The 51,966-nt window shown below is 41.3% G+C and carries 62 protein-coding genes and 5 tRNA genes (1 of these 67 running past the window's edge); 59 read left to right on the top strand and 8 right to left on the bottom strand.

The features are described 5' to 3' along the window. The 23 genes from FAX86_RS22520 to FAX86_RS13835 all read left to right on the top strand — a co-directional run. The coding region (locus FAX86_RS22520) for a hypothetical protein (protein ID WP_205859201.1) at window positions 1-181 on the top strand (181 nt) is incomplete at its 5' end. 61 nt (window positions 182-242) lie between these two features. After that, window positions 243-1,259 carry a UDP-N-acetylmuramate dehydrogenase gene (gene murB, locus FAX86_RS13940; RefSeq protein ID WP_164503582.1) on the top strand — a complete coding sequence of 339 codons (1,017 nt, stop codon included), beginning with the start codon at window positions 243-245 and terminating at the stop codon, window positions 1,257-1,259. Further along, complete coding sequence (locus FAX86_RS13935; protein ID WP_144394017.1) at window positions 1,256-2,218, top strand: biotin--[acetyl-CoA-carboxylase] ligase; 963 nt, start codon at window positions 1,256-1,258, stop codon at window positions 2,216-2,218. Before murB ends, FAX86_RS13935 begins: the two co-directional genes overlap by 4 nt. Then, window positions 2,215-2,994, top strand: a complete 780-nt coding sequence (locus tag FAX86_RS13930; RefSeq protein ID WP_144394016.1) for a type III pantothenate kinase — start codon at window positions 2,215-2,217, stop codon at window positions 2,992-2,994. The genes FAX86_RS13935 and FAX86_RS13930 overlap by 4 nt, the downstream gene beginning before the upstream one ends. A gap of 73 nt (window positions 2,995-3,067) precedes the next feature. Then, window positions 3,068-3,143: transfer RNA gene (locus tag FAX86_RS13925), tRNA-Thr, on the top strand. A 142-nt stretch (window positions 3,144-3,285) separates the two neighbouring features. Next, window positions 3,286-3,369 (top strand) — tRNA-Tyr (locus FAX86_RS13920). Between the two features lie 28 nt (window positions 3,370-3,397). Next, window positions 3,398-3,471 (top strand) — tRNA-Gly (locus tag FAX86_RS13915). Window positions 3,472-3,485: 14 nt separating this feature from the next. Continuing rightward, window positions 3,486-3,561 (top strand) — tRNA-Thr (locus FAX86_RS13910). A 99-nt stretch (window positions 3,562-3,660) separates the two neighbouring features. Further along, on the top strand, window positions 3,661-4,845 hold the full coding sequence (gene tuf, locus FAX86_RS13905) for an elongation factor Tu (RefSeq protein ID WP_144394004.1): 1,185 nt from the start codon (window positions 3,661-3,663) through the stop codon (window positions 4,843-4,845). A 51-nt stretch (window positions 4,846-4,896) separates the two neighbouring features. Further along, window positions 4,897-4,972, top strand: a tRNA-Trp gene (locus FAX86_RS13900). A 78-nt stretch (window positions 4,973-5,050) separates the two neighbouring features. Next, complete coding sequence (secE, locus tag FAX86_RS13895; RefSeq protein WP_144394015.1) at window positions 5,051-5,428, top strand: preprotein translocase subunit SecE; 378 nt, start codon at window positions 5,051-5,053, stop codon at window positions 5,426-5,428. Window positions 5,429-5,438: 10 nt separating this feature from the next. Next, entirely contained in the window at window positions 5,439-5,972 is a 534-nt protein-coding gene (gene nusG / locus FAX86_RS13890) for a transcription termination/antitermination protein NusG (RefSeq protein WP_144394014.1), read from the top strand. Window positions 5,973-6,056: 84 nt separating this feature from the next. Beyond that, a complete protein-coding gene (gene rplK, locus FAX86_RS13885; protein ID WP_144394013.1) occupies window positions 6,057-6,485 on the top strand; it encodes a 50S ribosomal protein L11 in 429 nt (142 codons plus the stop codon). Between the two features lie 3 nt (window positions 6,486-6,488). Next, entirely contained in the window at window positions 6,489-7,193 is a 705-nt protein-coding gene (rplA, locus tag FAX86_RS13880; RefSeq protein ID WP_144394012.1) for a 50S ribosomal protein L1, read from the top strand. A gap of 257 nt (window positions 7,194-7,450) precedes the next feature. After that, window positions 7,451-7,978: a 50S ribosomal protein L10 gene (gene rplJ, locus FAX86_RS13875; RefSeq protein ID WP_144394011.1), complete on the top strand. Its 528-nt coding sequence runs from the start codon at window positions 7,451-7,453 to the stop codon at window positions 7,976-7,978. Window positions 7,979-8,053: 75 nt separating this feature from the next. After that, on the top strand, window positions 8,054-8,434 hold the full coding sequence (rplL, locus tag FAX86_RS13870) for a 50S ribosomal protein L7/L12 (RefSeq protein ID WP_144394010.1): 381 nt from the start codon (window positions 8,054-8,056) through the stop codon (window positions 8,432-8,434). 211 nt (window positions 8,435-8,645) lie between these two features. Beyond that, window positions 8,646-12,782 (top strand): DNA-directed RNA polymerase subunit beta, encoded by a 4,137-nt coding sequence (rpoB, locus tag FAX86_RS13865; protein ID WP_144394009.1) that lies wholly within the window; start codon window positions 8,646-8,648, stop codon window positions 12,780-12,782. Between the two features lie 83 nt (window positions 12,783-12,865). Continuing rightward, window positions 12,866-17,065 carry a DNA-directed RNA polymerase subunit beta' gene (gene rpoC / locus FAX86_RS13860; protein ID WP_144394008.1) on the top strand — a complete coding sequence of 1,400 codons (4,200 nt, stop codon included), beginning with the start codon at window positions 12,866-12,868 and terminating at the stop codon, window positions 17,063-17,065. A 186-nt stretch (window positions 17,066-17,251) separates the two neighbouring features. Further along, window positions 17,252-17,623, top strand: a complete 372-nt coding sequence (rpsL, locus tag FAX86_RS13855; protein WP_144394007.1) for a 30S ribosomal protein S12 — start codon at window positions 17,252-17,254, stop codon at window positions 17,621-17,623. Between the two features lie 133 nt (window positions 17,624-17,756). Next, complete coding sequence (gene rpsG / locus FAX86_RS13850; RefSeq protein ID WP_144394006.1) at window positions 17,757-18,227, top strand: 30S ribosomal protein S7; 471 nt, start codon at window positions 17,757-17,759, stop codon at window positions 18,225-18,227. A gap of 74 nt (window positions 18,228-18,301) precedes the next feature. After that, window positions 18,302-20,395, top strand: coding sequence for an elongation factor G (gene fusA, locus FAX86_RS13845; RefSeq protein WP_144394005.1), 2,094 nt, complete (start codon window positions 18,302-18,304; stop codon window positions 20,393-20,395). A 35-nt stretch (window positions 20,396-20,430) separates the two neighbouring features. Beyond that, complete coding sequence (tuf, locus tag FAX86_RS13840; protein ID WP_144394004.1) at window positions 20,431-21,615, top strand: elongation factor Tu; 1,185 nt, start codon at window positions 20,431-20,433, stop codon at window positions 21,613-21,615. Between the two features lie 147 nt (window positions 21,616-21,762). Then, window positions 21,763-22,170 (top strand): DUF6491 family protein, encoded by a 408-nt coding sequence (locus FAX86_RS13835; protein WP_144394003.1) that lies wholly within the window; start codon window positions 21,763-21,765, stop codon window positions 22,168-22,170. 65 nt (window positions 22,171-22,235) lie between these two features. On the opposite strand, the gene trhO is transcribed toward FAX86_RS13835, so the two are convergent. From trhO to fusA (FAX86_RS13820), 3 genes are all read right to left on the bottom strand, one after another. Beyond that, window positions 22,236-23,228, bottom strand: a complete 993-nt coding sequence (gene trhO, locus FAX86_RS13830) for an oxygen-dependent tRNA uridine(34) hydroxylase TrhO (RefSeq protein ID WP_144394002.1) — start codon at window positions 23,226-23,228, stop codon at window positions 22,236-22,238. A gap of 143 nt (window positions 23,229-23,371) precedes the next feature. Further along, the gene (locus FAX86_RS13825; RefSeq protein WP_144394001.1) at window positions 23,372-24,310 is read right to left on the bottom strand and encodes an AEC family transporter; all 939 of its coding nucleotides are present in this window, start codon (window positions 24,308-24,310) and stop codon (window positions 23,372-23,374) included. Window positions 24,311-24,393: 83 nt separating this feature from the next. Next, window positions 24,394-26,478 (bottom strand): elongation factor G, encoded by a 2,085-nt coding sequence (gene fusA / locus FAX86_RS13820; protein ID WP_144394000.1) that lies wholly within the window; start codon window positions 26,476-26,478, stop codon window positions 24,394-24,396. 537 nt (window positions 26,479-27,015) lie between these two features. On the opposite strand from fusA (FAX86_RS13820), the gene rpsJ reads away from it, so the two are divergent. The 29 genes from rpsJ (at window position 27,016) to FAX86_RS13675 (ending at window position 41,671) form a co-directional block, all read left to right on the top strand. Beyond that, entirely contained in the window at window positions 27,016-27,327 is a 312-nt protein-coding gene (rpsJ, locus tag FAX86_RS13815; RefSeq protein ID WP_144393999.1) for a 30S ribosomal protein S10, read from the top strand. Between the two features lie 96 nt (window positions 27,328-27,423). After that, window positions 27,424-28,059, top strand: a complete 636-nt coding sequence (rplC, locus tag FAX86_RS13810; RefSeq protein WP_144393998.1) for a 50S ribosomal protein L3 — start codon at window positions 27,424-27,426, stop codon at window positions 28,057-28,059. Window positions 28,060-28,070: 11 nt separating this feature from the next. Further along, window positions 28,071-28,688, top strand: a complete 618-nt coding sequence (gene rplD / locus FAX86_RS13805; protein ID WP_144393997.1) for a 50S ribosomal protein L4 — start codon at window positions 28,071-28,073, stop codon at window positions 28,686-28,688. After that, the gene (gene rplW / locus FAX86_RS13800) at window positions 28,685-28,978 is read left to right on the top strand and encodes a 50S ribosomal protein L23 (RefSeq protein WP_144393996.1); all 294 of its coding nucleotides are present in this window, start codon (window positions 28,685-28,687) and stop codon (window positions 28,976-28,978) included. The genes rplD and rplW overlap by 4 nt, the downstream gene beginning before the upstream one ends. Before the next feature lie 18 nt (window positions 28,979-28,996). Continuing rightward, complete coding sequence (gene rplB / locus FAX86_RS13795) at window positions 28,997-29,824, top strand: 50S ribosomal protein L2 (RefSeq protein WP_144393995.1); 828 nt, start codon at window positions 28,997-28,999, stop codon at window positions 29,822-29,824. A 14-nt stretch (window positions 29,825-29,838) separates the two neighbouring features. Next, window positions 29,839-30,114 (top strand): 30S ribosomal protein S19, encoded by a 276-nt coding sequence (rpsS, locus tag FAX86_RS13790; protein ID WP_144393994.1) that lies wholly within the window; start codon window positions 29,839-29,841, stop codon window positions 30,112-30,114. 12 nt (window positions 30,115-30,126) lie between these two features. After that, window positions 30,127-30,459, top strand: coding sequence for a 50S ribosomal protein L22 (gene rplV, locus FAX86_RS13785; RefSeq protein ID WP_144393993.1), 333 nt, complete (start codon window positions 30,127-30,129; stop codon window positions 30,457-30,459). 10 nt (window positions 30,460-30,469) lie between these two features. Next, on the top strand, window positions 30,470-31,171 hold the full coding sequence (gene rpsC, locus FAX86_RS13780; RefSeq protein ID WP_144393992.1) for a 30S ribosomal protein S3: 702 nt from the start codon (window positions 30,470-30,472) through the stop codon (window positions 31,169-31,171). A gap of 11 nt (window positions 31,172-31,182) precedes the next feature. Beyond that, window positions 31,183-31,596: a 50S ribosomal protein L16 gene (rplP, locus tag FAX86_RS13775; protein WP_144393991.1), complete on the top strand. Its 414-nt coding sequence runs from the start codon at window positions 31,183-31,185 to the stop codon at window positions 31,594-31,596. Next, window positions 31,596-31,787 (top strand): 50S ribosomal protein L29, encoded by a 192-nt coding sequence (gene rpmC / locus FAX86_RS13770; RefSeq protein WP_144394050.1) that lies wholly within the window; start codon window positions 31,596-31,598, stop codon window positions 31,785-31,787. The genes rplP and rpmC overlap by 1 nt, the downstream gene beginning before the upstream one ends. Continuing rightward, window positions 31,787-32,047 (top strand): 30S ribosomal protein S17, encoded by a 261-nt coding sequence (rpsQ, locus tag FAX86_RS13765; protein WP_144393990.1) that lies wholly within the window; start codon window positions 31,787-31,789, stop codon window positions 32,045-32,047. Before rpmC ends, rpsQ begins: the two co-directional genes overlap by 1 nt. Window positions 32,048-32,146: 99 nt before the next feature. Then, the gene (rplN, locus tag FAX86_RS13760; RefSeq protein ID WP_144393989.1) at window positions 32,147-32,515 is read left to right on the top strand and encodes a 50S ribosomal protein L14; all 369 of its coding nucleotides are present in this window, start codon (window positions 32,147-32,149) and stop codon (window positions 32,513-32,515) included. A 13-nt stretch (window positions 32,516-32,528) separates the two neighbouring features. Next, window positions 32,529-32,849, top strand: a complete 321-nt coding sequence (gene rplX / locus FAX86_RS13755; RefSeq protein ID WP_144393988.1) for a 50S ribosomal protein L24 — start codon at window positions 32,529-32,531, stop codon at window positions 32,847-32,849. 20 nt (window positions 32,850-32,869) lie between these two features. Beyond that, window positions 32,870-33,409, top strand: a complete 540-nt coding sequence (gene rplE / locus FAX86_RS13750) for a 50S ribosomal protein L5 (protein WP_144393987.1) — start codon at window positions 32,870-32,872, stop codon at window positions 33,407-33,409. Window positions 33,410-33,420: 11 nt separating this feature from the next. Further along, window positions 33,421-33,726 (top strand): 30S ribosomal protein S14, encoded by a 306-nt coding sequence (gene rpsN, locus FAX86_RS13745; protein WP_144393986.1) that lies wholly within the window; start codon window positions 33,421-33,423, stop codon window positions 33,724-33,726. A 17-nt stretch (window positions 33,727-33,743) separates the two neighbouring features. Then, window positions 33,744-34,142, top strand: coding sequence for a 30S ribosomal protein S8 (rpsH, locus tag FAX86_RS13740; RefSeq protein ID WP_144393985.1), 399 nt, complete (start codon window positions 33,744-33,746; stop codon window positions 34,140-34,142). 11 nt (window positions 34,143-34,153) lie between these two features. Next, entirely contained in the window at window positions 34,154-34,687 is a 534-nt protein-coding gene (rplF, locus tag FAX86_RS13735) for a 50S ribosomal protein L6 (protein ID WP_144393984.1), read from the top strand. Window positions 34,688-34,693: 6 nt separating this feature from the next. After that, a complete protein-coding gene (gene rplR / locus FAX86_RS13730) occupies window positions 34,694-35,050 on the top strand; it encodes a 50S ribosomal protein L18 (protein WP_425467784.1) in 357 nt (118 codons plus the stop codon). A gap of 7 nt (window positions 35,051-35,057) precedes the next feature. After that, window positions 35,058-35,567 (top strand): 30S ribosomal protein S5, encoded by a 510-nt coding sequence (gene rpsE, locus FAX86_RS13725; protein WP_205859200.1) that lies wholly within the window; start codon window positions 35,058-35,060, stop codon window positions 35,565-35,567. Window positions 35,568-35,571: 4 nt separating this feature from the next. Next, window positions 35,572-35,754, top strand: a complete 183-nt coding sequence (rpmD, locus tag FAX86_RS13720; protein WP_144393981.1) for a 50S ribosomal protein L30 — start codon at window positions 35,572-35,574, stop codon at window positions 35,752-35,754. 1 nt (window position 35,755) lies between these two features. Beyond that, on the top strand, window positions 35,756-36,193 hold the full coding sequence (gene rplO, locus FAX86_RS13715) for a 50S ribosomal protein L15 (protein WP_144393980.1): 438 nt from the start codon (window positions 35,756-35,758) through the stop codon (window positions 36,191-36,193). Then, window positions 36,193-37,527 carry a preprotein translocase subunit SecY gene (gene secY / locus FAX86_RS13710; protein WP_144393979.1) on the top strand — a complete coding sequence of 445 codons (1,335 nt, stop codon included), beginning with the start codon at window positions 36,193-36,195 and terminating at the stop codon, window positions 37,525-37,527. Before rplO ends, secY begins: the two co-directional genes overlap by 1 nt. 39 nt (window positions 37,528-37,566) lie before the next feature. After that, window positions 37,567-37,680, top strand: coding sequence for a 50S ribosomal protein L36 (gene rpmJ / locus FAX86_RS13705; RefSeq protein ID WP_144393978.1), 114 nt, complete (start codon window positions 37,567-37,569; stop codon window positions 37,678-37,680). Window positions 37,681-37,783: 103 nt separating this feature from the next. Next, a complete protein-coding gene (gene rpsM, locus FAX86_RS13700; protein WP_144393977.1) occupies window positions 37,784-38,140 on the top strand; it encodes a 30S ribosomal protein S13 in 357 nt (118 codons plus the stop codon). A gap of 16 nt (window positions 38,141-38,156) precedes the next feature. Then, window positions 38,157-38,546, top strand: a complete 390-nt coding sequence (gene rpsK / locus FAX86_RS13695) for a 30S ribosomal protein S11 (RefSeq protein WP_144393976.1) — start codon at window positions 38,157-38,159, stop codon at window positions 38,544-38,546. A gap of 16 nt (window positions 38,547-38,562) precedes the next feature. Next, entirely contained in the window at window positions 38,563-39,183 is a 621-nt protein-coding gene (gene rpsD / locus FAX86_RS13690; protein WP_144393975.1) for a 30S ribosomal protein S4, read from the top strand. Between the two features lie 31 nt (window positions 39,184-39,214). Then, window positions 39,215-40,198, top strand: a complete 984-nt coding sequence (locus FAX86_RS13685) for a DNA-directed RNA polymerase subunit alpha (RefSeq protein ID WP_144393974.1) — start codon at window positions 39,215-39,217, stop codon at window positions 40,196-40,198. A gap of 115 nt (window positions 40,199-40,313) precedes the next feature. Continuing rightward, on the top strand, window positions 40,314-40,721 hold the full coding sequence (gene rplQ / locus FAX86_RS13680) for a 50S ribosomal protein L17 (protein WP_144393973.1): 408 nt from the start codon (window positions 40,314-40,316) through the stop codon (window positions 40,719-40,721). Between the two features lie 155 nt (window positions 40,722-40,876). After that, complete coding sequence (locus FAX86_RS13675; RefSeq protein ID WP_144393972.1) at window positions 40,877-41,671, top strand: DUF1338 domain-containing protein; 795 nt, start codon at window positions 40,877-40,879, stop codon at window positions 41,669-41,671. Window position 41,672: 1 nt separating this feature from the next. On the opposite strand, the gene FAX86_RS13670 is transcribed toward FAX86_RS13675, so the two are convergent. Then, window positions 41,673-42,728 (bottom strand): LysM peptidoglycan-binding domain-containing protein, encoded by a 1,056-nt coding sequence (locus FAX86_RS13670; protein WP_144393971.1) that lies wholly within the window; start codon window positions 42,726-42,728, stop codon window positions 41,673-41,675. Between the two features lie 5 nt (window positions 42,729-42,733). Next, entirely contained in the window at window positions 42,734-43,204 is a 471-nt protein-coding gene (gene smpB / locus FAX86_RS13665) for an SsrA-binding protein SmpB (protein WP_144393970.1), read from the bottom strand. Between the two features lie 166 nt (window positions 43,205-43,370). Here smpB and FAX86_RS13660 point away from each other — a divergent pair, with 166 nt between their 5' ends. Next, on the top strand, window positions 43,371-43,817 hold the full coding sequence (locus FAX86_RS13660) for a type II toxin-antitoxin system RatA family toxin (protein WP_144393969.1): 447 nt from the start codon (window positions 43,371-43,373) through the stop codon (window positions 43,815-43,817). Further along, window positions 43,807-44,091 carry an RnfH family protein gene (locus FAX86_RS13655; protein ID WP_144393968.1) on the top strand — a complete coding sequence of 95 codons (285 nt, stop codon included), beginning with the start codon at window positions 43,807-43,809 and terminating at the stop codon, window positions 44,089-44,091. The genes FAX86_RS13660 and FAX86_RS13655 overlap by 11 nt, the downstream gene beginning before the upstream one ends. A 5-nt stretch (window positions 44,092-44,096) precedes the next feature. Here the strand turns inward: FAX86_RS13655 and FAX86_RS13650 are convergent, their stop codons facing one another. Next, window positions 44,097-44,741: a hypothetical protein gene (locus FAX86_RS13650; protein ID WP_144393967.1), complete on the bottom strand. Its 645-nt coding sequence runs from the start codon at window positions 44,739-44,741 to the stop codon at window positions 44,097-44,099. Window positions 44,742-44,848: 107 nt separating this feature from the next. Here FAX86_RS13650 and waaA point away from each other — a divergent pair, with 107 nt between their 5' ends. Next, window positions 44,849-46,141, top strand: coding sequence for a lipid IV(A) 3-deoxy-D-manno-octulosonic acid transferase (waaA, locus tag FAX86_RS13645; RefSeq protein ID WP_164503581.1), 1,293 nt, complete (start codon window positions 44,849-44,851; stop codon window positions 46,139-46,141). A gap of 90 nt (window positions 46,142-46,231) precedes the next feature. Here waaA and FAX86_RS13640 read toward each other — a convergent pair whose 3' ends face one another. After that, the gene (locus FAX86_RS13640) at window positions 46,232-47,560 is read right to left on the bottom strand and encodes a TolC family outer membrane protein (RefSeq protein WP_164503580.1); all 1,329 of its coding nucleotides are present in this window, start codon (window positions 47,558-47,560) and stop codon (window positions 46,232-46,234) included. 156 nt (window positions 47,561-47,716) lie between these two features. Beyond that, window positions 47,717-48,370 carry a protein-L-isoaspartate O-methyltransferase family protein gene (locus tag FAX86_RS13635; RefSeq protein WP_144393964.1) on the bottom strand — a complete coding sequence of 218 codons (654 nt, stop codon included), beginning with the start codon at window positions 48,368-48,370 and terminating at the stop codon, window positions 47,717-47,719. Between the two features lie 151 nt (window positions 48,371-48,521). Between FAX86_RS13635 and FAX86_RS13630 the strand changes: the two genes are divergently transcribed. The 4 genes from FAX86_RS13630 to parE all read left to right on the top strand — a co-directional run. Next, window positions 48,522-49,133, top strand: a complete 612-nt coding sequence (locus FAX86_RS13630) for an NUDIX domain-containing protein (protein WP_144393963.1) — start codon at window positions 48,522-48,524, stop codon at window positions 49,131-49,133. A gap of 91 nt (window positions 49,134-49,224) precedes the next feature. Further along, window positions 49,225-49,716, top strand: coding sequence for a DUF1249 domain-containing protein (locus tag FAX86_RS13625; protein WP_205859198.1), 492 nt, complete (start codon window positions 49,225-49,227; stop codon window positions 49,714-49,716). A 9-nt stretch (window positions 49,717-49,725) separates the two neighbouring features. Further along, window positions 49,726-50,562, top strand: coding sequence for a 3',5'-cyclic-AMP phosphodiesterase (cpdA, locus tag FAX86_RS13620; protein ID WP_144393961.1), 837 nt, complete (start codon window positions 49,726-49,728; stop codon window positions 50,560-50,562). 156 nt (window positions 50,563-50,718) lie between these two features. Next, on the top strand, window positions 50,719-51,966 hold the 5' portion of the coding sequence (gene parE / locus FAX86_RS13615) for a DNA topoisomerase IV subunit B (RefSeq protein WP_144393960.1). 642 nt of this gene lie beyond the right edge of the window; the window shows 1,248 of its 1,890 coding nt (coding positions 1-1,248); it begins with the start codon at window positions 50,719-50,721; its stop codon lies beyond the right edge, outside the window.

Genomic DNA, 51,966 nt, shown 5'->3' with positions numbered 1-51,966 from the left:
GTTCAGCGCCGATGGTAGTGTGGGGTTTCCCCATGTGAGAGTAGGTCATCGCCAGGCATTTAATTATAAGCCCCTGCACATACCGTGCTGGGGCTTTTTTATATCCCTCAGTTTAATAACAATAAACCACTTAAAATATAAGACTTTGACTATAGATTTAGAAGTAAAAGACAAAACCTAGATTAGTGGATAAACTTGCTTGCGAGTTGATAGACTAGTTGTTTTTAAAGAGGAGTTATAGCTTGTCTTCAAATGAAAGAGTCGATTTGACTAGTTTCAACACCTTTCAGGTTCCTGCCTCTGCAAATAATTTAATTGTTCTTGATTCGCACACTGATCTAAGTGTTCTAGGGCGATATAAAGATGAAGAAAAGCTTATTTTAGGTGGTGGTTCTAATCTACTATTTGTCGAGCCTCTAAGTTACGATGTTATTATGTCGAATAGAAAAGGGATTCGATATCATAATGAAACGAAAAACTCAGTTATTGTTACCGTTGAAAGTGGTGAAAACTGGCATTCGTTTGTAATGAAAACTATTTCAGATGGATATTCTGGTTTGGAGAATTTGGCATTAATTCCAGGAAAAGTTGGTGCAGCGCCCGTCCAAAATATTGGTGCCTATGGCGTTGAGTTGAAGGATCGACTAGTTTCATTGACCGTATATGACTTTGAGTCGGGTGTCGTAAAGGAGTTTTCAAATATAGAATGTGGATTTGATTACAGAGATAGCATTTTTAAAAGAGAGAGGGATAGGTATCTAATAATGTCTATTTCTTGTAGATTAGACAAGAGTTTTAATCCAGTTTTAGATTACTCTCCTTTAAAGAAAAGCTTTAATAATAGTAGTGCTATCTCTCCTTTGGATGTTGCGAATCAAGTTATTAATATTAGACAAAGTAAGCTTCCCGATCCTGGCGAGCTTGGTAACGGAGGAAGCTTTTTTAAAAATCCGATTGTTTCTAATGAAGTTTTTGAAGAGATAAGAAAAGAATATTCAAATATAATAGGATTTCCTGCGAAGTCGGGAACAAAAATTGCCGCGGGATGGTTAATAGATAATTTAGGATTGAAAGGATTTAAAAAAGGTAATGCGGGTATATATGAAAAGCAAGCATTGGTATTGGTTAATTTAGGCAACGCTACAGGTAAGGAAATTTTTGAGCTATCTGAATTTGTCATTGAAAAAGTGAAATATGCTTACGGACTCACCTTAGAAAGGGAAGTGAGAGTTCTGACAAATTCGAGCATTAACTCGTGAAGCTAGAGCCTCTTCTCCAATTGCTTAGTGATGGGCAATTTCACTCGGGACAGGATTTATCTAACACTCTCGGGGTGTCTAGAACTTCGGTTTGGAAAAAAATAAAGAAAATCGAGCAAAGTGGAATTGAGGTTTTTTGTGTTCGAGGTAGAGGTTATCAAATTCCTGGTGGAATAGATCTTTTAAGCAAAGATAAAATATTTGCTTTACTTTCAGAGCTCGTTGACCGAGAAGACTTACATGTACTTAGTAGCATTGCGTCAACTAATCAGTTTTTGATTTCGAGACCAAGTTGTAAAAGTAATGTTCAAATATGCACTTCGGAGTTTCAATATTCTGGTAGAGGTAGACTCGGTAGAGAATGGTATTCGCCATTCGCTAGTAATATTTACCTTTCATGCAAAATCAAACTCAGTTTATCTATGAGTGAGCTTTCTGGGCTCAGCCTTGCTGTAGGGTGCACTTTGGCAGATAGGTTTCAAAATCTAGGAGCTGCTGATATCAAAGTAAAGTGGCCTAACGACTTGAAATTATATGGTCAAAAGGTTGGAGGCGTTTTAATTGAATTAGCCCATGATGAGCAGAAGGGACTCGAAGCAGTTATTGGAGTTGGAATTAATTGGAATATGCCTGAGAATAATTCCATAGATCAGTCTTGGAGTAATCTGAAAGGCTTTTGTGCTGAAGGGCTTACTAGAAATGAAATTGTTGCGTACATCGCTAAAACAATAATTAATACCGTTAATCAGTTTTCTGCCCTGGGATTTGTCGGGTTCAAAAAATTATGGGATAAATTTGACGAACTGAATGGAAAACCTGTCTGTTTGTTCTCAACGAATAGTAAAATTGTAGGTAAGTGTTCGGGAGTAAACGAGACAGGGGCTATACTAATCGAAGATGATGGTATAATTAAATCATACAACGGAGGTGAGGTTTCTATTAGGGAGATTATTGAGTGATACTCATCGATATTGGTAACAGCTTTCTTAAATGGATGGTTTTACCAGAAGACAAAGCTGTTGAATCTTCTATTTTTAAACGATTTGATCATAAACAAAAATCTTTAAGCCAATTTTGGTCTCTTGTTCGACAAGAGCTTAACTCTTACCATCTCGAGCAAGTAAGTCTTCTTATTTCTAGTGTCAAAGATAGCACAACTAGAAATCTTCTTGAAAGTTTACCTTCTTGGATTGCTGGTTCTCCTTTTGTTGCTATAACAGATGGTTCTATTTCTAGTCTTAAAATAGCATATCAAGAAGCGGAAAATTTAGGAGTGGATAGGTGGTTAGCTATGAATGCATGTTTGTCGCTTGCAAAACATGGCTGCGTGGTCGTAGATGCAGGTACTGCCATAACATTAGACTTATTACCGAATAATTCGGAGCATATAGGTGGGTTTATTGTTCCCGGTCTCAGCAAGCAAAGAGAAGCTTTGCTTGGATCAACAGAAAAAGTGTGGACCAACAAGGCTAGGGCTCCTAAGATGGTTCTTGGCACGAATACAGATGAATGTGTTGAAAATGGAATTTTTGCTCAGATCTCTAATTTCATCGTTACACAAGCGATGCGTTTTGATGTTGATAATCTAGTTTTTACCGGTGGGGATGGTTTTTTGTTATATTCTAATATACGCCCAATACTAGAAAGCAAAAATCTAACCGTACAATTTAGGCCGAATCTTGTCTTTGAAGGATTATTAGCCATCTATAAGAAATATCACAAAAAAATGCAATAAAGCATTGCCATTTCTAAATCATGTAGCTAAAATTGCGCCTCACTTTTTGAGGGAGACTCCTCAAGTGATAAAAGCCGGCTTAGCTCAGTTGGTAGAGCAACTGACTTGTAATCAGTAGGTCGCCAGTTCGATTCCGGCAGCCGGCACCAAATTTAAAAAAGTGTCTCATTGGTATGAGTCACTTTAAAGATAGAGTAGGGGAAAGGTCAGTCAGTTTTGTAAAGGTAATTGCTGACTTAACTCATGGCTCTTTGCAGCAACTTCAAGGGTTGTAGCTGATAGCTAAAGTTCGGAGGGGTTCCCGAGCGGCCAAAGGGATCAGACTGTAAATCTGACGCGAAAGCTTCGCTGGTTCGAATCCAGCCCCCTCCACCAGTTTCTACTAAGCCGTTATTTGGCACTTGCGGGTATAGTTCAACGGTAGAACCTCAGCCTTCCAAGCTGATGATGCGGGTTCGATTCCCGCTACCCGCTCCAGTAATTAGTATGATGCTGATATAGCTCAGTTGGTAGAGCGCACCCTTGGTAAGGGTGAGGTCGGCAGTTCAAATCTGCCTATCAGCACCAGGCTTGCAAGCTGTCAGGGTTTTTGCTTTATAGCTCCCTCGGCGAGTATTAGAAATAGTTTATTAATCAATGTCTTCTAGACGCTTTGGGAGGCTTCTAATGTCTAAAGAAAAATTTGAACGTACGAAACCCCACGTCAATGTGGGAACCATTGGCCACGTTGACCATGGTAAAACAACTTTGACAGCGGCGATGTGTACCGTATTGGCAAAGAAGTTTGGTGGAGCAGCAAAAGATTTCGCAGAAATTGATAATGCACCAGAAGAGAAAGAGCGTGGTATCACAATCGCAACGTCTCACGTTGAGTACGAAACAGACATTCGTCACTACGCACACGTAGACTGCCCAGGTCACGCTGACTATGTTAAGAACATGATCACCGGTGCTGCTCAGATGGATGGAGCTATTTTGGTTGTATCTGCAGCTGATGGCCCAATGCCACAAACACGTGAGCACATCTTGTTATCTCGTCAGGTAGGTGTACCTCGTATTCTTGTTTTCTTAAACAAATGCGATATGGTAGACGACGAAGAGTTGCTAGAGTTAGTTGAAATGGAAGTTCGTGAGTTATTAGACGCTTATGAATTCCCAGGCGACGATACACCTGTTATTCAAGGTTCAGCGTTGAAAGCGTTGGAAGGTGATGAAGCTTACGAAGAGAAAATCGTTGAGTTAGCAAAAGCATTGGACGAGTACATTCCAGAGCCAGAGCGTGCGATTGACCAAGCTTTCCTTCTACCAATCGAAGATGTCTTTTCAATCTCAGGTCGTGGTACGGTTGTAACTGGTCGTGTTGAAAGCGGTATCGTTAAAGTTGGTGAAGAAATCGAAATCGTTGGTATGAAAGATACGACTAAGACCACGGTTACCGGTGTTGAAATGTTCCGTAAGTTATTGGACGAAGGTCGTGCGGGTGACAACGTTGGTGTTCTTCTACGTGGAACTAAGCGTGAAGAAGTAGAGCGTGGTCAAGTATTAGCACACGTTGGTACAATTACTCCACACACTAAGTTTGAATCAGAAGTTTACGTCTTATCGAAAGACGAAGGTGGCCGTCATACTCCTTTCTTTAAAGGATATCGTCCACAGTTCTACTTCCGTACAACAGACGTAACTGGAGCGGTAGAGCTTCCAGAGGGTGTAGAGATGGTAATGCCAGGTGACAACATCAAAATGGTAGTTGAGCTAATTGCTCCTATTGCGATGGATGAAGGTTTACGTTTCGCTATCCGTGAAGGTGGCCGTACTGTTGGTGCCGGTGTTGTTGCTAAAATCCTTGATTAATTAGTTTTATTAAAACGAGTTCTCTCTTGAGTATGTTTACTCAAGAGAAACAGGCCAGTAGCTCAATTGGCAGAGCAGCGGTCTCCAAAACCGCAGGTTGGGGGTTCGATTCCCTCCTGGCCTGCCAAATTCGCAAGGCTTAGCTGAGTTCTTAAGTGGAATAAAGCTACGGCCTTGTTGCGTATATATTAAGGGTAAATCAGACGTGAGTACTGAAGTTAAAACATCATCTGGGTTAGATAGCGTTAAGTGGATAATAGTTGCATTATTGGTTGGTGGTGCTGTTTATGCTAATCACTATTTTGCACAAATCGACACGATGTCTGACTTAGTGAAAATAATAGTAATAATTGCTGCCATCTTGATCGCATTGTTCGTAGCTGCAACTACAGAAAAAGGTAAGACAGCCGTCAACTTTGCAAAAGAGTCTAGGATGGAAGTGAGAAAGGTTGTCTGGCCAACTCGTCAAGAGGCGATTCAGACGACATTAATTATTGTTGTGTTTGTAACTATTGTTTCACTGTTCTTGTGGGGCGTTGATGCATTGCTCGGCTGGGGCGTCAAATCTGTTATGAGCCTTTAGGGAGTTCTTGATGGCAAAGCGATGGTACGTTGTGCAAGCTTATTCTGGATATGAGTCCAAAGTAAAAAAAATGCTTGAAGAGCGCATTAAGTTACACGAGTTAGACGATCAGTTCGGTGAGATTTTAGTCCCAACTGAAGAAGTCGTAGAAATGCGAGCGGGCCAGAAACGCAAGAGTGAACGAAAGTTTTTTCCAGGCTATGTGTTAGTTGAAATGGAGATGAACGACGATTCTTGGCATTTGGTAAGAGAAACTCCAAGAGTAATGGGTTTTATTGGTGGAACATCTGACAGACCTGCTCCGATATCTGAACGAGAAGCAAACGCTATACTGCAACGAGTGGAAGATAGCAGTGATAAACCAAAGCCAAAGACTCTTTTCGAGCCTGGAGAGGTTGTAAGGGTTATCGATGGGCCATTTGCAGATTTTAACGCGACAGTAGAGTCTGTTAATTACGAAAAGAATAGGCTTCAAGTTTCTGTTCTTATATTTGGTCGTTCGACACCAGTAGAATTAGAGTTTGGACAAGTCGAAAAAGGTTAGTTTTTTTAAGCTTGAGTAAAAAAGCTCAGGTCTTGTGTAAATGTGGGGAGCTGAAAAGCGATTGTACCCAAATTGAGGTGAAATATGGCTAAGAAAGTACAAGCTTATATTAAGTTGCAAGTAGCAGCTGGTATGGCAAATCCTAGTCCTCCGGTTGGTCCTGCTTTAGGTCAACATGGTGTGAACATTATGGAGTTCTGTAAAGCGTTTAATGCGGAGACAGACAAAGTCGAAAAAGGTTTACCTATTCCTGTTGTAATTACAGTATACAACGATCGTAGTTTTACGTTTGTAACAAAGACTCCTCCAGCGTCAGTGCTTATTAAAAAGGCATTAAACTTAAAATCTGGAAGTTCGAACCCAAATACTCAGAAGGTAGGTAAGATCAGTCGTGCGCAGTTAGAAGAAATTGCTAAGATGAAAGAACCTGACCTTACCGCGGCCGATATGGATGCTGCTGTTAATACGATTGCTGGAACTGCACGCTCGATGGGCGTGGATGTGGAGGGTTAGTCAATGGCTAAGTTATCAAAACGCGCTAAGCTGATCAAAGAAAAAGTAGATCGTAATAAGGCGTATAGTGTTGAAGAAGCTCTTCAGCTTTTAAAAGATGTTTCTTCTGTTAAGTTTGCTGAAACTGTAGAGATCGCAGTAAATCTAGGAATAGATCCTCGCAAGTCAGATCAAGTTGTTCGCGGTGCGACAGTGTTACCAAACGGCACCGGTAAAGACGTTAGAGTTGCTGTATTTACTCAAGGCGCCAATGCTGATGCTGCGAAAGAAGCGGGTGCTGACATTGTAGGAATGGATGACCTAGCTGAAGAAGTTAAAAAAGGAAATATGGATTTTGACGTTGTTATTGCAAGTCCTGATGCAATGCGTGTTGTTGGACAGTTGGGTCAGATTTTGGGGCCACGAGGATTAATGCCTAATCCAAAAGTTGGTACGGTAACTCCTGATGTCGCGACAGCTGTAAAAAATGCGAAGGCTGGGCAGGTTCAATATCGTGCTGATAAAAATGGTATTGTACATGCGAGTATCGGAAAAATTTCATTTGATGTTAAAGCTTTAACTGAAAATATGGGCTCTCTTATTGCAGCTCTTAAAAAAGCAAAACCTGCTTCAGCTAAAGGCACCTATATGAAGAAAGTTTCACTTTCTTCGACAATGGGACCTGGATTGACAATTGATAAAGCTTCTATTGAAGCAGTTAGAGATTAAGCTTTAGACTCGCGAGAGCGAGACAGAGCTTGGGTTCCTTGTAAATATTATTATTTGTAAGGAACCGTCATAGACCGTAGGTGAGCCAAAGTTTATTTGGTATTGGTCTCTTAAATATAGCCTACGCAGACGGTGTATCCCGACTCAGACTTCTGGGACGGTTCACCGTGTTAAGTTTGGTTGATAATTTATTATCGACTGAAATATGTTAACCCTGTTAAGAGTTTTTTAACAGGAAACACTGGAGGTGAACGAAAGTGGCACTTGGACTTGAAGGCAAAAAAGCGATAGTCGCTGAAGTTAACGAAGTAGCTTCAAAAGCACTATCAGCTGTTACTGCCGAGTACCGCGGAATGACAGTCGAGCAAATGACTTCATTACGTGTGAAAGCTCGAGAGTCAAATGTATATCTGAAAGTAATCAGAAATACATTGGCTAAAAGAGCTATCGAAGGTACCGAGTTCGCCTGCATGTCTGACGCTTTGGTTGGGCCTGTAATTTGTGCGTTTTCTATAGATGAGCCAGGTGCGGCAGCGCGCCTTATCAATGACTTTTCTAAAGAAGCGGAAGCATTAAAGGCAACGTCTGTTGCAATTGGTGGTGAATTACATGGTGCAGAACAGCTTGAAGCTGTTTCTAAGTTACCAACTAAAGAAGAAGCAATTGCTTCATTGATGATGGTCATGAACGGACCGGTTACCAAACTGGCTCGTACATTGAACGAATTCCCATCGCGAATTACTCGAGTAATCGCGGCGGTGAAAGATCAGAAGCAAGCGGCGTAATATTCGGTTTAAAAGTAAACTTCGGTTTTACGAATTTATTTAATTTAATTTTACTTATACCCAGGAGAAAGAGTCATGGCTCTATCTAAAGACGATATTTTAAATGCAATTGCAGACATGAGCGTAATGGAAGTTGTTGAGCTTGTTGAAGCAATGGAAGAAAAATTCGGTGTATCAGCACAAGCTGCTGTTGCAGTCGCTGGTCCTGCTGCCGGCGGTGACGCTGGTGCAGCTGCTGAAGAGAAGACTGAGTTCGACGTAGTAATGAAAAGCTTTGGAAGCAACAAAGTTGCTGTTATCAAAGCGGTTCGTGGTGCAACTGGTCTTGGTCTTAAAGAAGCGAAAGAAATGGTTGAAGGCGCACCTGCAACTATTAAAGAAGCTGCTTCTAAAGAAGAAGCCGAAGAACTTAAAAAGCAGCTTGAAGAAGCTGGTGCAGAAGTCGAACTTAAATAATTTAAGTTTGACTTTGGCGAGATAAATCGCCAACACAATTCCGGCTGAGCGCTTAAGAAGCGCTCGGCCGTTTTGTCGTTTAAAAATAACGGTCGAACCGGTTTGATACGGGCTTTAATTTCAAGGCTCTATACCGATTTCATGCAGTCAGCATCTCCGTATCAAGTGTTGATTGATTGTATTACCCCTGTAAGCTAACTGAGGAACCCAGATGGCGTATTCATACACAGAGAAAAAGCGAATCCGTAAGGATTTCGGGACTCGTAAAAAAATTCTTGATGTCCCTTATTTGCTTGCCACTCAGCTAGACTCTTATCGCTCGTTTATCAATGAATTGGGCGACTCAAAAGATTCTGGTTTAGATCAGGCGTTTAAATCTGTTTTTCCTATTGCTTCTTATTCGGGCTCAGCAGCCTTGGAGTATGTGAGCTATCGATTAGGAGAACCCGTTTTTGATGTCAAAGAGTGTCAAATTCGTGGTGTTACCTACGCTGCTCCTCTGAGAGTAAAGATTCGATTAGTGATTTATGACAAGGAATCTAAGACCGGAGCAGTTAAAGATATCAGAGAGCAAGAAGTTTACATGGGCGAAATGCCTTTGATGACGGAAAATGGAACATTCGTTATCAACGGTACAGAGAGAGTTATCGTTTCTCAGTTGCATCGTTCTCCTGGTGTGTTTTTCGATTCTGATAAAGGAAAGACACATTCTTCGGGAAAGTTGCTTTATAACGCACGTGTGATTCCTTATCGTGGTTCATGGCTAGATTTTGAATTTGATCCTAAAGACTCCGTTTTTGTTCGTATTGATCGACGTCGAAAATTACCTGCAACAATTTTATTAAGAGCACTGGGGTATAATACAGAAGAAATACTCGAAATATTTTTTGATACCGATTCTATCGAGTTAGATAGTGATGGGAACGTAAAGCTAAAACTTATTCCTGAACGTTTAAGAGGCGAAACTCCGAGTTTTGATATTAAAGATACAAAAGGAAATGTGATTGTTGAAGAAGGACGTCGGATAACTGTCCGCCACATAAAACAAATGGAAAAACTAGGACTGGAATTACTCGATGTTCCGAATGATTTTCTTCTTGGAAAAGCTATAGCTAAAAATATTATTGATAAAGAAACAGGCGAATTGATCGTTGAGGCTAATGCAGAAGTTACTGAAGAGTTAATTGTAACGTTGATAGAAAATGGTGTTGAGTCATTCCAAGTACTTTATACAAATGATTTGGATCATGGTTCATACATCTCAGACACACTTCGTGTCGATCCGACTCGTGAGCCTTTAGACGCTCTTGTAGAAATTTACCGCATGATGCGTCCTGGTGAGCCTCCTACAAAAGAAGCGGCTGAAGCTTTATTCCACAACTTGTTTTTCACTGAAGACAGATATGATTTATCTGGTGTTGGTCGAATGAAGTTTAATCGACGGGTTGATCGTGAAGAACTGACTGGCCCAGGAGTTCTTTATGATGGTAAGTACTTCTCATCGTTAAAAGATGATTTTTCTAAAAAACTTTATGAAGATTACAAAAGTGAATCTGATATCGTTGAAGTTATTAAAACTCTCGTTTCAATTCGTAATGGTATTGGAGCTGTAGACGATATCGATCATTTAGGAAATCGTCGTATTCGAAGTGTTGGTGAAATGGCGGAAAACCAATTCCGAGTTGGATTGGTGCGTGTCGAGCGAGCTGTAAAAGAAAGATTATCTCAAGCCGAATCTGAAAATTTGATGCCGCAAGATCTAATTAATGCTAAACCAGTATCTGCGGCTATCAAAGAATTTTTTGGTTCAAGTCAGCTTTCTCAGTTTATGGATCAAAATAATCCATTATCTGAAGTGACTCACAAGCGACGTGTTTCCGCTTTAGGTCCTGGTGGTTTAACACGTGAAAGAGCGGGATTTGAGGTACGTGACGTACATCCAACTCATTATGGGCGTGTTTGTCCAATTGAGACACCAGAAGGACCTAATATCGGATTGATAAATTCATTAGCGTGTTACGCTAGGACTAACGATTACGGATTCCTAGAAAGCCCATATCGTCGTGTTAAAGATGGAAAAACAACCGACGAAGTTGATTATCTTTCTGCAATTGATGAAGGGAAATATGTAATTGCCCAAGCTAATGCTACTACCGATGCTGGTGGGAACTTAACAGATGATTTAGTTCCCTGTCGTCATGAAGGTGAATTTACGTTAACGACTCCAGAGCGTGTTGAATATATGGACGTTTCACCACAGCAAATCGTGTCGGTAGCGGCATCGATGATTCCATTCTTAGAGCACGATGATGCGAACCGTGCATTAATGGGCTCAAACATGCAACGTCAGGCTGTTCCAACGTTAAAAGCTGAAAAGCCTCTTGTTGGAACTGGAATGGAGCGAACTGTTGCTGTTGACTCTGGAGTAACGGTTAAAGCGCGTCGTGGCGGAGTAATCGATTCTGTCGACGCTTCTCGAATTGTTGTTCGCGTCAATGAAGATGAAACAACATCCGGTGATGCAGGTGTTGATATTTATAATTTAACTAAATATACACGTTCGAATCAGAATACCTGTATAAACCAACGCTCGATAGTCAGTCCTGGTGATATCATTGAGCGCGGTGATGTACTAGCAGATGGTCCTTCTACTGACCTTGGTGAACTTGCTCTTGGTCAGAATCTTTTAGTGGCATTTATGCCATGGAATGGTTACAACTTCGAGGACTCCATTCTTATTTCAGAGCGAGTTGTTGAAGAAGATCGTTTTACAAGTATTCATATCCAAGAACTAACTTGTATTGCCCGAGATACGAAGTTAGGACCTGAAGAAATCACTGCTGATATCCCTAATGTAGGAGAGAGTGCGCTTTCAAAGCTTGATGAAGCGGGTATTGTTTATATCGGTGCTGAAGTAAAACCTGGTGATATTTTGGTAGGCAAAGTCACGCCTAAAGGCGAGACTCAGTTGACTCCAGAAGAAAAGCTTTTAAGAGCGATTTTTGGTGAGAAAGCTAGTGACGTAAAAGATACTTCTTTGCGCGTATCTTCAGGTACAGTCGGAACGGTTATCGATGTTCAAGTATTTACACGAGATGGTGTAGAAAAAGATTCGCGAGCTACTGAAATCGAAAACAGTGAAATTGCCGCCGCCAAAAAAGATTTAAACGATCAGTTTAGAATTTTGGAAGGCAATATCCATCAACGTGCTTACACTTTGCTGTTGGATACAGTCGTTGAAAAAGGTCCAAATCGAATCAAGAAAGGCTCTACAGTAACTGAAGAGTATTTGTCTGAGTTGGAACGTTCCCAATGGCTTGAGATTCAAGTGCGTGATGAAGAGAAGCAACAAAAACTTGAAGAGTTAACTCAGTATCTTGAAGAGCAGCGCAAAGAGTTTGAAAAGAAATTAGAAATTAAGAAAATGAAAATAACACAAGGTGACGATTTGGCGCCTGGTGTTTTGAAAATTGTTAAAGTTTACATGGCGGTTAAACGACGTGTTCAACCAGGCGATAAAATGGCTGGTAGACATGGAAACAAAGGTGTTATTTCTAATATTGTTCCTGTTGAAGATATGCCGTACCGAGAAAATGGTGAGCCAGTAGATATTGTTTTAAATCCTCTGGGTGTACCGTCTCGGATGAATATTGGTCAGATTTTGGAAACTCACCTGGGGTGGGCTGCCAAAGGATTAGGTCATAAAATTGGTGGCATGCTTGAAGAGAAACAAGAAGTAGAAAAATTTCGAGAGTTTCTTGGTCAAGTATACAATCATCGTGAAGAGCCTACGGTTGATCTTGAAGGTTTGTCCGATAAAGAGGTGATGACTCTTGCTAACAATTTAAGAGGTGGTGTCCCGATGGCCACTCCTGTTTTTGATGGTGCTGCCGAAACAGAAATTAAGCACATGCTTGAGTTGGCTGATTTACCTTCTTCAGGACAAACCGAATTATTTGATGGCCGGACGGGGGATAAGTTTGATCGCCCAGTAACCGTTGGCTACATGTACATGTTGAAGCTTAATCACTTAGTAGATGACAAGATGCATGCTCGTTCTACGGGCTCGTACAGTCTTGTTACGCAACAGCCACTAGGCGGTAAAGCTCAATTCGGTGGACAACGTTTTGGAGAGATGGAAGTTTGGGCACTAGAGGCTTATGGTGCAGCTTATACTCTACAAGAAATGCTTACTGTCAAATCTGATGATGTCAATGGTCGTACAAGAATGTACAAGAATATCGTCGACGGTGATCATCGCATGGAGCCTGGAATGCCAGAATCCTTCAATGTATTGGTGAAGGAAATTCGTTCTCTCGGCATCGATATCGAGCTCGAGGTTGAATAGGGAGTTTGTGTATTAGCGAGCCTTTAACCGGGCTCGCAGCAAACGAACTCTTAGTGACATTAACTCCCTGAAGGAGAATTGCTTTGAAAGACTTACTGAATTTCATCAAACAGCAAAATCAAACTCAAGAATTTGATCGAATTAAAATCGGTCTTGCGTCACCAGAAATGATCAGAAGCTGGTCTTTTGGTGAAGTTAAAAAACCAGAAACAATAAACTACAGAACATTTAAGCCTGAACGAGATGGGTTATTCTGTGCAAAGATTTTTGGACCTGTTAAAGATTATGAGTGTTTGTGCGGAAAGTACAAACGAATGAAACACCGTGGTGTCATTTGTGAAAAATGTGGTGTTGAAGTAACTCTAGCGAAAGTGCGTCGAGATCGAATGGGGCACATTGAGTTAGCGTGTCCGGTTGCTCATATTTGGTTTTTGAAATCGTTGCCATCTCGCATAGGCCTATTACTCGATATGACACTTCGTGATATTGAACGCGTTCTTTATTTTGAAGCATTTGTTGTGATAGAGCCCGGAATGACGACGCTAGAGCGTGGCCAGTTGCTAACTGAAGAAGCGTATCTTGACGCTTTGGAAGAGTTTGGCGATGAATTTGAGGCTAAAATGGGAGCCGAAGCAGTTCAAGAACTTCTTTCTGCTCTAAATTTGGAAGAAGAAGCTGCTGCTCTGCGCGAGGAAATTCCGAATACTAATTCTGAAACTAAACTTAAAAAATTAGGAAAGCGACTTAAATTATTAGAGGCATTTCTGGAATCAGGAAACGATCCTCAATGGATGATTATGACAGTGTTGCCTGTTCTTCCGCCTGACTTACGCCCTCTTGTTCCGCTTGAAGGTGGTCGGTTCGCAACTTCTGATTTGAATGATTTGTATCGTCGAGTAATTAATAGAAATAATCGTTTAAAACGACTTCTGGACTTGAATGCTCCTGATATTATTGTGCGTAATGAAAAGCGTATGTTACAAGAATCAGTTGATGCGTTATTAGACAACGGCCGACGTGGAAGAGCTATTACCGGATCAAATAAGCGTCCTCTTAAGTCTCTTGCTGATATGATTAAGGGTAAACAAGGGCGATTCCGACAAAACCTATTAGGAAAGCGCGTTGACTACTCAGGCCGTTCGGTTATCGTTGTTGGTCCGACTCTCAAGTTGCATCAATGTGGTCTTCCTAAGAAAATGGCTCTTGAGTTGTTTAAGCCATTTATTTTTGGAAAGTTAGAGCTTCGTGGTCTAGCAACCACCATTAAAGCTGCAAAGAAAATGGTTGAGCGCGAAGAAGCTGTTGTTTGGGATATATTAGAAGAGGTTATTCGAGAACACCCTGTTCTATTAAACCGTGCACCGACTCTTCATCGATTAGGGATTCAAGCTTTTGAACCTGTTTTAATCGAAGGTAAAGCAATTCAGTTACATCCCTTGGTTTGTACTGCATACAACGCGGATTTCGATGGCGACCAAATGGCCGTTCACGTTCCTTTAACAATCGAAGCTCAGTTAGAAGCTCGAGCTTTGATGATGTCAACAAACAACGTATTGTCACCCGCAAATGGTGAGCCGATTATTGTTCCAACGCAAGACGTCGTACTTGGCTTATATTTCATGACTCGCGATAGGGTTAATGTTATCGGCGAAGGTATGGTATTTGCGGATACTTCGGAAGTTTTGAGAGCATACTCTTCAGGCGCTGCGGAGTTGCATGCCAAGATTAAAGTACGCTTGAATGAGACGACGATCGATAAAGATGGAAATCGGAATACGGTCAATAAATTGGTGGAGACCACGGTTGGTCGTTCATTGTTGTGGGAAATTGTGCCCGACGGCTTGTCATTTGATTTGATTAATCAAGCTATGACTAAAAAAGCCATCTCTCGATTAGTTAACTCGTGTTATCGAACCCTTGGTTTGAAAGCATCGGTTATTTTTGCTGATCATTTAATGTACACTGGTTATAAATACGCTACTCGTTCAGGAGCTTCAGTCGGAATTAATGATATGGAAGTTCCTGAGGTAAAAGCTGAAATTATCGCGAAAGCAGAAGCTGAAGTAAAAGAGATAGAAGAGCAATACGCATCGGGTTTGGTTACTCAAGGTGAGCGTTATAACAAGGTTGTCGATATTTGGTCTCATACTAATGAGCAAGTAGCAAAAGCTATGATGGATAATTTAGCTATTGATAAAGTTGAGGATTCTGAAGGAAATGTTGTTGAGCAACCTTCATTTAACTCAATATTTATGATGGCAGATTCAGGTGCTCGAGGTAGTGCTGCGCAGATTCGGCAGCTAGCTGGTATGCGTGGATTGATGGCGAAACCAGATGGTTCGATTATTGAAAGTCCAATAAAAGCAAACTTCCGAGAGGGATTAAACGTACTCGAATACTTTATTTCTACGCATGGTGCTCGAAAAGGATTGGCTGATACTGCGCTTAAAACCGCAAACTCAGGTTACTTAACTCGTCGACTTGTTGATGTTGCGCAAGATCTAGTAATTACAGAAGTAGATTGTGGAACTCAAGACGGTGTTGAAATGAAACCTTTGATTGAAGGTGGTGATGTTGTTGAGCCATTGCGAGAAAGAGTGCTAGGGCGTGTAACTGCAGACCATGTTTATATCCCTGGTTCAGACGAAGTGTTATGTGAAGCAAACACATTGTTAGACGAGGCATGGGTAGAAAAGCTAGAAAAACACAGTGTTGACCAAGTTAAAGTACGATCAGTTATTACCTGTGATACGCGTTACGGTGTTTGCGCAAATTGTTACGGCCGAGATCTTGCTCGAGGACACATTATTAATCAAGGTGAATCTGTCGGGGTTATTGCTGCTCAGTCAATTGGTGAGCCTGGAACACAGTTAACAATGCGTACTTTCCACATTGGGGGGGCGGCTTCTCGTCAGTCAGCAGAGAACAATGTTCAAGTTAAAAATGATGGTGTTTTAAAACTTCATAACGCCAAAACTGTAACTCGAGAAGATGAGAAATTAGTTATCGTTTCACGCTCAGCTGAAATCAATTTAATAGATGAATATGGCCGAGAACGCGAGAGATACAAAGTACCTTATGGTGCGGTACTTGATCATAAAGAAGGTGATAAGGTTTCAGGAGGTGAAGTTGTTGCTAATTGGGATCCTCACACGCATCCAATTATTACAGAGTTGAAAGGTCAAATTAAATTTAAAGATTTGGTCGAAGGCGTCAATATGGATCGTCAAACCGATGATCTCACTGGTTTAAGTTCTATCGTAGTTACGGAGTCAAAAGCACGTGGTAAAGGTGCTGATTTAAAGCCCATGATTTATCTGATTGATGCAGATGGTAGTGAAATGAACTTACCGGGAACAGATATTCCTGCTCAATATTTACTTCCTGCAAACTCTATTGTAAATCTTGAAGATGGAGCTGAAGTTGGTATTGGTGATGCACTAGCACGTATACCACAAGAAAGTTCGAAAACTAAAGATATTACCGGTGGTTTGCCTCGAGTTGCAGATTTATTTGAAGCTCGTAAACCGAAAGAACCTGCAATACTTGCAGAAATATCTGGAACCGTGAGCTTTGGTAAAGAAACTAAAGGAAAGCGTCGTCTAATTATTACGCCTCAAGAAGGTGATAATTATGAAGAACTAATTCCAAAATGGCGTCACTTAAATGTTTTCGAGGGTGAGAAAGTTGAAAAGGGTGAGGTTGTATCAGATGGTGCGGACAATCCTCATGATATTTTACGCCTGAAAGGCATTCATGCTGTTGCAAATTATATCGTTAATGAAGTTCAAGAGGTTTATCGATTACAAGGTGTAGGAATTAATGATAAGCACATTGAAGTTATAATTCGTCAGATGCTTCGGAAGTGTACTATAGGAGATCCTGGAGATAGTAAGTTCTTACAAGGTGAACAAATTGAATATGTGAGAGTTCTTGAAGAGAACGATAAACTCATCTCAGATGGAAAAGAGCCTGCGAAGTTGAATCGCGATTTGATGGGGATTACAAAAGCATCTCTCGCAACAGAATCGTTTATTTCAGCCGCATCTTTCCAAGAGACCACTCGAGTCTTAACGGAAGCTGCAGTGAGTGGAAAGTATGATGATCTGCGGGGCTTGAAGGAAAATGTTATCGTGGGTCGTTTGATTCCTGCTGGAACAGGTCTTAGTTATCACCAATCCAGAAGGGATAAGTTTCAAGAGCAAGTCTCTGAAGAGCATAGCATTTCTGCATCTGATGCAGAAAAAGCGCTTACAGAGGCCCTTAGCGGAAACGACTCTTAAAAAGATTACCACATGCGATGATTTCATCGCATGTGGTTAATGTTCAGGCAGGCTATGGAATAGTCTATTTGTCTTGACACCAACCGGTTAGCTCTATACAATCCGGGCCCCTTGAGGTCGGTCTGTATAGGGACGAGCCTCATTTGAAAGACTAGTATTTAATATCTAGGAGCTGGAGTTTAATTAATGGCAACTGTTAATCAGCTGGTACGAAAGCCTCGTAAAAAGGTTATCCAGAAAAGTAACGTACCTGCACTAGAAGCTTGCCCGCAGAAGCGTGGTGTTTGTACTCGTGTTTACACGACTACTCCGAAGAAACCTAATTCGGCATTACGTAAAGTTGCTCGTGTTCGTTTAACTAACGGCTACGAAGTAACTTCTTATATCGGCGGTGAAGGGCATAACTTGCAGGAACACAGTGTTGTAATGATTCGTGGCGGTCGTGTAAAAGATTTGCCGGGTGTTCGTTATCACTGTGTGCGTGGAACTTTGGATTTAGCCGGGGTTAAAGACCGCAAACAAGGTCGCTCAAAATATGGAGCGAAACGACCTAAGTAATTGCACGCATTACGCAAATAGGTTGAATATAAACACATACATTCCATTCTAACAATTTGTTCGAATGTGAGTAAGGCCGGGCCTTGAACTAACTGTCGATATGGTCCCGGGTTAACCTGAAGGAGCACATAAGATGCCAAGAAGACGCGTTATCGCTGCACGCGAAATCCTTCCTGATCCAAAATTTGGGTCACAATTATTAGCAAAGTTTATCAACATCGTCATGGTTGATGGTAAAAAATCTGTAGCCGAGAAAATCGTTTACGGTGCTTTGGATATAATTGCCGAGAAGAAAAGCACAGAAGCACTACCTGCATTTGAAGAAGGTCTGGACAAAATCCGTCCTTTAGTAGAAGTAAAATCTCGCCGAGTAGGTGGTTCAACCTACCAAGTACCGGTTGAAGTTCGCCCTGCGAGACAGACAGCTTTGGCTATGCGTTGGTTGGTCGAAGCCTCACGAAAGCGTGGTGAAAAGTCAATGAAAGAGCGACTAGCTCATGAATTGCTAGACGCTATGGAAAACCGTGGTTCTGCTGTTAAAAAGCGTGAAGATGTTCACCGTATGGCAGAGGCAAACAAAGCGTTTGCTCATTACCGTTGGTAAGAAAACTGTAATTAAGATAATGACAGTTTTAGAACGAGTTATTCTAATTTTCCTATTTTTTGAAGGGTACTCTCGTGGCGCGTAAAACTCCTATTGAACGCTATCGTAATATCGGAATTTGTGCTCACGTAGACGCAGGTAAAACGACTACTACGGAACGTGTTTTGTTTTATACTGGTCTTTCGCATAAGATCGGTGAAGTCCATGATGGCGCAGCCACCATGGACTGGATGGAACAAGAGCAAGAGCGTGGTATTACCATAACGTCTGCTGCTACTACTACATTTTGGAGTGGTATGGAGCAGCAGTATCCTGAGCACCGCATTAATATCATCGATACACCAGGGCACGTTGACTTTACTATCGAAGTTGAGCGTTCACTAAGGGTACTTGATGGTGCTGTCGTTGTCTTTTGTGGCTCATCTGGTGTAGAGCCACAGTCTGAGACAGTTTGGCGTCAAGCCGATAAGTATCACGTTCCTCGAATGGTTTTTGTAAATAAAATGGACCGTGCTGGAGCCGATTTCATGCGGGTCATAGACCAAATTAAGAATCGGCTCGGAGCTCGCCCTATTCCTGTTCAGTTACCAATTGGAGCTGAAGATGAATTTGAAGGTGTCGTCGATTTACTTAAAATGAAGGCTATATATTGGAATGAACAAGACAAGGGAATGACATTTCAATACAAAGACATTCCAGAAAACTTGAAAGCAGCTTGTGAAGAAGCACGAGGTGTAATGGTAGAGGCTGCAGCCGAAGCATCCGAAGAGCTAATGGACAAGTATCTCGAAGAAAGCGACTTGTCTGAAGAAGAAATAAAGACGGGGCTTCGAATTCAGACATTAGCTAATGAGTTAGTTGTAGCTATGTGTGGTTCGGCTTTCAAGAACAAGGGCGTTCAAGCCGTCCTTGATGGTGTGGTAGATTACATGCCTGCTCCTGTAGATGTACCTCCTATTAAAGGCGTACTTGAAGATGGAGAAACGTTGGAAGCGCGACCCGCGGATGATAAGGCTCCCTTTTCTGCTCTTGCGTTCAAGATTGCTACTGATCCATTCGTGGGAACTCTGACTTTCTTCCGAGTTTATTCCGGTACTCTGAAGTCTGGAGACCAAGTCTATAACTCTGTTAAAGAAAAGAAAGAGCGTATAGGCAGAATTGTTCAAATGCACTCTAACAGTCGAGAGGAAGTACAAGAAGTTTTGGCTGGAGATATAGCCGCAGGTATTGGCTTGAAAGATGTGACTACTGGAGAGACTTTGTGCGCTCTAGATCACAAGATTATTTTAGAGCGTATGGAGTTTCCTGAGCCTGTTATTTCTGTCGCTGTTGAGCCCAAAACTGTGGCAGATCAAGATAAGATGGCTATTGCACTGAGCAAACTTGCACAAGAGGATCCTTCGTTTCGGGTTGAAACAGATGAAGAGTCTGGACAAACCATTATTTCCGGTATGGGAGAATTACATCTCGATATTATCGTTGATCGTATGAAACGAGAATTTAATGTCGTAGCTAATATTGGCAAGCCACAAGTCGCCTACCGTGAGTGCTTACGGAAGGCTGTCGAGCAAGAAGGAAAGTTTGTTCGCCAGTCTGGAGGTAGAGGGCAATACGGTCACGTATGGTTGAAAATCGAGCCTCAAGAGCCAGGCTTTGGTTACGAGTTTGTAAATGAAATAGTCGGTGGTGTTGTTCCTAAAGACTATATTCCTGCAGTTGACAAGGGCATCCAAGAGCAAATGCAAAATGGTGTACTTGCTGGTTACCCTGTACTGGATGTCAAAGTAACTTTGTTCGACGGTTCATTTCATGATGTTGATTCGAATGAAATGGCTTTTAAAATTGCCGGCTCAATGGCCTTCCGGAACGGTGCTTTGAAAGCGAACCCTGCCTTACTTGAGCCTATGATGAAAGTCGAAGTTGTAACTCCTGAAGACTACATGGGAGATGTGATGGGGGACTTAAACCGTCGGCGTGGAATGGTCCAAGGCATGGATGATGGGGCTGGAGGCGTAAAAATTATTCGCGCAGAGGTTCCGCTGTCAGAAATGTTTGGTTATGCCACTGACCTGCGAAGCGCTACGCAGGGGAGAGCGAGTTACTCTATGGAATTTTTGAAATACTCAGAGGCGCCTTCAAATGTCGCTGAAACTGTTATTAATGGTTAAATTTACTCTTAAAAACACACACAGAGGTATATCTCATGTCTAAAGAAAAATTTGAACGTACGAAACCCCACGTCAATGTGGGAACCATTGGCCACGTTGACCATGGTAAAACAACTTTGACAGCGGCGATGTGTACCGTATTAGCAAAGAAGTTTGGTGGAGCAGCAAAAGATTTCGCAGAAATTGATAATGCACCAGAAGAGAAAGAGCGTGGTATCACAATCGCAACGTCTCACGTTGAGTACGAAACAGACATTCGTCACTACGCACACGTAGACTGCCCAGGTCACGCTGACTATGTTAAGAACATGATCACCGGTGCTGCTCAGATGGATGGAGCTATTTTGGTTGTATCTGCAGCTGATGGCCCAATGCCACAAACACGTGAGCACATCTTGTTATCTCGTCAGGTAGGTGTACCTCGTATTCTTGTTTTCTTAAACAAATGCGATATGGTAGACGACGAAGAGTTGCTAGAGTTAGTTGAAATGGAAGTTCGTGAGTTATTAGACGCTTATGAATTCCCAGGCGACGATACACCTGTTATTCAAGGTTCAGCGTTGAAAGCGTTGGAAGGTGATGAAGCTTACGAAGAGAAAATCGTTGAGTTAGCAAAAGCATTGGACGAGTACATTCCAGAGCCAGAGCGTGCGATTGACCAAGCTTTCCTTCTACCAATCGAAGATGTCTTTTCAATCTCAGGGCGTGGTACGGTTGTAACTGGTCGTGTTGAAAGCGGTATCGTTAAAGTTGGTGAAGAAATCGAAATCGTTGGTATGAAAGATACGACTAAGACCACGGTTACCGGTGTTGAAATGTTCCGTAAGTTATTGGACGAAGGTCGTGCGGGTGACAACGTTGGTGTTCTTCTACGTGGAACTAAGCGTGAAGAAGTAGAGCGTGGTCAAGTATTAGCACACGTTGGTACAATTACTCCACACACTAAGTTTGAGTCAGAAGTTTACGTCTTATCGAAAGACGAAGGTGGCCGTCATACTCCTTTCTTTAAAGGATATCGTCCACAGTTCTACTTCCGTACAACAGACGTAACTGGAGCGGTAGAGCTTCCAGAGGGTGTAGAGATGGTAATGCCAGGTGACAACATCAAAATGGTAGTTGAGCTAATTGCTCCTATTGCGATGGATGAAGGTTTACGTTTCGCTATCCGTGAAGGTGGCCGTACTGTTGGTGCCGGTGTTGTTGCTAAAATCCTTGATTAATTAGGTATTTTAGATTGAAAGGGCGCCTGTTGGCGCCTTTTTTTATTGCTCCAAGTTTATGTTTACAATGTGTAAACATTTCTGCCAATAATTCGTTTATTATCATTGACGTATTGAAACTTGTTTATAAGTTGCGGAGGAAAATCGATGAAGCCTTTTGGAGTTGTTTTAATTTTACTATTGTCTGTTTTGCTTGGTTGCTCAACTGTAAAAAAAACTAAGTCAGATGATATCTATAAAAAATATATTAAAGAACAAAAATTAGAAAAATCGGCTCGAATTACTGCATTTAGGTTCCATGGTTGGAATTCTTTAAATCGAGAATATTTGATCGTTTCTACCAGTTTTAACAAACCTTATTTACTTACGTTAAATACACCATGTAATGACCTTCCTTTTGCTCACCGTATTGTTATTGATAATGATGGTTCTTCGCTCGATGCCGGATTTGACTCAATTGTTGTTCCGGACTCGATTGCTGGCAAATGCCGAATAAAGTCGATATATAAGCTAACCAAGGAACAAGCTGATGAGTTGACAGCTTTAAAACCATGAGTGAATATTAGAGTTTCATTCGAATTTGAAAATCACTACTTTAATAATGAAACTCTATTATTGATTTATTTTGGCTCGCTTCTCTGAGCTGCTATTTTGTCGCGTTTGATTTTTTTTCTGTGCGCCAAAATAGAGGATGCTTCATTACCAATATGTTTTTCACCTCGTTTTTTGGCTAGTTGTATTTGCAACTCTCGTTGTGCGTACCGTTCTTTTTGTTCTGGAGTTGTTTTATCAAAACAATGGGGACAACTCACTCCTTTCTCATAAAGTTCGCTCTGTTTATCTTGAGTCGTTATTGGAAGCCGACAAGCGTGGCATTGATCATAACTTCCTCTTTCGAGATCATGATTTACAGTAACTCTATCATCAAATACAAAACAGTCTCCTTGCCATAAGGTTTTGTCTTTTGGAACTTCTTCCAAATATTTAAGGATTCCGCCTCTTAAATGATAAACCTCTTCAAAACCTTGCTCCTTTAAATAGGCTGTTGATTTCTCGCACCGAATTCCACCCGTACAAAACATAGCAACTTTTTTATGTTTTCCGGGATCTAAATGCTGCTTAACATAGTTAGGAAACTCGCGAAATGTTTCGGTATGAGGGTTTACTGCATTTTTGAATGTTCCAACTTCTACTTCATAATCATTACGTGTGTCGACTACTAAAACATCTGGAGCACTGATCAAGTCATTCCAATCTTTTGGATCGATATAAGTACCCACTGTTTTGTTGGGATCAATGTCTTCAACGCCCATCGTTACAATTTCTTTCTTTAACTTTACTTTGGTTCGTTTAAACGGTGATTCGTCGGTATAAGATTCTTTAAATTCAAGGGGATTTAAACGTGAGTCCTGCTGCAGCCATTTGATTAAACTGTCGATGTTCTTTCGTGAACCTGCAACAGTACCGTTGATACCTTCGTGAGCCAACAACAGAGTGCCCACGATATGATTTTCCATCATAAATTTGAATAATGGCTGACGGATAGATTCAAAGTCTTCAAGCTTTACAAACTTATAAAGCGCACAGACAACAAACTTAGGATTGTTGGTCATAATAGTCTCCTGCTTGCCGAATCGTAAATTCGGTGCTTTTGAGTAGGTTTGGCGATGCTCTTTATGAGCGGAAGCGTATTATAGTTGATTGAAAATTCATCGCAACTCTAAAGCAATTCAGTTAAATAAAATATATTGATTTGTCAGGCAACGCCTAGTAACAACAGCCAGAGTGGAATCGTAATCAATGACAAAAGAGTCGAAACTAAAATCGTGGAAGCAAGAATTGGTGAGTTGTCTGAATCGCTCGCTGCATACATAAAGACATTTATACCTACGGGGGAGGCTGACATAATCACTAAGATGATTAGGTATTTATTCTCTAGGTTAAAGAGATAGTGCGCACTTAATCCTATCAATAGGGGAAGGATAATCAATTTTAAAAGACTGACAGTAAAAATTGGAGTTAATGCCTCTGTCATTTTATATTTTGATAGCGTGCATCCGAGCACTATAAGTGCCGAGGGTAGTGCAGCTGCCTTTAATAACTCGATAGGTGTGATTATGAATTGGGGTAAAATGATAGATACATTTTTCAGCATTAAGCCCAGTATTAAACTAAGCACAATGGGACTGCGTGATGTTAGCCAGATACTTGCCGTTATTGAGCGATAAAGACTTGAGTTTTCTGGGGTTCGAAAGGAAGTGCAAAGACTTGTATAAGTGAATAACAACAAGCTATGAATGGAGACGATGAAAAAGCCTGGTAATAAAACGCTATCACCATAAAAAGTAACTAGAACGGGTATTCCAATTAATATATTGTTTGAAAATGTTGAAGCTAATGAAAATAATTCGGACTTTAAAGCTCGGTCTTTCCAGAAATAGTCAAAAATGCGATCGCTCAAAAAAAATAGCAGAGTTACTGGAAAATAAAATGCTGCGAGCAACTTGAGGCTCAGTTCTGATAAGTCGGCGCTTTGGTAAATACTCAAAAAAAGTAAACTGGGAATAAAAATCGTAAATGTAACTCGAGACAGTCCTGAAAGTCCTTGTTTAGAAATAATATTAAATTTTCCAAGGAAAAACCCTGTGGCGATGAGTATTAGCAGAGGTGTAATGGCGTTAATGATAGATAACATTACAGTGAGTCAATCTTTTCTTTTGGCAAAAAATAACCCCGTCAGTTTGCACTGACGGGGTTATTAAAACAACTTACAGAAAATTATTTTTTCTCGTTGCGCTCTTTTGCTTCAGCAATAACTTGCTCAGCAACGTTTGCTGGACATGGTGAGTATTTTTCGAACTCCATAGAGAACTGCCCTCGACCAGATGTCATTGTACGTAGGTGACCAATGTATCCGAACATTTCAGATAGCGGGACTTCACCTTTAATTCGAACGCCAGTTGGGCCCGCTTCTTGGCCTGCAATCATACCGCGACGACGGTTCAAATCACCAATGACATCACCAACGTGATCTTCTGGTGTGAACACATCCACTTTCATAATGGGTTCAAGAAGCTGTGCTCCTGCCTTCGGAATTGATTGGCGGAATGCGCCTTTGGCTGCAATCTCGAATGCAACTGCTGACGAGTCAACAGCGTGGTATGCACCATCAACCAATGTAACTTTAACATCGAGTACTGGGTAACCAGCTAGAACGCCTTCTCCCATCATACCCTTGAAGCCTTTTTCAATCGCAGGGAAGAATTCTTTAGGTACATTTCCACCAACAACGGTTGACTCAAACTCGAATCCAGCGCCTTGTTCATTTGGTTCGATAACATAATCGATCTTACCAAATTGGCCTGAACCACCAGATTGTTTCTTATGTGTGTAGCTATCTTCGACGCGTTGGGTGATGGTTTCTCTGTAAGCTACCTGAGGTTTTCCTACATCAAGCTCAACACCATAAGTACGCTTAAGGATATCGACTTTAATATCTAAGTGTAGCTCACCCATTCCTTTCAGAATGGTTTCACCTGAATCTTGGTCCGTTTCAACCTGAAATGATGGGTCTTCAGCAACCATTTTGCCAATAGCGATACCCATTTTTTCAGAAGCGCCTTTGTCACGAGGTGCTACAGCGATAGAGATTACTGGCTCAGGGAATACCATTGGCTCAAGCGTACATGGATGGTTTGGATCACATAATGTATGTCCAGTTTGAACGTTTTTCATGCCAATAACTGCGAGAATGTCGCCTGCTTGAGCGCTTTCTAATTCTGTACGTTCGTCGGCATGCATTTCAACCATACGGCCAATACGTTCTGTTTTACCCGTGAATGAATTTAACACGGTCATACCTTTTGTCATTTTACCTGAGTAAATACGTATAAAGGTCAGTGCGCCAAACCGGTCATCCATAATTTTGAATGCTAGGGCTCTTAATGGTTCATCAGCTGAGACAATTGCGTGCTCGCCGGTTTCGTTACCCTCTTCGTCAGTAAGAGGTTGAGGATCAACTTCCGTAGGAGAAGGAAGATAATCAACAACTGCATCTAACACGTTCTGGACACCTTTGTTCTTGAAAGCAGAACCACAAAATGTAGGGAAGAATGCAAGATCACGTGTTCCCTTACGAATACAGCGTTTGATGTCATCGATAGATGGTTCTTCACCTTCAAGGTATTTTTCCATGAGCTCATCATCTTGCTCAACTGCAGTTTCGATTAGCATTTCGCGATATTCTGCTGCCTTGTCAACCATATCTGCCGGAATATCTTTAACTTCGTAATTTTCAGGTAGACCTGAATCGTCCCAAACGTAAGCCTTTTGCTCTAAAAGATCGACAACACCTACGAAGTCATCTTCGATACCAATCGGTAAAGTCATTACTAATGGGGTAGCGCCTAGAACATCTTTAACTTGCTTTACTACTCGATAAAAGTCAGCGCCCATTCGGTCTAACTTATTCACAAATATGATTCGAGCGACTTCTGACTCGTTAGCATATCGCCAGTTTGTTTCTGATTGCGGTTCAACACCGCCAGAACCACAAAATACGCCAACACCACCATCAAGTACTTTCAAAGAACGGTAAACTTCGACTGTGAAGTCCACGTGTCCGGGAGTATCAATGATATTCAAGCGATGATCTTTCCAGAAACAAGTAGTTGCAGCTGATTGAATGGTAATACCACGCTCTGCTTCCTGCTCCATAAAGTCTGTTGTTGATTCGCCGTCGTGAACTTCGCCGGTTTTATGGATTTTTCCGGTAAGCTTCAAAATACGCTCTGTCGTGGTAGTTTTACCTGCGTCCACGTGAGCGAAAATGCCTATGTTTCTGTAGTGAGATAAATCAGCCATGTTTCTACTCTATGTCGTTGCAATTAATTAAAAATTATTGGTTTATTTGGGCGCTAAACGCGAAAGGCGCGCATTATACACTAGATAACAGTGAAGAGTTATAGCTTATTGAATAAATTTCGGTCAAAACTGAAAATATTTGAATATGAAGGGAGTTTCAACTCTGTTTTGCTGTAAGTGTTTTCTAGTAAAAAGAGATGAGCTAATTAATAGAGGGTAATTTAATAACTAGATATAAACCTTTAAAAACATAATAAAATGAAGGTTACCAAATTCGCTGTTGGCTATTGACTAAAATAAATCCATTTGGCTATTGCCATGTGGATTCTGTTTACATATAATTGCGCACCCTCATTAAAGAGGCAAGGAAGAAAGCCTGTTGCTATTAGATCTCAGGCTCGCAGCGATAGCTCGCTGCCGAAGGATAATCGAGTCTAATATGGGACTCGAAATGGTTAAAGTTGCCTTTTCCCAGTAGTAATAGTTGGGAGGGCGCTTTTTGACGTTTATAAATTGACTAATTGGAGTGTCTTTGCGATGGCAAAGCAGCGTATTCGAATTCGACTAAAAGCTTTCGACCACAAGTTGATTGACCAGTCTACTGCAGAAATCGTGAACACTGCGAAACGTACTGGTGCTCAGGTGTGTGGACCGATTCCACTACCGACTCGTAAAGAGCGTTATACCGTACTTATTTCTCCTCACGTAAACAAAGATGCACGTGACCAGTACGAAATTCGTACCCACAAGAGACTGGTAGATATCGTAGAACCAACTGATAAAACAGTTGACGCATTAATGAAGCTAGATTTAGCTGCAGGCGTTGACGTGCAGATCAGTTTGTCATAACTGAAAGCCGGATATAACTGACTTTTAAATAGTTATAACTGAAAGAATCATGACTAGAGATGTTGGAAGTGCCAACATCATTTAGAGGGCCGTAACATGACAATCGGAATCGTAGGCCGCAAATGCGGAATGACCCGAGTATTTACAGAAGATGGTGTATCCATTCCTGTAACTGTGATTGAAGTTGATGCCAATCGCATTACTCAGGTTAAAACACAAGAAACTGACGGATACTCAGCCGTTCAGGTGACTACGGGTAGTAAAAAAGCATCTCGAGTAAGTAAAGCATCTGCTGGCCACTTTAAGAAGGCCGGTGTTGAAGCTGGGCGTGGGCTTTGGGAGTTTCGCGTAGACTCAATCGAGGGTTTTGAACTCGGCGGAGAAGTTAAGTTAGATATCTTCGAAGCTGGACAGAAAGTAGATGTCACCGGAACGTCTAAAGGTAAAGGCTACGCAGGTACCATCAAGCGATGGAACTTTCGAGGCCAAGATGCGACTCACGGTAACTCAATTTCTCACCGTGTACCTGGATCTATTGGTCAAAACCAATCTCCAGGCCGTGTTTTTAAAGGCAAAAAAATGTCAGGACACATGGGTGCTGAGAGAGTTACTACACAAACACTAGAAGTTGTTCGAGTAGATGCTGAGCGCAACATTATTTTAATCAAAGGTGCCGTACCTGGTGCCACTGGCGGGGACGTAATAGTTCGTCCTGCAGTTAAGTTAGGCTAAGGGGAAGACGAATGGAAATTAATTTATCTGTTCCCGGGAATAACGCTAGCGGAGCCCTACAAGTTTCGGAAACTGCTTTCGGCCGTGAGTTTAATGAAGCCCTTGTTCATCAAGTTGTTGTTGCATATATGTCAGCAAGTCGAGCTGGAACTCGTGCGCAGAAAACTCGTAGTGAAGTAAGTGGCGGTGGAAAGAAACCATGGCGTCAAAAAGGTACTGGCCGAGCGCGTGCTGGTACAATCCGTAGTCCAATCTGGCGTGCGGGTGGTGTAACTTTTGCAGCCAAACCACAGGACTATTCGCAAAAAGTTAATAAGAAAATGTATCGTGGCGCAATGCAGGCAATTTTGTCTGAGTTGGTTCGTCAGGAACGTTTGATTGTTGTTGAGGATTTTGCAGTTTCTGCTCCAAAAACCAAAGAATTAGTTGGTAAGTTAAAAGAGTTCGAATTAAAAGACGTCTTAATTGTTACTGATAACGTCGACGAGAATCTTCACTTAGCATCACGAAACTTACACAAAGTTGATGTTCGTGATCCTCAAGGTGTAGATCCCGTTAGTCTGATCGCTTTTGACAAGGTGCTTATGACTGTTGCGGCAGTTAAGAAATTTGAGGAGATGCTGGGATGAATCAAGAACGATTAGCGAAAGTGCTTTTAGCACCTCACATTTCTGAAAAAGCGACGATCAATGCAGAAAACGGTCAGTTCGTTTTTAAGGTAGCGAAAGATGCGAACAAGCTTGAAATAAAAAAAGCTGTTGAAGCTATGTTCGAAGTAGAGGTCGAATCAGTTAAAACTCTAAATGTTAAAGGTAAGACTAAACGTGTTGGAGCAATGACTGGTCGTCGTAAGAATTGGAAAAAAGCCTACGTGTCACTGAAAGAAGGTCAGGACATCGACTTTGTAGGCGCCGAGTAAGCGAAGAGGTGAGAAACAATGGCTATAGAAAAAGCTAAACCAACTTCTGCAGGGCGTCGCTTTGTCGTTAAAGTGGTTAACCCTGATTTACATAAAGGTAAGCCACACGCTGCTCTTTTGGATAAGAAGAGTAAGAAAGGCGGAAGAAACAACAACGGTCGTATTACCGTTCGTCATATCGGCGGCGGTCATCGACAGCATTATCGTTTAGTTGATTTCAAAAGAAATAAAGATAATATTCCAGGCGTTGTTGAGCGCTTAGAGTATGATCCTAATCGCAGTGCTAATATTGCCCTCGTTTTATATAAAGATGGTGAGCGCAAATATATCATTGCTCCAAAAGACCTGCGTGCTGGTGATCAGATTATGTCTGGTGACCATGCGCCGATTAAAGCAGGTAACACTTTACCGATGCGAAACATTCCAGTGGGTACTGTTGTTCACTGTATCGAGATGAAGCCTGGAAAAGGTGCTCAAATTGCTCGTAGCGCAGGAACTTATGCTCAAATCATTGCTAGAGGAACTTCGTATGTAACTTTACGGTTACGTTCAGGAGAAACTCGTCGCGTGTTATCTGAATGTCGAGCAACTATCGGTGAAGTTGGTAACGCCGAACATATGCTGCGCTCACTGGGTAAAGCCGGTGCATCGCGATGGCGTGGAGTTCGTCCTACTGTTCGAGGCGTTGCTATGAACCCAGTCGACCATCCACACGGTGGTGGTGAGGGACGTACCTCAGGTGGCCGTCATCCCGTTTCTCCATGGGGTACGCCAACTAAGGGCAAGAAGACTCGTAGTAACAAACGTACCGACAGACTTATTGTCCGTCGTCGTAATAAGAAATAACAGAGGGTAGAACTGTGCCACGTTCACTAAAGAAAGGCCCATTTATCGACCTTCATTTAATGAAGAAGGTCGAAGCGGCTCTCGAAGCAAATAGCAAAAAACCAATTAAGACTTGGTCTCGTCGGTCTATGGTATCTCCTGAAATGGTTGGATTAACCATAGCTGTTCATAATGGTCGACAACATGTTCCTGTCTTTGTTACTGAAGATATGGTAGGTCATAAGTTGGGCGAATTTGCCCCAACTCGTACCTATAAAGGACATGTTGCAGATAAGTCATCTAAGCGATAAGCGGAGGTCAACATGGAAACTCAAGCTGTTTTAAGACATGCTCGTATCTCCGCACAAAAAGCGCGATTGGTTGCAGATCAAATTCGCGGCTTGCCGGTAGAAAGAGCTTTACAGTTGTTGCAGTTCAGCCCTAAAAAAGCAGCTGATTTAATGCGTAAAGTTCTGGAGTCAGCTATAGCTAATGCTGAGCACAATGACGGAGCTGATATTGACGAGTTGACAGTGTCAACTGTGTTTGTTGACGAAGGCCCAACACTTAAGCGAATAAAACCTCGTGCAAAAGGTAGAGCTGACCGCATATTTAAGCGTTCATGCCACATCACCGTTAAAGTCGCGGAAAAGTAGGAGATAGGTAATGGGTCAGAAAGTACATCCAACCGGTATCCGTTTAGGAATTGTGAAACAGCACAATGCTACTTGGTATGCTGAAAGAGGCGATTACGCCGATAACCTAGAGAGCGATATTGAGATTCGAAACTGGTTGAGCAAAGAGTTATCTCAAGCATCAGTATCTAGAGTAGAAATTGAGCGACCTGCTAAAGCATTACGTGTAACTATTCACACTGCACGACCAGGTATCGTTATTGGTAAGAAAGGTGAAGATATTGAGAAGCTTCGTAAGAAGTTATCTGATTTCACCGGGCTACCTACTCAAGTCAATATTGAACAAGTGAGAAAGCCTGAGTTAGACGGTCAACTGGTAGCTGATAGCGTAGCGCAACAACTTGAACGTCGAGTTATGTTTCGTCGAGCAATGAAGCGAGCTGTGCAAAATGCGATGCGTTTAGGTGCTGGTGGTATCAAAATACAAGTATCAGGTCGATTAGGTGGTGCTGAGATCGCTCGTACTGAGTGGTATCGAGAAGGTCGTGTACCATTGCATACTCTACGTGCTGATATTGATTATGCAACATCTGAAGCCAATACAACTTACGGTGTAATTGGTGTAAAAGTTTGGATTTTTAAGGGCGAAATTTTAGGTGGAGAAGAGCATCAGCAAGAAGAAGCTGATAAACCCGCACCTAAAAAGAAAGGCCCCCGAGCTAAGAAGAAGTAGGGGAAGCGACCATGTTATTACCAAAAAGAACGAAATTTAGAAAAGTTCAAAAAGGTCGTAACCGCGGTGTTGCGATTGCGGGCGGTAAAGTTAGTTTTGGTGAGTTTGGGTTAAAAGCTACAACTCGCGGTCGACTAACTTCACGTCAGATCGAAGCAGCACGTCGAGCAATGACTCGTCATATGAAACGTGCTGGTAAGGTTTATATTAGAGTATTTCCAGACAAACCAATTACTCAAAAGCCCTTAGAGGTTCGGATGGGTAAAGGTAAAGGTAGTGTGGAATATTGGGTAGCACAAATTCAACCCGGACGTGTTTTATACGAGGTTGAAGGCGTATCTGAAGAGTTGGCACGAGAAGCATTCGAGTTAGCGGCTGCTAAGTTGCCAGTGAGAACCACATTTGTAACTCGGACGGTAATGTGATGAACGCAAAAGATTTACGTGAAAAAAGCGTTGATGAGTTAAATACTGAGTTGGTTGCTCTTTCAAAAGAGCAATTTAACTTGCGGATGCAGCATGCAACTGGGCAGTTGGGTCAGACTCATCAACTGAAGCAAGTGCGTCGCAATATTGCGCGTATCAAGACTGTACTTAACCAGAAGGCAGATTCGTAATGAGCGAGCAAGCAACTGTAAAGCGCACTCTTACTGGTAAAGTAGTGAGTGACAAGATGGATAAGACCATCACTGTACTAATCGAGCGCTATGTAAAGCATCCTCTATATGGAAAGTTCATAAAGCGCTCAACTAAAGTACATGCTCATGACGAGAACAATGAGTGTAAGTCTGGAGACAGAGTAAGGGTTATCGAAAGTCGACCTCTTTCAAAGTCAAAGACTTGGCAGCTCGTTGAGATTGTCGAAAAAGCAAACTAATTAAACTGGTCACGGGCAATTCCTGTGACTTAATGAATATTTTAATGTATACTCCCGCGTCCCTTTGCCGGACTGTCGGGTTGAATGCGGAGATAACCGATGATCCAGATGCAATCTATGCTTGATGTGGCTGATAATAGTGGCGCTCGTCAAGTAATGTGTATAAAGGTCTTGGGAGGATCGCACCGACGTTATGCTAATATTGGTGACGTCATTAAGGTGAGCGTGAAAGAAGCGATTCCACGCGGAAAAGTTAAGAAAGGTGACATCGTAAATGCAGTTGTAGTTCGCACTCGCAAAGGTGTTCGCCGACCTGACGGTTCCATTATTCGCTTTGATGGAAACGCAGCGGTCCTTCTTAACAATAACCTGCAGCCGATTGGTACACGTATTTTTGGACCTGTCACTCGTGAATTACGAGGCGACAAGTTCATGAAAATAGTATCACTGGCTCCTGAAGTGCTATAAGGAGACTTGGGGCATGCGTAAGATCAAAACCGGTGATGAAGTAATTGTCATTGCAGGAAAGAGTAAAGGTCAGCGTGGCAAAGTAACCAAGGTATTAATTGACTCTGAAAAAGTAGTGGTCGATGGTGCAAACTTGGTTAAGAAACATCAGCGAGCTAATCCTCAGGCTGGCGTTGAAGGTGGCATTATTGAGAAGGAAGCTCCGCTTCACATTTCAAATGTTGCGATTTTTAATGCCTCTACGGGCAAAGCTGATCGCGTTGGTATCAAATCATTAGAAGATGGCACTAAAGTTCGTGTCTTTAAGTCTTCTGGTGATCAAATTGATATTTAATTTTAATTGGTGAATTTAAGATGGCGAAACTGCACGACTTATATAAAGACAATGTAGTCAAAGAGCTTCAAGAGAAGTTTGACTACAAATCCGTCATGCAAGTCCCACGCATTACGAAGATCACATTAAACATGGGTCTGGGTGAAGCGGTTGGTGACAAAAAAGTTATCGAACATGCAATGAGTGATATGACCGCAATCTCAGGCCAGAAGCCGGTTGTAACTAAAGCTCGTAAGTCAGTAGCGGGTTTTAAAATTCGCGAAGGCTATCCTATTGGATGTAAAGTAACTTTACGTGGCGAGAAAATGTGGGAATTTTTCGAAAGATTAATTTCTATTGCTATTCCTCGGATTCGAGACTTTAGGGGATTAAGTCCTAAGTCATTTGATGGTCGCGGAAATTATTCTCTAGGAATTAAAGAGCAAATCGTTTTTCCTGAAATCGACTACGATAAGGTCGATAAGGTACGTGGTCTAGATATTACGATCACAACTACTGCAGACTCAAACGAAGAAGCTCGAGCGTTATTAGACGCCTTTAACTTCCCAATCAAAAGTTAAGGAATGAGGTTATGGCTAAAGTTGCAATGATAGAGCGCGAAAAAAAGCGAGCTCGTACTGTAGCGAAGTATGAAAAGAAACGCGCAGAGTTAAAAGAGATTATAAGAGATCCCAAGACAAGCGATGATGAGAAGTGGGAAGCACAGCTTAAGCTTCAAAAGCTTCCTCGCAATGCGAGTCCTGTTCGAAAACATAATCGTTGTCGAGTTACTGGTCGTCCTCATGGCTATTTACGAAAGTTTGGCTTATGCCGAAATAAATTACGTGAGCATGCTATGAAAGGTGACGTTCCTGGTTTAGTGAAAGCTAGCTGGTAATTCTTGGGAGAATCGTCATGAGTTTACAAGATCCAATAGCCGATTTATTGACCAGGATACGAAATGGTCAAATGGCAGGCAAAAAAATAGTTTCAATGCCTTGTTCTAATCAGAAAGTAAACGTTTGTAACGTTCTGAAAGAAGAAGGCTTTATTAGTGATTACTCCGTTGCAGACGAAGATAACAATAAGCGTACTTTGTCGATAGTGCTTAAATACTATGAAGGCAAGCCGGTTATTGATGAAATAAAGCGAGTTAGTCGCCCAGGTTTACGCATATATAAGAAGGTTGATGAATTACCTAAGGTCCTCGATGGTCTTGGTATTGCGATCGTCTCGACTTCTAAAGGCGTAATGACAGACAAAGCTGCACGTGCTGCCGGTTTCGGTGGTGAAGTGATTTGCACCGTAAGTTAAGGAGTTGAATCATGTCTCGAGTAGCGAATAATCCAGTTTCTATACCTTCAGGCGTGACTGTTACCTTGAATGGTCAGGATATTATCGTCAAGGGAAGTAAAGGCGAGCTTAAAAGAACTGTGCACGAAGCAGTAGAAATAAAGCAGGATGAAAATGTTCTGACTTTTGCACCTAAAGAGGGTGTTGCTGATGCGAGGGCTTTCGCCGGAACAATGCGAGCACTTATTAACAACATGGTTGTCGGTGTTAGTGATGGGTTCGAGAAAAAGTTGCAGTTAGTTGGTGTCGGATATAGAGCGCAAGCAAAAGGTAAGACGTTAAGTTTAACTCTAGGCTTTTCTCATCCTGTTGAGTACAGCGTTCCTGAAGGCATAACTGTAGAAACACCATCAAATACAGATGTTGTTGTGAAAGGAGCCGACAAGCAATTGGTTGGTCAAGTTGCGGCCAATATTCGAGCGTATCGCCCGCCAGAGCCGTATAAAGGTAAAGGTGTGCGTTATGTGGATGAATATATCCGTCGTAAAGAAGCTAAGAAGAAATAGGGCGTCATCATGAGTAAGAAGCAAGCAAGAATTCGTCGCGCCGCTTCTGGGCGCTATCATATGAAGGAACTAGGTGTAAATCGATTGGTTGTTAATAGAACACCAAAACATATTTATGCACAAGTTATTTCATCTGAAGACGGTCGCGTATTGGCAGCTGCATCATCTGTAGAAAAAGCTGTTAAAAGCGAGTTGAAGAGTACCGGAAATTTAGATGCTGCAAAAAAAGTTGGTAATCTGGTAGCTGAAAGAGCTGTAGATGCAGGCGTTTCAAATGTAGCGTTTGATCGTTCTGGTTTTAAATATCATGGTCGAGTTAAAGCATTGGCGGATGCGGCTCGAGAGAAAGGTCTCAAGTTTTAAGGGTTGAATGATGGCTAGACAAGAAGTGAACAGCACCGAAGGTCTGGTGGAGAAATTAGTCAACGTTAACCGTGTCGCCAAAGTGGTTAAGGGTGGTCGAATTTTTTCTTTCACCGCTTTAACAGTTGTCGGCGATGGTAAAGGTAAGGTTGGCTTTGGTCGCGGAAAAGCACGCGAAGTTCCAGCAGCAATTCAGAAAGCGATGGAGCAAGCTCGTCGCAATATGATTCAAGTAGAGCTCAAAGATGGTCATACATTGCAGCATCCAATTAATGCTGCGCATGGCGCATCAAAAGTTTTTATGCAGCCTGCTTCAGAAGGTACGGGTATCATTGCGGGTGGTGCAATGCGCGCCGTATTCGAAGTACTTGGTATCCAAAACGTTTTGGCAAAGAGTAATGGTTCAACCAATCCTATTAATATCGTTCGAGCGACGATAAAAGGATTGGCTGATATGTCTACTCCTGAATCAGTAGCCGCGAAGCGTGGCAAATCTGTTGAAGATATTTTGGAGTAACATTATGGCTAATAAGACTTTTAAAGTTACGCAAATACGTTCTAGCATTGGCCGACTAAAAGCTCACAAAGCTTGCTTGTCAGGACTAGGATTACGCAAGATAGGGCATACAGTTGAAGTGGCTGATACCCCTGAGAACCGTGGTATGGCTAATAAGGTCTACTACATGGTAAGCGTGGAGGACTAAAATGAGACTTAATTCGTTGAGCCCCGCTGAAGGGGCCAAAAAGGCTCGCAAGCGTGTTGGTAGAGGAATTGGTAGCACTCTCGGCAAGACCGCAGGTCGTGGACATAAAGGCTTGAAGTCTCGGTCTGGGGGAAAAGTTGCAGTTGGTTTTGAAGGCGGTCAAATGCCTTTAAAGCAACGGTTACCAAAGTTTGGTTTCAAATCTCGTAAATCTCTTTCCACAGCTGAGGTTCGGTTAAGTGAACTGAATAAAGTTGACGGTGAGAATGTTGATTTATTGAGCCTTAAATCTGCTGGTTTGATAAATAACAGAATCGATTCTGTGAAGATTATGCTTTCAGGTGAAATAAAAAAAGCCGTAACTATTGCTACAGGCATTAGAGTTTCAAAAGGTGCAAAAGAAGCAATCGAAGCGGCCGGCGGTAAGGTGGAAGGCTAATGGCTAAAACACCTGCTTCACAAGTGAGTAGCGGAATGTCCGAGTTAAAACAACGATTGTTGTTTTTACTCGGCGCTCTGATCGTATTCAGAATTGGTTCGTTCGTTCCTGTACCTGGTATAAACGCGACTGTGTTGCAACAAATGCTCGAACAGCAGTCTGGAAACTTATTATTAATGTTTAATATGTTTTCAGGTGGAGCGCTGGAGAGAGCTAGTGTTTTTGCTCTAGGTATAATGCCCTATATTTCTGCATCAATTATCATTCAAATTATGGGATTTGTGGATGATAGATTGAAGCAGCTAAAAAAAGAAGGCGAGTCAGGACGACGAAAGTTGAATCAGTACACTCGTTATCTGACACTTGTTTTAGCAACTATTCAAGCAGTTGGAATTTCCTTGAACCTTCCAAACATGCTTCCCGGTATAGTACCAAACCCGGGATTTCCGTTTTATTTTGGCGCTGTAGTTTCTCTCGTAACTGGCACTATGTTTTTGATGTGGCTTGGAGAACAAATCAATGAGCGGGGTATTGGTAACGGTATTTCGATGCTCATATTTGCCGGCATTGTCGCTGGATTACCAAGTGCCATTGGTTCGACGGTAGAACAGGCGCGCCAGGGCGAGTTACATTCGATCGCATTAATGGCGATAGGAGCTTTAGTCATTTTGGTGACTTTCTTCGTTGTTTGGGTTGAGCGTGGACAGCGTAGAATTGTTGTTAATTATGCCAAGAGGCAGCAAGGTAGAAAAGTTTTCGCAGCGCAAAGTAGTCATTTGCCATTAAAAGTAAATATGGCAGGTGTGATACCGGCAATTTTTGCAACTGCGATAATAATGTTCCCGGGCTCAATTCTTCAATGGGTAGGTCAAGGTAATGAAAATTTAGGTTGGTTGCGAGACATCACCGTGCAACTTCAGCCTGGAAATCCTTTATATATAATTCTTTATGCAATCGGAATAATTTTCTTTTGCTTTTTTTATACTGCGTTAACGATGAATCCTCGTGATACCGCGGATAATTTAAAGAAATCTGGGGCGTTTATTCCGGGTATAAGACCCGGTGAGCAAACCTCCAAATATATCGACAAAGTCATGACGCGGCTAACTCTGGTCGGTGCACTATATGTAACTCTTGTTTGCTTATTGCCAGAGTTTTTGATTTTGTTTACCCAGGTGCCTTTTTACTTTGGTGGTACTTCACTATTGATTATAGTAGTTGTTGTTATGGACTTTATGAGTCAGGTTCAAAGCCATCTTATGTCCCGCAATTACGAGTCAGTTTTGAAGAAGGCTAATTTTAAAAATTATGGCGCTGCAGGCCAAATTCGTTGATCGATTTTGAAAAGCAGCGATCGAGTTTTGGAGTAGGTTATGAAAGTTCGTGCTTCGGTAAAGAAGATTTGCCGCAATTGCAAAGTTATTCGTCGCAATGGCAGTGTTCGAGTAATCTGTGAAGACCCACGACACAAGCAGCGTCAGGGTTAGATTAGTATTTACCGTAAATAGGTTGAAGTTTATTCGTTTTATGGCTATCCTATTGCGCCTTTTTGGCTAGGTTAGCCGAAACAATTTAGTGGAGTTTGATTAAATGGCCCGTATAGCTGGCATTAACATACCTGTACATAAGCATGCTGAAGTCGCTTTAACCGCGATTTACGGTGTCGGCCGCCCTCGCGCTTTAGATATATGTGAAGCAGCGGGAATCGAGCCTAGTGTTAAAATTAAAGATCTTGACGAAGGTCAGATCGAAAAACTTCGAACAGAAGTCGCTAAGTTTACAGTCGAAGGTGACCTCCGTAGAGAAGTTAGTATGAACATAAAGCGTTTGATGGATCTTGGTTGTTTCCGAGGCATTCGTCATCGTAGAGGTTTGCCTGTGCGTGGACAGCGTACAAAAACCAATGCTCGTACTCGTAAAGGCCCTCGAAAGCCTATTAAGAACTAACACTAGGATTTGAATTATGGCAAAGACACCGACTAAAACCCGTAAAAAGGTTAAAAAGCATGTTGTTGATGGCATGGCTCACATCCATGCCTCATTTAATAACACCATAGTTACCGTTACAGACCGTCAGGGAAATGCTCTAGCTTGGGCAACCGCTGGTGGATCAGGTTTCCGTGGTTCACGTAAAAGCACACCGTTTGCTGCTCAAGTAGCTGCCGATCGTGTTGCAACCATGGTTAAAGACATGGGGATGAAAAATCTTGAAGTTTTCGTAAAAGGTCCTGGGCCGGGTAGAGAATCTGCTGTCCGAGCGTTTGGAGCTGCGGGCTTTAAAATTACGAACATCACCGATGTAACACCAATACCACACAATGGTTGCCGTCCGCCTAAAAAGCGACGTGTGTAGATAACGGAGACGAAAAATGGCTAAGTATCGTGGTCCTAAGTTAAAGCTTGCACGTCGCGAAGGCACAGATTTGATGCTGAAAAGTGGCGTAAGAGCGATAGAAAGTAAATGTAAGATTGATCAGACACCGGGTCAGCATGGTTCTAAGAGACCAAGATTATCTGACTACGGGGTCCAGTTACGAGAGAAGCAAAAAGTACGACGCATGTACGGTGTGTTGGAGAAGCAATTCCGTAACTACTATAAAGAAGCTGCGAGGTTAACTGGCGCAACCGGTGAAAACTTATTACAGTTGTTAGAGTCGCGCTTGGATAATGTTGTTTATAGAATGGGATTTGGTGCGACTCGCGCTGAAGCTCGTCAGCTTGTTAATCATAAATCTTTGATGGTTAACGGTGTAGTGGTTAACATTCCGTCCTATCAGGTTAAGCCCGAAGACGTTATCACGATTCGTGAAAAGTCGAAAGGTCAGGCACGAATTAAAGCGGCATTAGAACTTGCTGCTCAGCGTGACAAGCCAACATGGGTTGAAGTTGATGAGAAGAAGATGGAAGGAACTTTTAAAAGCGTTCCTGAAAGAAGTGATCTGCCTTCTGAAATCAATGAAAACTTAATTGTGGAGCTCTACTCCAAGTAAAGCCTAATTCTTTAGAGAGGACAGGATTTGTATGGGCAATGTCAACGAATTTTTGACACCGCGACAAATAAAAGTTGAACAAGTGAATGAAAACCGCGCTAAGGTTATATTAGAACCTTTTGAGCGCGGATTCGGTCATACGCTTGGTAACTCTTTACGTCGTATTTTGCTATCTTCAATGCCAGGTGCTGCAGTTGTTGAAGTGGAAATTGATGGTGTCTTGCACGAGTACACTACTATTGAGGGTGTCCAGGAAGATGTCATAGAAATACTTCTCAATCTTAAAGGTCTGGCTGTAAAGCTAGAAGATAAAGATGAAGCTATATTGACTCTTCAGAAAAGTGGTGAGGGCGATGTTACTGCAGCAGATATTGCTGGGTTGTCAGGCGTTGAAATTATTAATCCTGAACACAAGCTAGCGACTTTAACCAAAAGCGGCTCCATAGCGATGAATATAAAAGTCGCTAAAGGTCGTGGATATGAGTCAGCTACAGCTCGCACCTCAAATGAGGAAGAAGCTCCAATAGGGCGTCTTCAAGTGGATTCATCTTTCAGTCCTGTACGACGAGTCTCATACGTGGTTGAGTCTGCGCGAGTTGAGCAAAGAACGAACTTGGATAAGTTGGTTCTAGAAATAGAGACAAACGGTACAATAGACCCTGAAGAAGCAATCCGTAGAAGCGCAACAATATTACAAGAGCAGTTAGCTGCGTTTGTAGATTTAAAAGACGAAAAAGAATCCGAGCCAGAGAGTCAGGAGCCTGAGATTGATCCAATCTTATTGCGTCCTGTTGATGATTTGGAGTTAACCGTTCGCTCAGCGAATTGCTTGAAAACAGAAAATATTCATTATATTGGCGATTTGATACAACGAACGGAAGTTGAGTTGTTGAAAACTCCTAATTTAGGTAAGAAGTCTCTAACTGAAATTAAGGATGTTCTGGCATCTCGAGGATTGTCTTTAGGTATGCGTCTTGAAAATTGGCCTCCTGCTAGTTTAATGGATGATAAGTAATTTAGAGTGTTAGAACTGTTTTCATTTGATATTTTTGAGAACAGAATATTTATAATATTAATTAAAAAAGAGCAGTACTATTGCAGGCTGCTCTAGTTGTATTGAGGTAAATCCGATGCGTCATCGTAAAAGTGGTCGTAAATTAAATAGAAACAGCTCTCATAGACAGGCGATGTTTAAGAATATGGCTGTTAGCTTGTTTAAGCATGAAGTTATTAAAACAACTTTACCAAAGGCGAAAGAGTTGCGCAGAGTAGCAGAGCCGTTGATTACATTAGCGAAGCAAGATTCTGTTGCAAATCGCAGATTGGCGTTCTCGAGAACACGATCTAAAGAAGCTGTTGGAATATTGTTTAATGACTTAGGTCCTCGATATCAGGATCGTCCAGGTGGATACTTAAGAATAATCAAGGCCGGATTTAGAGCTGGAGATAATGCTCCAATGGCGATTGTCGAGTTAGTTGACCGTCCAATAGTTGAAGAAGAAGATATTGTTGAAGAAGTTGATGAAACGGAAGAGTAATTATTTATAATCTTTGTTTATAAAAGCCGGCTGGTTATGCCGGCTTTTTTTATGCCTAATTTAAAGTTATCAGAGATATCTCAATTTGGTTGAAAAGTGGTCAGACCTCGTGTAGGATTCCGAGCCTTAACGAAATGCTTTTACGGGAGTGACTAGTGCAGCAGTTGTTTGAGAATTTGTGGGTCGATTATTTAAAGCTAACTCAAGATGCGGAGCGTATTCACCAACTCTTTTCAAATTTGGGTGAAAATATAATAAATGATCATATAGCTTTGCGGACTTTTAATCGTGGAAAAGCCAACTTAGATCAAATTGCTAAGTTTTTAGAGTCATATTCATATTTTCCAGTCGAGGAATATCACTTTGAAGCTAAGAAGCTTCGTGCTTATCATTTTGAAAACAAATTCAATGAAAAGTCACCAAAGATTTTTGTAAGTGAGCTTTTATTAGAGCAGATGCCCGATAATGTTCAAGATATATGTAATCGGTTGATTAATGAAGGTGATAAATTTATCGATGAGAATGGACTTAGTCTTCCTATGATGCCTTGGAATACAATTACTAAAGAAGAGTATTTAGAGCTTAGAAGCGAAAGTGAGTATGCGGCTTGGTTAGCAACTTTTGGATTAAGGGCAAACCACTTTACTGTTTCTGTAAATGAATTAAAAGGTTTCTCTACTCTGGAGTCAGTTAATCAATTCCTGAAAGATAATGACTTTGCATTGAATACAAGTGGCGGTGAAGTTAAAGGCTCAAAAGAAGTTTGTTTGAAGCAAAGTTCTACGATGGCTAACATAGTAAACTGGAGCTTTTCCAATGGAGAAATGGAGGTTAGAAGTTGTTTCTATGAATTTGCTGAGAGGTTTAAACTCCCAAATATAGATAGTTTGTATCACGGATTTGTAGCGGCTTCCGCTGATAAAATCTTTGAGTCGACTAACGCTGCATGAGTTAGTTAGGAACATTCTTTAGCTGGGCGTTGAGTTCAGTAGCTCGCGTCCAGTAAGATTTTGCTGATTCATGGTCAGGGTTTATTTTAAGTACCTTGTCCCATAAGTGAATTGCCCGCTCTAAGTCTTGACCTCTATAATGAAGCACAGCACTACGATGTAACTTTTCTGATAGTTGTGACTTTAGGTTTTCGCTTTCTTCAGTTTGATCTGTTCGTATTGATAAAGCTTTTAAATATAAATCATAAGAAATTGTAGTTTGATTTTGTTCGAAGGCTGAAATAGCGCTCTTAAGTATATCCCAGTATTTTAAAATAGTTAATGTATTATCCAGGCGAATTCTCATTGTATTAGTCGGATTGATTTCGTTGATCAATTGAATAAGCTGTTTGATGTTTAACTGGTTTGATTTTAATTGGCTTATGATTCGTTTTTCAGCTTCATTAAATAAGTTCAGGGTAGTATCTTTATTTTTATTGTTTAGATGAATTTGACTTAATAAATTTAAGGTTTCAATAAACTTATCTTCGCTAAACGCAATCTTGGCATTCTCTAAATTTTTATTTAACTGTTCTTTGTCTTCTTTTTGAATTTCTTTATCTGTTCTTTGGGTATAAGGAATTTTTAAAGTTTGTCCAACTCTGATGTCTTTTGGTCGTGATATGTCGTTATACTTAGCAAGCCCGTAAAACTCAAGATAACTTCCTAGAAACTTCTGAGCGATGTGTCCAATGGTGTCTCCCGTTTGAACTCTATATTCGAAGAAGTTATTACCATAACGTTGCATTGGTGGTTGCTCTATTTGCTCCAATAGCTTTTTCGAAGGGATGTTCTTGGGATAAAGGCTTAATATTTTTATTAGTTTTTGTTTGGCTTTATATTCTTCACCTTCCTCTAATAGCGTAACAGCTGAATTAAATTGTCGCTCGGGATCAAAAACAGCCTCCTTCTTATGAGCTATTGTTTCTTTGAGTGTTCCACAACCAGTAACGACCACTAAAAAGAATAAAGTAGCTAAAAGTCGAAGTGGAGCTTGAGCTCGATAATCTTTTTGCATGGCTGTCAGTTACTTTTCATCATTCGTTGTTTTGATCTGTTCCATTCTCTTTCTTTTTCTGTCGCGCGTTTATCATGAAGCTTCTTTCCTTTACCCATTCCAAGCTCTAACTTAACGAGATTATTTTTCCAATAGAGTTTAAGTGCAACTATAGTATAGCCTTTTTTCTGCTGCGCTCCGAAAAGCTTCCCAAGCTCTTTATTGTGTAATAAAAGCTTTCTATATCGTATTGGGTTAGGGTCGATATGTGTAGACGCTGTTTTTAAAGGTGAAATGTGACAGCCTAAAAGCCACGCTTCTCCATCCTTTAGGAAAATATAGCTTTCTGTTAAATTGGCCTTTCCATCTCTAAGACTTTTGACTTCCCAGCCTTCCAGGACAAGGCCTGCTTCCATTGTCTCTTCTATAAAATAGTCATGACGCGCCTTTTTATTCTGCGCAATGACATTATCTGGTTGCTTTTTCTTTTTAGCCATAATTTTACACTCTCTCTTGAAGCGCTTATTATACGTGGGCTAAAAGATGCCTTAAACCTTTTAGTAAATATTAATCAAACCCTAATTCTAAGTCTGTTTTTACCCAGGTACTCGAGCTCTAAATTGGTGGTACAATTCGGTCAGATTAAGAATAGGTGAGCTCGCAATGCCAAAAATCGAAAAGTCAGCTATCGTTCCGTTTTCAGCTCGAGATATGTTCAAACTTGTAAATAATGTGGAAGAATATCCTGAGTTTATCGATGGTTGCTCTGGAGCACAGATAATTGAATCTACTTCAACGACCATGAAAGCACAGCTCGAAGTTTCAAAATCTGGCTTTTCAAATGCTTTCACAACGGAAAATACATTGACAGAGAATAAACAAATAAGAATGACTCTCGTCGATGGACCCTTTAAGTACCTGATTGGAACTTGGAATTTCAGCGAGCTTGAGCAGGAAGCGTGCAAAATAGAGTTTACACTTGATTTTGAGTTTAAAAGTCGTTTGATTGCAATGGCATTTGGAAAAACATTTTTAGGAATAGCGGATTCTATGATGAGTTCATTTATTAAGCGCGCAAAACAAATCTATGGCAGCTCAGATGAAGGTTGAAGTCGTATATGCTTTACCAGAAGAGCAATCTTTGATTGCTCTGGATGTTCAAGAAGGAACTACGGTTATGGAGGCAATTGTGCTCTCTCAGTTGCTTAATAAATACCCTGAAATTGACTTGAACACCTATAAAGTGGGTATTTTTAGTAAAGTGACAACCTTAACGGCTGTGTTGAGAGAATTTGATCGTGTGGAGATTTACCGACCTCTAAAAATTGATCCTAAAGAAATTAGGCGCAAAAAAGCGGAGAAAAATAAAAAGCTCACAAAATAAAGCGGTTATTTAGCTTTTCTTAGGAGAAGTCCGTCAGTCGAAACTTTCAGTTCGTATTGAACTATTTTATTAGCAGGTAGAAATGCGCCTGAGCCATATTCGGCATCCATCAAGAAGCTTAATGATTCATTTTTTACCCGTAGCTTAACCAAATCGACCAATCTTTCTCTCTTTAAATTATGGGCTGATATTTTATTTGATCGAGCATCATCTAAATCACGGTACCTTCCTGAAATACGAGTTAATTCATAATGGGTATGAAGTCCGAAGAAATTTGCGAAATGTTTCCATTTTATTATATTTGCATCGACTTGAACTTCATCTCCCTCGAGTAAGTAGGACTCCTGTAACCCATTTACGTAATTAATTTGTGCAAGGAATCTTTGTTCGCCTTTTGGTTTTATATTGATAAAAGCGATAAGATCCTCTCGGGTAAGCTGGTTGTATCCTTGGAGGCCGATAACGATTCCTGAGGTTAGTAATGCGAGAGGAGCAAAGATAAGGAACAAAACCAGACGAGTACCAACTTTTATAAGTCGCAAACGTCGGAATGCCTTAAATATGGCTACAAAATAAGCCACACTCAATAGGCCAAATAATACTGACAGGCCAACTAGTATCTCAAAGCTGTAAGGAATAAGTGACTTCATGAAAAAACCATGGTTTGCGTACTGCAACATTCAATATGATCACGTAACTTCAGTCTACTACAGCTTTTCACTATGTTAAAATGATTAAAAAATGAAATGGAATGCTTGTGTTCAGGTTATTTTATTCTTTTGTTTTCTTGTTGGCATTGCCGATGGCGCTTCTTAACTCTTATCTGAAGGGAAGGCCGTTTCCTATTTATCGGAATCGGTGGCGGGAACATTTTGGGCTTTTTGATTATGACAGTAGCGATAAAACAATATGGGTGCATGCGGTATCTGTTGGAGAGTCTTTAGCTGCAATTCCGATCATCCGGAGATTAATGAAAGAGCATCCTGAATATGCGATTGTTGTTACAACAACAACGCCAACAGGAGCGGAGAGAATTCTTTCTGCTTTAGGAGACAGTGTAAAACATTTATATTCTCCCTATGATTATCCCTGGGTCGTTAATCGCTTCTTAACAAAAATAAATCCATGTTTAACGATTATTATGGAGACTGAGTTGTGGCCCAATTTTATGCATTTTTGTCGCAAGAGGAATGTCCCCATAATTGTTGCGAATGCAAGACTATCGGCCCGTTCAGCTCGTCGTTATGGTTGGCTTCCCATACCAACTCATCGTAGATTATTTCAATCCGTTAGTTGCTTTGCCTGTCAAAATGAAGGTGATGCGCAACGGTTTAAGCAACTTGGTGCTCTAGAGGATAAAGTGTCCGTTACAGGTAGTATTAAGTTTGATCTTCAATTACCCGTTAACATTGATTCTAAAACAAGAGAAATTTTCAGTCCTTGGAAAGATGCTGAATTTGTCTGGGTTGCTGGAAGCACTCATGTGGGTGAAGATGAACCAATATTATCAACTCATCGGAGGCTCTTAGATGAGGGATTAAACGCTAAACTTATTCTAGTTCCCAGGCACCCTGAGCGTTTTGACTCAGTATCAGAGCTTGTCGAGCAAAGAGGTTTTAAATTCGCTCGGCGTTCGAAAGATGGCTCTTTAAAGTCTAGTTCAGAGGTATTTGTTTGCGACTCTATGGGTGAAATGATGTATTGCTACAAAGCGGCGGATGTGGCATTTGTGGCAGGTAGTTTTATAGAACGAGGTGGCCATAACCCTTTAGAACCAGCTGCTTTATCCAAGCCTGTAATTTCCGGAAAACATGTTTTTAACTTTGCTGACGTTTATAAAAATATGGTTCAAGCAAACGCAGCACAGTTAGTATCGAAGGAAGAATTGTTTGATGTGTTACTGGAACTGCACTCGAATATAGAAAAAAGAGAATTAATGGGGCGAGCTGGTCTCTCTGTTGTTGAGTCAAATAGGGGAGCAGTAACTAAAACGATAAAAATTTTGAATCGTTATCTGAATGGTCGAGGCTCAGAAGAGCAAACTCATTAAAAACTTAAGTAACGATAGACTTAAATCGGTTGAAATGAAGATAGGGCTTGCAAAGTCGCAAAGCCCATATCTGTAATTATTAATTCGATGTTACTTTGTCAGTAGTGCATCGACTTGCTTAATATCTTTTTCTGATAGCGTTCCTGCTGCTTGTTTTAGTTTCAAAGTATTGAGTATGTAATCGTATCTCGCACGAGCAAGATTTTGTTTCGCATTGTAAAGCACTCGAGTGCTATTGAGCACATCAACGATAGTACGTGTTCCTACTTCAAAGCCCGCTTGAGTTGCTTCTAATGCAGCCTGACTTGAAACCGTAGATTGTTCTAATGCCTTGACAGAGCTAATCGATGCTTCGATCCCCAAGTAAGCACTTTTAGTTTGGCGTATCGCAGAACGATAGGCACTTTCCATATTATGAACGGCTTGCTGGAATGAATGTTGAGCTTCGTTGACTTTTGAGTTTGTATTGCCACCAGAATAAATAGGCACACTCAATGCTAAGCTAATTCGGGTCTCTTCAGATGGTATATCGATATTTGTACCATCCGGAGTTGTATCTGAGTCAGACTTTTCTGCCTGTAGTCCAAGAGTAGGTAAATGCCCTGCGAAGTTGACTTTGATATTTTCACGAGCGATATCTTTCTCTATTTTTCTGGCGCTAAAGTTTAGGTTATTTTGTTCAGACTGCTTTAGCCATTCGTCTATGTTTGCAGGTTGAGGTAGTTTTAGTGCGAATTTATCTTTTAGAGGAGATAACTTACCATAATATTCGTTGGTTATTTCTCGTAACGCTTCTACGGCATTATCAAGAGTATTTTGTGCTTTAATATTATCAGCTGTTGCTTGATCGAACCTTGCTTGCGCTTCGTGTACGTCGGTTATTGCAATTAAGCCAACTTCGAACTTTTGCTTTGTTTGCTCTAATTCTTGCTTAATAGCTTTCATTTCAGCAGATGAAAACTCCACACCATCTTGGCCTGAAAGGACATTGAAATAGGCTTCAGCTACTCGAATAATAAGATCTTGTTTGCTAGCTTCGTGATCGACACCAGCTTTTAGGGCCTGCTTTTTAGTGATTTTTAATCCTTTCCAGATACTATGATCGTAAATCACTTGGGTTAATTGTAGCGAGTATCCTTGAGTTTCAGACTTGTTTTGAAAAGGTTCTAAATCGTCATCGACGCTTTGAGAGTCGCGTTGAGACAAGAAGACTCTTCCCGATAATTGTGGCAGTAAAGATGAAAAGCTCTGGTTTACGCGTTCTTCAGTCGCTTTCAGTCCCATCTCGCTGGCCAATATTTTAGGGTCGTTACGTGTTGCTTGTTGATATACTTCTAAAAGCCCTGTGGCAAACACTGATTGAAAGCTCGCTGACAATAAAATACCAGCGGCAGATAGCCACTTAATTTGTTTATTCAAAATGATTCTCCGTTGTTGAAAGCCCATATCGACTAAGATATTCCCAATTTCTACGTTAAAATTATTGTTTTAGTCTCGTTGTTACTAAATAAGTTACCTGAAATTATGTCAGAGAATATTGCGCAATTGTAAATGAATGTTGAAATTAATCGAAGCCTAAAAGACAAAGGACTTTTCAGTTTGTGCCTGCACTACTTGGGGAGTGTTAATTTCAAAGAGAAACTTTGAGGTTAATTCTTGGTTTGCACCAAATCTATACAGTTTTGCATACTGATTATTTGGCTCTCCTTCGATACAAAATAAGCGTCCTTCGGGTTTTAATTGAGCCACCAACTCTTTTGGAGGAAATTTAATTGCCGGAGTTATAACTATGGCATCAAAATGCTCTGAAGGGTGCCAACCTTCAGAAATATCAATTATTTCGGCGATTACATTTTTTAAGCTCATTCGCCGAAAGTGTTGATCGGCAAGCGTTATAAAATCCACGAAGCAATCTACGGTTACTAGTTTTTTCGCGATAGAAGCGATAAGAGCTCCTGTGAACCCAGTTCCTGTACCTATTTCAAGGACCTTGTCATCAGGCTTCAATTCAAGAGACTGAAGCATTCTGGCCTCTTCTCTAGGTGTATACATTTGTTGCTTATGTGGCAGAGATATTGACAGGTCAGCGAACGCCATCGACTTTTGCTCAGGAGGAACAAATATCTCTCGAGGAATACTTGCCATTAAGTTTAGAACTGTGGGATCAAATACATTCCAGGTGCGAATTTGTTGCTCAATCATGTTGTAGCGTGCTTTCTCAATATTCATATTTTGTTTATTTATTCGTTAAATCGGGTCAACAGCACTATTTCGCATCAAACTCTCAGCTAACTGCTTGAGAGACAAGCTTTTTATGATTATAGTCGCAGTATAACGATTTAACCGATAAATGCTACGAGCATTTTCCAGGATCTGAAGTATGTCTAATCCTAAAAGTACCTCTCTTTCCTTTAAGGTGATGGATAAATCTGTCGCTTACAAAGACTTTTTCAAGGTAAACCGCTTTGTTTTTGAATACGACACTTTTAGCGGTGAGCGAATGACAAATGTTGTGCGCGAAGTGTTTATGAGAGGCTCGGCCGTGGGGGTTTTACTTGTTGATAAGATTCAACGTCAGGTAATTTTTGTTGAGCAGTTTCGAGCTGGTGCTGCCGCTGCAGATGCCCAAAACCCTTGGTTAGTCGAATTGGTTGCAGGAATCGTTGAACCAGGAGAATCTCCTGAGGATGTTGCGATGAGAGAGTCAGACGAAGAAGCTGGTTGTAAGCCAATAAACTTGATTCCGATGCATCATTATTGGGTAAGCCCAGGAGGTACAGATGAAGATGTTTATCTTTTCTGTGGTTTGGTGGATTCGACTCAAGCTGTTGATTTTGGAGGGTTGGATCATGAGCATGAAGATATTAAAGTTCATAAATTGAGCTTTGATAAAGCGTATAATAGGCTAAAAGAAGGGCGCCTGAATAATGCAATGACGATTATCGGTGTGCAGTGGCTGATGTTAAATGAGTCACATTTAGAACGATTTTAATGGTAATCTGCGGGATTCGAGGTTTTTTATCTCATAAGTGCCCCAAAATAAGCTAGAGTAGGTAGTATTGAGCAAGTTTATGGCATCGCCAATGGATCGATTAAATCGAAAGTATGTTCCTGATTTGACTGAGTATATGGCTCAGTGTGAGGTGAATTACGCGCTAATGATTCGCTTGCTTAACTTATCTCAAGAGCCGAAGGAGAATCACGCTGATTCTTCTCAAGTTAATGCAGCTTTGATAGAGGACGATTCTGCCGCAACGTTACCCTTCCATATCGAGATTTATGAAGAAACGCGCTACACCACAACTCTGAATTTATCTGTTGAGCTTTTAAAGTCAGAGTGGGTGAGTCCGGTAAAAATGCGCGTTCGTTTATATCACGACGCACAAATGGCTGAAGTTTTGGAGCCCAACCGTAATCACGCTCCACGTTCGTCACATGCTTACCCAAAGCAAGTTCAGCATTATCCAGATGACAAATATCAACGTAACGAATTATTGAATCAATTTCTTCGTCGATGTTTTCATCATGAAACTGAGCAGGTGGTTATGCCTGTCATAACTTACGCTGAGAATTGAGGGCTTCTCATGAGTTCGGTAGCCACTTTAGCCAAGAAGCTAGACACTCAAAGCATGCATTGCGTGAGAATTGTGCAATGGACCGATAGCCACATATTTTCCGAAGAGAAGGGGAAATTACTTGGGCTTGATACTCGGCACAGTTTTGAGGCGGTTTTGGGGCGCATCAGTAAAGAGGAGTTGGCTCCTGACTTTTTTCTCGCCACAGGTGATTTGTCTCAGGACGCATCTGAAGAATCATACCGCTATATTGCATCAAAAATTGGATCATTGGAAAAGCCGACGTTTTGGATACCGGGTAATCATGATTCTCCAGAGTTAATGGCTACGACACTCAAGGGCGATTCAATCTATCCTCATAAAAGAATATTGGCAGGCAACTGGCAAATTGTCTTGCTTGATACATCTGTGCCCAAAAAGGTTTATGGAAATTTGTCAGACGACGATTTGTCTTTGGTTGAAGAAGCCGTTAGTGAATACCCCGAGCTCCATTTACTTGTAGTAATGCACCATCAACCAGTTAATGTTGGGAGTAACTGGCTGGATAATTTAGGTATTAAAAATGCCGAAGAGTTATTCAAGCGAGTTAAAAGTCATGAAAATAAAGTATGCTTTCTTTGGGGGCATGTGCATCAAGATTTCAATGGTGAAAGTCAAGGGGTGCAACTCATCTCAACTCCCTCAACATGCGTTCAGTTTAGGCCCGGCTCGAAAGATTTTTCTGCCGGTGATGAAAGCCCGGGGTATCGATACTTGACACTACATGAAGATGGACGAGTAGAGTCTTTACTGCATCGTATCGATGATATTGAATTTACTGTCGACTATTCGATTAAAGGCTATTAACCCCTTTTTGTACGCATTTTAAACACCTCCCCAAACTTCGGGTAAATCTTCGGAAATTTTTTGAGCTGTACTTCATAACCTCACAGGAAATACTTGCCTTCCGAGATCGAAAGCGCCAACATAAACCTTCAGGTAATCACAAAAGAAATAGGATATATGAGCCAATATACAGCCGATGCCATTGAAGTTCTAAATGGGCTGGAACCTGTCAAAAAACGGCCTGGAATGTACACTGATACCGCACGTCCTAATCATTTGGGGCAAGAGGTTATCGATAACAGTGTGGATGAAGCGCTTGCGGGGTATTGTAAAACAATTACAGTATCTATTGAGAAAGACGGTTCTATGTCTGTTATTGATGATGGGAGAGGAATGCCCACCGATATTCATCCAGAAGAGAAGATACCAGGTGTAGAGTTAATTTTGACCAAACTCCACGCTGGAGGAAAGTTTTCTAATAAAAACTATCAATTTTCTGGTGGTTTGCACGGAGTTGGCATAAGCGTTGTAAATGCATTATCTAAACGTGTAGAAATTCGAGTCAAACGCAATGGCGAAGAACACTTTATGGCTTTTGAAGACGGTGAAAAAGCATCGGATTTAGAAGTTATCGGTGAAGTCGGAAAACGCAATACTGGGACAATAGTAACGTTTTGGCCAGATCCAAAGTATTTTGATTCATCCAAATTTTCCGTTCCAAAACTAAAACATCTATTGAAAGCAAAAGCTGTTCTCTGTCCCGGATTAACAGTCAAGTTAAAAGATAACGTTAATGGCGAAGAAGAGGAATGGTTCTATGAGCATGGGTTGATGGATTATATCTCTGACTCTGCTCGTGGTTTTGAGACTTTGCCAGAGGAACCATTCACCGGAAGTTTTTCAAGTCAGTCTGAAGCTGCTGATTGGGCATTGCATTGGTTGCCTGAGGGCGGTGATGTTATAGCGGAAAGTTACGTTAACTTAATTCCTACTCCATTGGGTGGAACCCATGTTAATGGCTTGCGCACTGGCTTGCTCGAAGCGATGAGAGAGTTTTGTGAGTTTCGTAACCTGCTGCCTCGAGGTGTGAAACTTGCGCCAGAGGACGTGTGGGAAAGGTTAAGTTACGTTTTATCTGTAAAGCTGGAAGACCCGCAGTTCAGTGGACAAACAAAAGAGCGATTGTCTTCGCGGCAATGTGCGGCATTTGTTTCTGGTGTTGTAAAAGATGCTTTCAGTTTATGGCTCAATCAACACGCTGACTTAGGTGAGAAACTTGCAGAGTTAGCCATTAGCAATGCACACAAACGAATGCGTGCCGGTAAGAAAGTCGCACGAAAAAAAGTGACTTCAGGTCCAGCATTGCCTGGCAAGTTAGCCGATTGTATTGGTCAAGATCCGGCAAATGCAGAGCTGTTTTTAGTT

The sequence above is a fragment of the Pleionea sediminis genome, from assembly GCF_007570825.1.
GTDB classification, from domain to species: domain Bacteria; phylum Pseudomonadota; class Gammaproteobacteria; order Enterobacterales; family Kangiellaceae; genus Pleionea; species Pleionea sediminis.
Note: the sequence above shows the minus strand (reverse complement) of the source record. Positions and strands in the feature narration are given on the sequence as shown.

What these genes read in the sequence shown, in the direction of transcription:
- tuf (WP_144394004.1), top strand. Translation starts at nt 3,661, where the DNA reads ATGTCTAAAGAAAAATTTGAACGTACGAAACCCCACGTCAATGTGGGA.
- nusG (WP_144394014.1), top strand. Translation starts at nt 5,439, where the DNA reads ATGGCAAAGCGATGGTACGTTGTGCAAGCTTATTCTGGATATGAGTCC.
- rplK (WP_144394013.1), top strand. Translation starts at nt 6,057, where the DNA reads ATGGCTAAGAAAGTACAAGCTTATATTAAGTTGCAAGTAGCAGCTGGT.
- rplA (WP_144394012.1), top strand. Translation starts at nt 6,489, where the DNA reads ATGGCTAAGTTATCAAAACGCGCTAAGCTGATCAAAGAAAAAGTAGAT.
- rplL (WP_144394010.1), top strand. Translation starts at nt 8,054, where the DNA reads ATGGCTCTATCTAAAGACGATATTTTAAATGCAATTGCAGACATGAGC.
- rpoB (WP_144394009.1), top strand. Translation starts at nt 8,646, where the DNA reads ATGGCGTATTCATACACAGAGAAAAAGCGAATCCGTAAGGATTTCGGG.
- rpsL (WP_144394007.1), top strand. Translation starts at nt 17,252, where the DNA reads ATGGCAACTGTTAATCAGCTGGTACGAAAGCCTCGTAAAAAGGTTATC.
- rpsG (WP_144394006.1), top strand. Translation starts at nt 17,757, where the DNA reads ATGCCAAGAAGACGCGTTATCGCTGCACGCGAAATCCTTCCTGATCCA.
- tuf (WP_144394004.1), top strand. Translation starts at nt 20,431, where the DNA reads ATGTCTAAAGAAAAATTTGAACGTACGAAACCCCACGTCAATGTGGGA.
- FAX86_RS13835 (WP_144394003.1), top strand. Translation starts at nt 21,763, where the DNA reads ATGAAGCCTTTTGGAGTTGTTTTAATTTTACTATTGTCTGTTTTGCTT.
- trhO (WP_144394002.1), bottom strand. Translation starts at nt 23,228, where the DNA reads ATGACCAACAATCCTAAGTTTGTTGTCTGTGCGCTTTATAAGTTTGTA.
- FAX86_RS13825 (WP_144394001.1), bottom strand. Translation starts at nt 24,310, where the DNA reads ATGTTATCTATCATTAACGCCATTACACCTCTGCTAATACTCATCGCC.
- fusA (WP_144394000.1), bottom strand. Translation starts at nt 26,478, where the DNA reads ATGGCTGATTTATCTCACTACAGAAACATAGGCATTTTCGCTCACGTG.
- rpsJ (WP_144393999.1), top strand. Translation starts at nt 27,016, where the DNA reads ATGGCAAAGCAGCGTATTCGAATTCGACTAAAAGCTTTCGACCACAAG.
- rplC (WP_144393998.1), top strand. Translation starts at nt 27,424, where the DNA reads ATGACAATCGGAATCGTAGGCCGCAAATGCGGAATGACCCGAGTATTT.
- rplD (WP_144393997.1), top strand. Translation starts at nt 28,071, where the DNA reads ATGGAAATTAATTTATCTGTTCCCGGGAATAACGCTAGCGGAGCCCTA.
- rplW (WP_144393996.1), top strand. Translation starts at nt 28,685, where the DNA reads ATGAATCAAGAACGATTAGCGAAAGTGCTTTTAGCACCTCACATTTCT.
- rplB (WP_144393995.1), top strand. Translation starts at nt 28,997, where the DNA reads ATGGCTATAGAAAAAGCTAAACCAACTTCTGCAGGGCGTCGCTTTGTC.
- rplV (WP_144393993.1), top strand. Translation starts at nt 30,127, where the DNA reads ATGGAAACTCAAGCTGTTTTAAGACATGCTCGTATCTCCGCACAAAAA.
- rpsC (WP_144393992.1), top strand. Translation starts at nt 30,470, where the DNA reads ATGGGTCAGAAAGTACATCCAACCGGTATCCGTTTAGGAATTGTGAAA.
- rplP (WP_144393991.1), top strand. Translation starts at nt 31,183, where the DNA reads ATGTTATTACCAAAAAGAACGAAATTTAGAAAAGTTCAAAAAGGTCGT.
- rpmC (WP_144394050.1), top strand. Translation starts at nt 31,596, where the DNA reads ATGAACGCAAAAGATTTACGTGAAAAAAGCGTTGATGAGTTAAATACT.
- rpsQ (WP_144393990.1), top strand. Translation starts at nt 31,787, where the DNA reads ATGAGCGAGCAAGCAACTGTAAAGCGCACTCTTACTGGTAAAGTAGTG.
- rplN (WP_144393989.1), top strand. Translation starts at nt 32,147, where the DNA reads ATGATCCAGATGCAATCTATGCTTGATGTGGCTGATAATAGTGGCGCT.
- rplX (WP_144393988.1), top strand. Translation starts at nt 32,529, where the DNA reads ATGCGTAAGATCAAAACCGGTGATGAAGTAATTGTCATTGCAGGAAAG.
- rplE (WP_144393987.1), top strand. Translation starts at nt 32,870, where the DNA reads ATGGCGAAACTGCACGACTTATATAAAGACAATGTAGTCAAAGAGCTT.
- rpsN (WP_144393986.1), top strand. Translation starts at nt 33,421, where the DNA reads ATGGCTAAAGTTGCAATGATAGAGCGCGAAAAAAAGCGAGCTCGTACT.
- rpsH (WP_144393985.1), top strand. Translation starts at nt 33,744, where the DNA reads ATGAGTTTACAAGATCCAATAGCCGATTTATTGACCAGGATACGAAAT.
- rplF (WP_144393984.1), top strand. Translation starts at nt 34,154, where the DNA reads ATGTCTCGAGTAGCGAATAATCCAGTTTCTATACCTTCAGGCGTGACT.
- rpsE (WP_205859200.1), top strand. Translation starts at nt 35,058, where the DNA reads ATGATGGCTAGACAAGAAGTGAACAGCACCGAAGGTCTGGTGGAGAAA.
- rpmD (WP_144393981.1), top strand. Translation starts at nt 35,572, where the DNA reads ATGGCTAATAAGACTTTTAAAGTTACGCAAATACGTTCTAGCATTGGC.
- rplO (WP_144393980.1), top strand. Translation starts at nt 35,756, where the DNA reads ATGAGACTTAATTCGTTGAGCCCCGCTGAAGGGGCCAAAAAGGCTCGC.
- secY (WP_144393979.1), top strand. Translation starts at nt 36,193, where the DNA reads ATGGCTAAAACACCTGCTTCACAAGTGAGTAGCGGAATGTCCGAGTTA.
- rpmJ (WP_144393978.1), top strand. Translation starts at nt 37,567, where the DNA reads ATGAAAGTTCGTGCTTCGGTAAAGAAGATTTGCCGCAATTGCAAAGTT.
- rpsM (WP_144393977.1), top strand. Translation starts at nt 37,784, where the DNA reads ATGGCCCGTATAGCTGGCATTAACATACCTGTACATAAGCATGCTGAA.
- rpsK (WP_144393976.1), top strand. Translation starts at nt 38,157, where the DNA reads ATGGCAAAGACACCGACTAAAACCCGTAAAAAGGTTAAAAAGCATGTT.
- rpsD (WP_144393975.1), top strand. Translation starts at nt 38,563, where the DNA reads ATGGCTAAGTATCGTGGTCCTAAGTTAAAGCTTGCACGTCGCGAAGGC.
- FAX86_RS13685 (WP_144393974.1), top strand. Translation starts at nt 39,215, where the DNA reads ATGGGCAATGTCAACGAATTTTTGACACCGCGACAAATAAAAGTTGAA.
- rplQ (WP_144393973.1), top strand. Translation starts at nt 40,314, where the DNA reads ATGCGTCATCGTAAAAGTGGTCGTAAATTAAATAGAAACAGCTCTCAT.
- FAX86_RS13670 (WP_144393971.1), bottom strand. Translation starts at nt 42,728, where the DNA reads ATGCAAAAAGATTATCGAGCTCAAGCTCCACTTCGACTTTTAGCTACT.
- smpB (WP_144393970.1), bottom strand. Translation starts at nt 43,204, where the DNA reads ATGGCTAAAAAGAAAAAGCAACCAGATAATGTCATTGCGCAGAATAAA.
- FAX86_RS13660 (WP_144393969.1), top strand. Translation starts at nt 43,371, where the DNA reads ATGCCAAAAATCGAAAAGTCAGCTATCGTTCCGTTTTCAGCTCGAGAT.
- FAX86_RS13655 (WP_144393968.1), top strand. Translation starts at nt 43,807, where the DNA reads ATGAAGGTTGAAGTCGTATATGCTTTACCAGAAGAGCAATCTTTGATT.
- FAX86_RS13650 (WP_144393967.1), bottom strand. Translation starts at nt 44,741, where the DNA reads ATGAAGTCACTTATTCCTTACAGCTTTGAGATACTAGTTGGCCTGTCA.
- FAX86_RS13635 (WP_144393964.1), bottom strand. Translation starts at nt 48,370, where the DNA reads ATGAATATTGAGAAAGCACGCTACAACATGATTGAGCAACAAATTCGC.
- FAX86_RS13630 (WP_144393963.1), top strand. Translation starts at nt 48,522, where the DNA reads ATGTCTAATCCTAAAAGTACCTCTCTTTCCTTTAAGGTGATGGATAAA.
- FAX86_RS13625 (WP_205859198.1), top strand. Translation starts at nt 49,225, where the DNA reads ATGGATCGATTAAATCGAAAGTATGTTCCTGATTTGACTGAGTATATG.
- cpdA (WP_144393961.1), top strand. Translation starts at nt 49,726, where the DNA reads ATGAGTTCGGTAGCCACTTTAGCCAAGAAGCTAGACACTCAAAGCATG.